The 47,141-nt window shown below is 71.8% G+C and carries 35 protein-coding genes and 2 pseudogenes; 25 read left to right on the forward strand and 12 right to left on the reverse strand.

What is annotated here, in order from left to right; all coding sequences use genetic code 11:
* Positions 1–257: 257 nt before the first annotated feature.
* Complete coding sequence (locus JAO81_RS17780) at positions 258–833, reverse strand: helix-turn-helix domain-containing protein (RefSeq protein ID WP_199548845.1); 576 nt, start codon at positions 831–833, stop codon at positions 258–260.
* A 165-nt stretch (positions 834–998) separates the two neighbouring features.
* Here JAO81_RS17780 and JAO81_RS17785 point away from each other — a divergent pair, with 165 nt between their 5' ends.
* Positions 999–2,123, forward strand: a complete 1,125-nt coding sequence (locus JAO81_RS17785) for an aryl-sulfate sulfotransferase (RefSeq protein WP_199548846.1) — start codon at positions 999–1,001, stop codon at positions 2,121–2,123.
* Positions 2,120–3,601, forward strand: coding sequence for a uracil-xanthine permease family protein (locus JAO81_RS17790; protein WP_199548847.1), 1,482 nt, complete (start codon positions 2,120–2,122; stop codon positions 3,599–3,601). Before JAO81_RS17785 ends, JAO81_RS17790 begins: the two co-directional genes overlap by 4 nt.
* 49 nt (positions 3,602–3,650) lie before the next feature.
* Here JAO81_RS17790 and JAO81_RS17795 read toward each other — a convergent pair whose 3' ends face one another.
* Positions 3,651–5,576 carry a TrkA family potassium uptake protein gene (locus JAO81_RS17795; RefSeq protein ID WP_199548902.1) on the reverse strand — a complete coding sequence of 642 codons (1,926 nt, stop codon included), beginning with the start codon at positions 5,574–5,576 and terminating at the stop codon, positions 3,651–3,653.
* A 526-nt stretch (positions 5,577–6,102) separates the two neighbouring features.
* On the opposite strand from JAO81_RS17795, the gene JAO81_RS17800 reads away from it, so the two are divergent.
* Positions 6,103–6,399 carry a hypothetical protein gene (locus JAO81_RS17800; protein WP_199548848.1) on the forward strand — a complete coding sequence of 99 codons (297 nt, stop codon included), beginning with the start codon at positions 6,103–6,105 and terminating at the stop codon, positions 6,397–6,399.
* A 267-nt stretch (positions 6,400–6,666) separates the two neighbouring features.
* On the opposite strand, the gene JAO81_RS17805 is transcribed toward JAO81_RS17800, so the two are convergent.
* On the reverse strand, positions 6,667–9,144 hold the full coding sequence (locus JAO81_RS17805) for a tetratricopeptide repeat protein (protein ID WP_199548849.1): 2,478 nt from the start codon (positions 9,142–9,144) through the stop codon (positions 6,667–6,669).
* Positions 9,145–9,395: 251 nt separating this feature from the next.
* Between JAO81_RS17805 and JAO81_RS17810 the strand changes: the two genes are divergently transcribed.
* Positions 9,396–9,851 carry a carboxymuconolactone decarboxylase family protein gene (locus JAO81_RS17810; RefSeq protein WP_199548850.1) on the forward strand — a complete coding sequence of 152 codons (456 nt, stop codon included), beginning with the start codon at positions 9,396–9,398 and terminating at the stop codon, positions 9,849–9,851.
* Between the two features lie 91 nt (positions 9,852–9,942).
* Here JAO81_RS17810 and JAO81_RS17815 read toward each other — a convergent pair whose 3' ends face one another.
* Together JAO81_RS17815 and JAO81_RS17820 are read right to left on the reverse strand one after the other, a co-directional pair.
* Positions 9,943–11,958, reverse strand: a complete 2,016-nt coding sequence (locus JAO81_RS17815) for a kelch motif-containing protein (RefSeq protein WP_199548851.1) — start codon at positions 11,956–11,958, stop codon at positions 9,943–9,945.
* Positions 11,959–12,038: 80 nt separating this feature from the next.
* Positions 12,039–12,815 carry a VOC family protein gene (locus tag JAO81_RS17820; protein WP_199548852.1) on the reverse strand — a complete coding sequence of 259 codons (777 nt, stop codon included), beginning with the start codon at positions 12,813–12,815 and terminating at the stop codon, positions 12,039–12,041.
* 125 nt (positions 12,816–12,940) lie between these two features.
* Between JAO81_RS17820 and JAO81_RS17825 the strand changes: the two genes are divergently transcribed.
* Positions 12,941–13,789: a sulfurtransferase gene (locus tag JAO81_RS17825; RefSeq protein ID WP_199548853.1), complete on the forward strand. Its 849-nt coding sequence runs from the start codon at positions 12,941–12,943 to the stop codon at positions 13,787–13,789.
* A gap of 43 nt (positions 13,790–13,832) precedes the next feature.
* Here JAO81_RS17825 and sepH read toward each other — a convergent pair whose 3' ends face one another.
* Positions 13,833–14,942, reverse strand: coding sequence for a septation protein SepH (gene sepH, locus JAO81_RS17830; protein ID WP_199548854.1), 1,110 nt, complete (start codon positions 14,940–14,942; stop codon positions 13,833–13,835).
* Positions 14,943–15,416: 474 nt separating this feature from the next.
* Between sepH and JAO81_RS17835 the strand changes: the two genes are divergently transcribed.
* Entirely contained in the window at positions 15,417–16,637 is a 1,221-nt protein-coding gene (locus JAO81_RS17835) for a hypothetical protein (protein ID WP_199548855.1), read from the forward strand.
* A gap of 12 nt (positions 16,638–16,649) precedes the next feature.
* Here the strand turns inward: JAO81_RS17835 and JAO81_RS17840 are convergent, their stop codons facing one another.
* On the reverse strand, positions 16,650–17,996 hold the full coding sequence (locus JAO81_RS17840) for a D-arabinono-1,4-lactone oxidase (protein WP_199548856.1): 1,347 nt from the start codon (positions 17,994–17,996) through the stop codon (positions 16,650–16,652).
* Complete coding sequence (locus tag JAO81_RS17845; RefSeq protein WP_199548857.1) at positions 17,929–19,197, reverse strand: MFS transporter; 1,269 nt, start codon at positions 19,195–19,197, stop codon at positions 17,929–17,931. Before JAO81_RS17845 ends, JAO81_RS17840 begins: the two co-directional genes overlap by 68 nt.
* A 135-nt stretch (positions 19,198–19,332) precedes the next feature.
* Between JAO81_RS17845 and JAO81_RS17850 the strand changes: the two are divergent.
* A pseudogene (locus JAO81_RS17850) lies at positions 19,333–20,457 on the forward strand (ferrochelatase); the annotation flags it as partial.
* 11 nt (positions 20,458–20,468) lie between these two features.
* Positions 20,469–21,284, forward strand: coding sequence for an inositol monophosphatase family protein (locus tag JAO81_RS17855; protein ID WP_307813445.1), 816 nt, complete (start codon positions 20,469–20,471; stop codon positions 21,282–21,284).
* Between the two features lie 82 nt (positions 21,285–21,366).
* Here the strand turns inward: JAO81_RS17855 and JAO81_RS17860 are convergent, their stop codons facing one another.
* Entirely contained in the window at positions 21,367–21,528 is a 162-nt protein-coding gene (locus JAO81_RS17860) for a hypothetical protein (RefSeq protein ID WP_165335760.1), read from the reverse strand.
* 453 nt (positions 21,529–21,981) lie between these two features.
* Between JAO81_RS17860 and JAO81_RS17865 the strand changes: the two genes are divergently transcribed.
* The 4 genes from JAO81_RS17865 (at position 21,982) to JAO81_RS17880 (ending at position 25,549) form a co-directional block, all read left to right on the forward strand.
* Positions 21,982–22,635, forward strand: coding sequence for a response regulator transcription factor (locus tag JAO81_RS17865; RefSeq protein WP_052575660.1), 654 nt, complete (start codon positions 21,982–21,984; stop codon positions 22,633–22,635).
* Positions 22,636–22,642: 7 nt separating this feature from the next.
* The gene (locus tag JAO81_RS17870; protein WP_199548859.1) at positions 22,643–23,890 is read left to right on the forward strand and encodes a HAMP domain-containing sensor histidine kinase; all 1,248 of its coding nucleotides are present in this window, start codon (positions 22,643–22,645) and stop codon (positions 23,888–23,890) included.
* Between the two features lie 394 nt (positions 23,891–24,284).
* Positions 24,285–24,581, forward strand: a complete 297-nt coding sequence (locus JAO81_RS17875) for a DUF4193 domain-containing protein (protein ID WP_165335758.1) — start codon at positions 24,285–24,287, stop codon at positions 24,579–24,581.
* A 14-nt stretch (positions 24,582–24,595) separates the two neighbouring features.
* On the forward strand, positions 24,596–25,549 hold the full coding sequence (locus JAO81_RS17880; RefSeq protein ID WP_199548860.1) for a hypothetical protein: 954 nt from the start codon (positions 24,596–24,598) through the stop codon (positions 25,547–25,549).
* 63 nt (positions 25,550–25,612) lie between these two features.
* Here the strand turns inward: JAO81_RS17880 and JAO81_RS17885 are convergent, their stop codons facing one another.
* Positions 25,613–26,059: a DUF3093 domain-containing protein gene (locus JAO81_RS17885; protein WP_199548861.1), complete on the reverse strand. Its 447-nt coding sequence runs from the start codon at positions 26,057–26,059 to the stop codon at positions 25,613–25,615.
* 112 nt (positions 26,060–26,171) lie between these two features.
* On the opposite strand from JAO81_RS17885, the gene JAO81_RS17890 reads away from it, so the two are divergent.
* The 11 genes from JAO81_RS17890 to JAO81_RS17940 all read left to right on the forward strand — a co-directional run bounded on the left by JAO81_RS17890 (position 26,172) and on the right by JAO81_RS17940 (position 41,975).
* Entirely contained in the window at positions 26,172–26,756 is a 585-nt protein-coding gene (locus tag JAO81_RS17890; RefSeq protein ID WP_199548862.1) for a PaaI family thioesterase, read from the forward strand.
* A complete protein-coding gene (gene dut, locus JAO81_RS17895; RefSeq protein ID WP_199548863.1) occupies positions 26,753–27,289 on the forward strand; it encodes a dUTP diphosphatase in 537 nt (178 codons plus the stop codon). The genes JAO81_RS17890 and dut overlap by 4 nt, the downstream gene beginning before the upstream one ends.
* Position 27,290: 1 nt before the next feature.
* Positions 27,291–28,064, forward strand: a complete 774-nt coding sequence (locus JAO81_RS17900; protein ID WP_199548864.1) for a DUF3710 domain-containing protein — start codon at positions 27,291–27,293, stop codon at positions 28,062–28,064.
* A gap of 304 nt (positions 28,065–28,368) precedes the next feature.
* Positions 28,369–31,572, forward strand: coding sequence for an ABC transporter permease (locus JAO81_RS17905; RefSeq protein ID WP_307813447.1), 3,204 nt, complete (start codon positions 28,369–28,371; stop codon positions 31,570–31,572).
* A gap of 103 nt (positions 31,573–31,675) precedes the next feature.
* Positions 31,676–34,510, forward strand: a complete 2,835-nt coding sequence (locus JAO81_RS17910) for a hypothetical protein (protein WP_199548866.1) — start codon at positions 31,676–31,678, stop codon at positions 34,508–34,510.
* Positions 34,511–35,141: 631 nt separating this feature from the next.
* Entirely contained in the window at positions 35,142–36,254 is a 1,113-nt protein-coding gene (locus JAO81_RS17915) for an ABC transporter ATP-binding protein (protein WP_199548867.1), read from the forward strand.
* A 75-nt stretch (positions 36,255–36,329) separates the two neighbouring features.
* Complete coding sequence (locus JAO81_RS17920; RefSeq protein WP_199548868.1) at positions 36,330–37,064, forward strand: ABC transporter ATP-binding protein; 735 nt, start codon at positions 36,330–36,332, stop codon at positions 37,062–37,064.
* Between the two features lie 268 nt (positions 37,065–37,332).
* Positions 37,333–39,891, forward strand: coding sequence for a sensor histidine kinase KdpD (locus tag JAO81_RS17925; protein ID WP_199548869.1), 2,559 nt, complete (start codon positions 37,333–37,335; stop codon positions 39,889–39,891).
* Positions 39,892–39,989: 98 nt separating this feature from the next.
* Entirely contained in the window at positions 39,990–40,673 is a 684-nt protein-coding gene (locus tag JAO81_RS17930; RefSeq protein ID WP_165333026.1) for a response regulator, read from the forward strand.
* Positions 40,674–40,727: 54 nt separating this feature from the next.
* Positions 40,728–41,126, forward strand: coding sequence for an OB-fold nucleic acid binding domain-containing protein (locus JAO81_RS17935; protein WP_165333027.1), 399 nt, complete (start codon positions 40,728–40,730; stop codon positions 41,124–41,126).
* A gap of 3 nt (positions 41,127–41,129) precedes the next feature.
* Complete coding sequence (locus tag JAO81_RS17940; RefSeq protein ID WP_307813449.1) at positions 41,130–41,975, forward strand: DUF3159 domain-containing protein; 846 nt, start codon at positions 41,130–41,132, stop codon at positions 41,973–41,975.
* 84 nt (positions 41,976–42,059) lie between these two features.
* Here JAO81_RS17940 and JAO81_RS17945 read toward each other — a convergent pair.
* Together JAO81_RS17945 and JAO81_RS17950 are read right to left on the reverse strand one after the other, a co-directional pair.
* Positions 42,060–42,722, reverse strand: a pseudogene (locus tag JAO81_RS17945) (TrkA family potassium uptake protein); the annotation flags it as partial.
* Positions 42,722–43,390, reverse strand: a complete 669-nt coding sequence (locus tag JAO81_RS17950) for a TrkA family potassium uptake protein (RefSeq protein ID WP_199548870.1) — start codon at positions 43,388–43,390, stop codon at positions 42,722–42,724. The gene JAO81_RS17950 and the pseudogene JAO81_RS17945, both read right to left, overlap by 1 nt.
* 162 nt (positions 43,391–43,552) lie before the next feature.
* Here JAO81_RS17950 and JAO81_RS17955 point away from each other — a divergent pair, with 162 nt between their 5' ends.
* Positions 43,553–45,604: an APC family permease gene (locus tag JAO81_RS17955; protein ID WP_199548871.1), complete on the forward strand. Its 2,052-nt coding sequence runs from the start codon at positions 43,553–43,555 to the stop codon at positions 45,602–45,604.
* Positions 45,605–45,699: 95 nt separating this feature from the next.
* Positions 45,700–47,037: a class I SAM-dependent RNA methyltransferase gene (locus JAO81_RS17960; RefSeq protein ID WP_199548872.1), complete on the forward strand. Its 1,338-nt coding sequence runs from the start codon at positions 45,700–45,702 to the stop codon at positions 47,035–47,037.
* The last annotated feature ends 104 nt before the right edge of the window (positions 47,038–47,141 follow it).

Below are 47,141 nucleotides of genomic sequence, written 5' to 3' on the forward strand. Positions count from 1 at the left end.
ACGCCACCCCCCGCGGGCCCCCGGGGGGGGGAGGGCCGGCGCCCGCGCCCCCGGGCGCCGCCCGTCGCGGGTGCCGCCGGGGGGCTGGTGTTGCTGGTGGCCGCGGGGATCGTAGAGGGGAGTCCGCCGGCGCTTGACGCGCGACGAGAGCGACATAGGCGAACCCGGCCACGGCAGGCTGACCGGGCGGCAGCTGTTCGGCTTGGCGCTCACCTTGGTGAGCGTGGGGTTCGCCCGGCCGTGTGCCACCGAGGAACTCAGGCCCGCGGATCCCCCGTCGCCTCGATGTGATCCGCGACCGCGACGAGAAGCACCCGGGTGCCGGGAGCCGTGGCCCGCCAGCGGTGCGCGACGCCGCCGGTGAGGTAGAGGGTGTCGCCCCGGACCAGACGGTAGCCGCGGCCCTCCGCCTCCACCTCGGCGGCGCCGTCCGCCACGTACATCAACTCGTCGTTGCGGTGCCGGAATTCACGCGTCCCGTCGTGATCTCCCGTGAACTCCAGGGCGTGCAGCTGGTGATGGCCGCGCACCAGGGGCCGGACCCGTGCCTCGTCGGACGGGTCGAGCGCCGACGCCTCGTCCGCCCGTACGAGATCCACGGTGCGCGGTGGCTCCGCCGAGGCGAGCAGCTGTACCGCCGTGGTGCCGAGCGCGTCCGCGACCCGTTGCAGGGAGCGCATGCTCGGGCGGGCCCGGTCGTTCTCGATCTGACTGAGGAAGGGCGACGACAGCCCCGAGCGGGCCGCCACATCCGCAAGGGTCAGGTCAAGCGACCTGCGCCGCCTGCGGATTCCCGCGCCCACGCGCGGGCCCCCCGCGTCCTCGTCCGCCATGGCCGGCTCCCCTCCGCTGTGCCCTCTCCCCACCGCCGCCGTCAGCCTACGCACCCGCGGACGGAGGCTTCGTACGGCAGCAACACCGCAGACACAAACTCCCCCTAGCTTCTAAGGCAGTTGATGACATCAAAGAAACTTTGATCCACTGGAGAGGCAGCCACCATGCCGCGTGTCGACCAGAACTCCCGCCGCCGTCGAGGAACCGGCCTCATAGCGCTGGACGGCGAGGCCGCCTCGCCCGGCTACACGCTCTTCGCCCCGCTCACCGGATCCGGCGAGGTCCACCTCGTCGACCTGCACGGCCGCGCCGTACACCAGTGGCGGCTGCCGTACCGTCCCGGCCGGCACGCGCGCGTCCTGCCCGGCGGGAACCTGGCCTACAACGGCGTACTGCCGGACGAACCCGCGCGCTTTCCGATGTGGCACAAGTACCGCGGCGGCGTCATGCTCCAGGCCGCCCCGGACGGCACCGTGCTGCGCGAGCACCGCGATCCGCTGCAGCACCACGACGCGAACCACCTCGACGACGGCCGCATCCTCTACACCGCGCTCGAACCGCTCACCGGTGCCGCGGCGGACGCCGTACGCGGCGGGGTGCCGGGCTCCGAGGCCGACGGCGGCATCGTGTGGGCCGACACCGTCAAGGAGGTCGACGCGGACGGCACCGAGCTCTGGTCGTGGAGCGCCGCCGAGCACCTCGACCGGGAGTCCTTCGCCCTGCACCCGGACTACGCCCGCGAGCACTGGCCACTGATCAACTCCGTTGCGGAGCTGGCCGACGGGAACATCGTCGCCTCGCTGCGCAGCACCTCCGCGGTGATCGTGATCAGCCGCACGACCGGCGAGGTCCTGTGGCGCACGGACCCGGGCACCGTCTCCCAGCAGCACCATCCGACCGAGCTTCCCGGCGGAAACCTCCTCGTCTTCGACAACGGCGTCTTCCGCCCCGGCTCGGACGTCCCGTACTCCCGTGTCATCGAGATCGAGCGGGGGAGCGGCAAGGTGGTGTGGGAGTACCACGATCCCGCCAGGGAGGCCTTCTTCGCGCCGTTCATGGGCGCCGCGCAGCGCCTGCCGAACGGCAACACCCTGATCACCGACTCCCCGGCGGGCCGCCTCTTCGAAGTCACCGCGGACGGCTATCTGTGCTGGGAGTACGTGATCCCGCACTTCGCCGCGTACGAGGACTCCGCGGTCCGCTCGCTCTTCCCCTCCGAGCCCAACGCCGTGTTCCGCGCCTACCGTTACGCGGCCGATGAGCTGCCGTGGCTGGAGGCCGTGGTATGACCGTGACGAGCGACAAGGGCGGCCCGGGCAACCCTGAGGACAGCTCCGGGGGCAGCTCCAGGGCCAACTTCGGCAGCCCTGACGACAGCCCTGCGGCCGGCCCCGTCGACGAGCGCATCCCGCTGCCGCGGCTCGCGCCGCTGGCCGTACAGCACGTCCTCGCGATGATCGCGGCGCCCATCTCCACGGTCTTCCTCACCGCCACGGCCCTGCACCTGACTCCCGCCCGCACCGCCTCGCTGCTCAGCACGGTGCTCGTGCTCTGCGGCCTCGGCGCGCTCCTGCAATCCCTCGGACGGTACGGATTCGGCGCCCGGCTCCCGTTCGTGATGCTGCCCGGCGGGGCGGCGGCCGCGCTGTTCCTGCAGATCGCGCAGGACCACGGACCGGCGGTGGCCAGTGGGTCCGTGCTGCTCGCCGGCTGTCTGCTGCTCGCCGTGCTCCCGCTCTACGCCCGTGTCGTACGGCTCTTTCCGCCGCTGGTCATGGGCGTGACCGTGCTGCTCATCGGCATCGCGATGGTGCGGGTGGCAGCGCAGTTGGTCGCCGGCCCGGAGGGACACCCGGGCCGCTCGGCCATCGCTCTGGCAGGGATCACCATCGGGGCGACCTTCGCCGCCTTCGTCCTGCTGCGCGGAGTGTGGCGGCAGACGGCGGTGCTGCTCGGGATGGTGACCGGCACGCTGGTCGCGGCGGCGACCGGCCTCGGGGAGTTCACCCCCGCCGAGGGCTCCGGCTGGGCTCTGCCCAGCCCCTTCCCGTACGGAACACCGCAGTTCGACCTGCTCGCCGCGCTGCCGCTGCTGATCTTCAGCCTCACCACGCTCGCGGAGATCACCGGTCAGACGGTGCTCAACAGTGAGACCGTCGGCCGGGTTCCGAGTCCGGCGCAGGACGTGCCGCGGGTGGCGCGGGCCGACGCGGCGGTCTCACTGCTCGGCGGGGTCTTCGGCACGTCGCTGATGGTCACCAGTTCCGAGAACGTCGGCCTCACCCAACTCACCGGCGTACGCAGCCGTTACGTGACCGCGGCGGCCGGCGTCCTGCTGCTGGCGGCCGGTCTGCTCGCCCCGCTGCCCCGGCTGCTCGCGGGCATCCCGGCGCCGGTGGTCGGCGGCTCGGGGCTCGTGGTCTACGCGATGATCGCGGTCATGGGCGCGGACATGCTGCACCGGGCCCGGCTCGCCGACAACGCCCAGGCCATGGTCGCGGCGCTCGCCCTCGCCGTCGGTCTCGCACCGGTCGTCGCACCCGGCTTGTACGTCGCCTTCCCTGGCTGGGTGGGCACGGTGCTGGGCAGCGGTGTGGTGGCGGGAACGCTGACGGCGGTGCTGCTGCACGCCGTGCTGCGGGTGGCGGGGCGGGTCTCAGGCGAGCCGCGGCTTCGGACCCCTGACGGCAAGCCGAGGATCCGTACGCCGGCCGGGGAGACCCGCCCTCGCTCCGGACCGCAAGCCGGGAATCCGTATGCCGGATAGGGAGCTGCGGACCCGCCCTCACTCCTGACCGGCAGCTGCGGACCCGCCCTCACTCCTGACCGGCAGCTGCGGCTCCCGGTGCGCGCGGTCCGCCGATCCGGCCCGGCTCCCGCCGCTGCCCCAGGAGGGGGGCGAGCCCCCGCCGCGGCGCCCCCACCACCCCCCCGGCCCCCCCCACCCGGTCCTCCGCGCTCAGCACATGGCCCGGATGCAGATCCCATACGAGACCGGGGGTGTGGCCCTGGCTGTACGGAGGCGGGCCGATCGAGAGGTCGGGGAGGCGCTGGGCGGGGGCCGAGGTGTCCAGGGCGACCACGCGCCAGGCACCCGGGCGGAAGGCTTCCGCGACCGTGCGGTCCTGGAGTTCGGGGTGGTCGGCGACGTCGAGCGCGGCGAAGAGCAGCACCTTGCGCTCGACGGGGATCGCGCCCAGGATCCTGCGGCCCATCATCGCCGCGGCGAACGCGGGCGCGGCCAGCGTGGTGACACTGCGGCTGCGGGTGTTGGCCCCGGGATGCGCCGCGCGCAGGGTGCGGAAGACGGCCGTGGCGAACTCGTCGTCGTACAGCCGCAGGACGACGCCGAGGTCGGGCTTGACCGAGCGTGCGTACAGGGCCGCCTCGAGGTTGGTGGTGTCGACGCTGGTCAGCGCGAGCAGGGCGTGCGCGCGGTGGATCTTCGCGGCCTCCAGGACGCCCTCCTCGGTGACATCGCCCACGATCACGGGCACCCGCAGCCGGCGTGCGTGCGGGATACCGCGGGCCTCCGGGTCCTCCTCGACGCAGACGACGGGGATGCCGAGTTCGCGCAGCCGGGTCAGCACCCGGGTGCCGATCTTGCCGAGGCCGAGCAGCACCAGATGGCCGGACAGACCGCGCGGCGGCCGGCGCAGGGCGGCGGCCGTACGGAAGGTGCCGAAGGCTTCGAGTGCCGCGGCGAGCAGCACGGGCAGCAGCAGCAACCCGGCGAGGGCGGCGAGAAGTTGGAGGATCTGGCGGCTGTGGGGTTCGTCCGTGGCGGGATCGTTCAGGGCGAACAGATCGAGGAGCGTGAGATACGTGGCGTGCAGCGGGTGATCGTCCCCGGTGAGCCAGGACGCGACCGCCAGGGCGAGGACCGCGGTCAGGAGCCCGGCCAGCGACCAGCGCAGCCGGCGCGAGAAGAGTTCCCGCAGCGGGGCGCTGCGGCCCGCGAGGCGCCCTGGCGCCAGCGGCGGACCATTGTGCCGGACGGCCTGCAGCACGACCGCACCACGCCCCTCGGCCGAGGTGACCGCCGTGTCGTCGGGCAGCAGTTGCGGGCCCACGTCCGCGCCCTGCGGGTCGTTGCGGGTGGCGGAGAGCAGCGCCAGCGTGCACAGCCCTTCCGGGGCGGATCCGTCGCTGTCCGGCTGCCGTTCCACGGCCTGCAGCAGCAGACCGTCGGCCTGCAGCACCTTGCGGGTGCCGGCCACCGCGGCGGCGGCCAGGGCGGGTGCCGCGGTGTCGGCGTCGGAGAGCACCGTGGTGGAGATCTCGCGGGTGTCGAGGCCCGGGTCCGCCAACAGCGAGGCCTGGTCGAGGAGTTCGGCCAGGTGCTGGCCCAGTTTGCGGTTGTAGAGCCGGATCACCAGGCGCAGCCGGGGGTTGAACCGCCGTGCGGCGAGGGCCGCGCGGATGTTGGTCTCGTCGTCGTCGTACACCAGGGCCAGCGCCGCGGCCTGCGCCACACCGGCCTCGGCAAGGACCTCGTCGGTGAGCTCGGCGGCCTCCACCAGCCGCTGCTCGTCGTCCGGTACGGGCGCCGTACCGGCAGGGCCCCGGCCGAGCGCCGCCGAGAATCTGCCGAGCAGGACCCCGGCCCGTTCGCGGCCGCTCAGGGGGAGCGGGGACCGGCTGCCTGCGGGCGGCACGACGAGCGTCACCTTCCCGCGGTACACCTCCCGCAGCTCTCCGGTCAGCCGCTGGGCGAGGGCGTCGTCACCGCAGACAACCATGCGGCTGGCGGCAGGAGTTGAGTGATCAGACAGATCGGGCACGAAGGTGAAGCGTGCCTCATGGGGCGGGGTGCTGCCAAGGCGGTACGTGGGGTGTCGGCCGTACGGGGAGATATGCGAGGTGTCGGCTGTGCGGGGAGATACCTGGGGTGTCGGCCGTACGGGGAGAGGGGTGCGGCGCAGGTGGTGGGCGTCGTTGAGGGCGAGCGCACGGGAGGGCGTCCAAGTGGGCGCGGCGCACGCGGGACGTGCCCGCGAGGACCGGCCGGAGTGGGCGGTACCGTGCCGGGGCGTCCCGCCGGCCCGCGTTCCGCAGGCGGTCGGCCGCCTGACTCCGCGGCACATGCCCTGAAGCGTCTCCGCCGGCCCGCGCCGCCCGCGTCCCGCAGGCGCTCGGGCGCCCGGGCGACTGGCCCGGACACGCCGGGAGCGCTGCCGGAGGCCGTGGTCGCCGGAGTGCAGGATGCCAAGCGGCGGTGCGCAACCGAGCGTGCCGCCGCTGCCCGAGCGTCACATGGAGCACCTGATGACCACTGCCCACGCCCCTCACTCCGCCCACGCCCACCAGCACGGCGACGGCTGCGGACACGTGGCGTTCCCGCACGGGGACCACGTGGATTACGCGCACGACGGCCATCTGCACCGTATGCACGAGGACCACATCGACGAGTGCGAACCGGCCGGGCACACCGCGCACGGCGACCACGAGCACCGGCACGGCGAAGGCTGCGGCCATGTCGCCGTGCCCCACGGCGACCACGTCGACTACGTGCACGACGGCCACCGCCACGCCGACCACGACGGGCACTGGGACGACCACTGACCCACCGGTCCACTGACCCACCGGACCACTGACCTCACCGGCCCGCTGACCCGCCGGATCATTGACCTCACCGGCCCGCTGACCCACCGGCCCGCTGACCTCACCGGCCGGCTGACCCCACCAGACCACTGACCCCACCACGGGTGCGGCGCCCGGTGGACGCCGCACCCGCCCGGGCGAGCAGCCGGCTCTCCTGATTCAGCCCGCTGCGCCGGCACGTGCCCGCTCCCTGACCGCTCGCCCCACCCCCTGCACCTCCCTGACCGCTCACCCCACCCCCTGCAACTCCCCCCGAATCCCCCGCCCGGCCTCCCTGTGTCGCTCGGCCGCCGCCGGGTCCGTGGCTTCGAGCACCGACGCCAGCCCTTCATGGGCCAGCGCCTCCGCATGACGGTTGCCCACTCGTGGGGCCAACTCCAGTGCGTCCCGATGGAGTTGGAGAGCTTGGGTCGTCAGCCCCGCCAAGCGGCAGGTCTCCGCGTAGTCGTCCAGGAAGTGGATCTTCCAGTGGTCCTCGAAGAGGGCGTCGAGGAGCGCGAACGCCTCACGGTGGGAGGCCAGGGCCTCCTCGTACCGGCCCATCCGGCGCAAGGCGACGCCCAGACAGTTGAGGCACCACGCCTCGTTGTGCCGGTGCCCGTCCTCGCGGGAGAGCTCCAGGGCCCGGCGCAGATGCTCCACAGCCTCCTTTGGCGCCTCGGGCGCGAGCGCGACACCGAGCGTGATGCGGGCCGTCAGCGCCGGTGGCCAGGCCGGATCGGTGTGCGGTACGGCCAGGGCCTCCCGCGCCAGGCGGGCCGCCTCGTCGCCGTGCCCCAGCTGCAGCAGCGCCCACGCCTCGTACGCCTTGGCGTGGGCCGCACCCGACGGGCAGCCGGCCTCCTCGTACAGGCTGCCGGAGAGGCGGAAGAGTTCGAGCGGCCGCTCCACCTGACCCTCGTCCCACTTCAAGTACCCGCGCCGCATGGCGAGTTCGGCCTGGGATCGGGTGTCGCCGGTCTCGGCCACGAGCGGCAGCGCCGACGCGTACGCCGCGTCCGCCTCCGCCATCCGGCCCGCGTTGTACCGCGCGAACCCCAGATCGCTGTGCGCCTCGGCCAGCTGCCAGGGGTCGCCCAGGCGGCGGGCGGCGTCCAGCGAGCGCTCGAACAGGAAGTTGAGATGGGTCGTGCCGCAGCGCCGCGCGAAGTAGGTCCGCATGAAACGCGGCAGTTCGCACACATGCCGGTCCGCGCCCGCCGCCACCGCCGCCTCGAACGCGGCCATCAGATTGGTGTACTCCGTGACGTACCAGAAGAGCGCCGCCCGCTTGTCGGCGAACCGCGGCAGCGCGGCCGGCGGCGCACCGGCCGAGGGCGCCCGCGTCCCGGCGTGGAAAGGCATCGCCGCATCCGCCGCCGCGGCCGTGTGCACGTAGTAGTCGAGGACCCGGCCCAGGGCCTTGTCGCGCACCGCCTCGGCGTCCTGTTCCGCGCAGGCCCGCCGCGCGTGCTGATGGACGAGGTCGTGCAGTCGATAGCGCCCGGGCGCCCTTTCCTGTACGAGATGGGCGTCCAGCAGATCCTCGAGCATCTCCCGTGCCGTACGCGGCGCGACATCGGCGAGCGCCCCGGCCACGTACGGGTCGAAGGTCTCCCCGGGCAGCAGCCCGAGCAGCCGGAACAACCGGCCCGTGGCATGGTCCAACTGCCGTACGGACATGGCGAAAGCGGTGTCGAACTCGCTCGCGCCCTCGGCCATCCGCTCCACCAGGATGCCCACCGTCCAGCCGGGCCGGTGCCGCAGCCGGGCCGCGGCGAGCCGCAGCGCGAGCGGCAACTGACCGCACAGCCGCAGCACTTCGGCCGTCGAGTCCGGATCGCGCCCGAGCCGGCTCTCCGGCCCGCCCCCGTCCCCGCTGGCCCGGGCCAGGAGCTCGGCGCTCTCCTCGGGCGTGAGGACATCGAGGGAGACCGGCGGTACCTCGTCGAGACCGAGCAGGCGATTGCGGCTGGTGATCAGGGCCACTGAAGAGCCGGCGCCCGGCAGCAGCGGCCGTACCTGCTCGGCGTCGGCGGCGTTGTCGAGGACGATCACGGCCCGCCGGTGGGCCAGTTCGGCGCGCCACACCGCGGCGAGCGGTTCGATGCCGCCCTGCTGCGGGATCCGCTCCGAGGGGACGTCGAGCGCGGCGAGCAGCGCCCGCAACGCCGGGTCGGCGCCCAGGGGTTCACGTCCGTCGGTGAACCCGTGCAGGTCGAGGTAGAGCTGGGCGTCCGGGTAGGTGTCCGCGAGGCGGTGCGCCGCATGGACGGCGAGACAGGTCTTGCCGACCCCCGCCATGCCGTCGACGGCGACGACCCGGCTGTTCTCCACCGCGTCGAGTACGGAGGCGAGTTGGCCGTCGCGCCCGGTGAAGTCGGGCACGTCACGCGGCAGATCGTTGCGTGGTGGACGCGGGGCGTCCGGGGGCGGCGCCGGGGGAGACACCTGCCGGCTGCTGCGCGGCGGTGCGGGCAGTGGGCTCGAGGCCCGTTCCCACAGCGGGCGCAGCGGGCGCGGATCACGGCGTACGAACTTGCACAGCGCGAGCACCGAGGGCCACGGCGGCACGGTCTGGCCGCCGAGATACCGCGACAGCGACGACGAGCTGAGCCCGACCTCGCGCGCCAGCGCCCGCACTCCGTGACCGGATACCTCCTGCAACCCCCGTAGCCGTGCGGCCAGTTCGTCTCTCGGATCGGTCCTCGGCTCCTGCGGCCCCATGGCCCACCCCTCCCTGTCCCGCCCCCGCCGAAGTTTTCCTCGCCGAATCGCCGCTGTCCAGGGGCGTTTCACCTGTCCCACGGTGTCCCACGGCCATCGCCGCACCACCCCCGCCGGGGCTGTTATGGAGTCATCGCCCCGGCGGAACGGGGCGGACGGACAGGCCGGAAGGCCCGCCGACACGAAGGAAGGGCCGGACGACCGGCCCACGACGAGAAGCCGGAAACCCGGCCCTCAAGGAGGAACCAGAGATGCAGTCCCGTATGCAGAACCCCGCCGCCGTTCTCCCCGACGCCATGCAGTCCATCCAGGGCCTCTTCAAGGCCGTGCACTCCGGCGGAGTCGACGTAAAGATCATCGAACTCGTCCACCTGCGGGCCAGCCAGATCAACGGCTGCAGCGCCTGCGTCGACGGCGGCACCAAGACCGCCCGCAAGTCCGGCGTCAGCGACGAGCAGCTCGCCACGGTCGTGGCCTGGCGCGAGGCCCCCTACTTCTCCGACGAGGAGCGCGCGGCCCTCGCCCTCGCCGAGGCGGCGACCCGGCTCGCGGACCGTACCGACCCGGTGAGCGACGAGGTGTGGGACGCGGCCGCCTCGTACTTCGACGAGAAGCAGCTGGCCTCGATCATCCTGATGATCGGCGTGACGAACCTCTTCAACCGCCTCAACGCCACGACCCGCCAGATCGCGGGAGCCTGGGGCTGAGCACACGGCACCCTCGGACCGGTACCTCCGCTCGCGCGGAGGCGCCGGTCCCGCTCGTTGTACGGCCCCTCGGGGGAACTCGCCCCGACCGCTACTTGAGCGCCGGCTCCGGATCCTCGTCCGTCGTCTCATGCGTCGGCGCGTCCGCCGCCACCGGCACATGCACCCACACCGCCTCGGACGGCACCCCGCGGTCGTCGACGGCCGTCAGCATGTACCAGCCGGGCGGCACGAGCGCCGGATTCTGCGGCAGCGTGACCTCCACGCCCTTCCCGGTACGGTCGAAGTCCAGCGCGATCGACCGCTGTTCGACGTTGGTCACATGCGTGAAGGAACCCGGCCGGATCAGCCGCACCTTGCTGATCGCCTTCGGGTCGTCACTGTCGTACGACACCGTGGAGCCGAGCTTCACCGTCCGCCGCCCGCCCTCCGGATCCCGCAACACCGGACGTGTACCGCCCTGGTGCAGATACGGCGGGGTGTAGATCTCCAGGCTCTGGTCGAACTTCGCCTTCTTGGAGTTGGCCTTGTCCGAGAAGAGTGAATCGGAGCCGAAGGTCATCACCCGCCCGTCCGGCAACAGCAGCCCGCCCGAGTGGTAGTTGCGGCCCACGAGCGGATCGGCGGCGGCCGTGAACTTGTCCGTCTGCGGATCGTAGATCGCCGCCTTCAGCACATTGCTGTCGGACTTCCCGCGGTAGTCACCCGACCCGTTGGTCGTCAGGACCGTGTCGTCCGGCAGGATCACGCTGCTGGGATAGCGGGCCTTGTCGTACAGCCGCGGCCCGTCACGGAAGCGCGGCTCGTCCTCGCGCAGATCCACCAGACGCGTCCTGTCCGTGGACTTGGGCGACTCGCCGACCCCGCCGCCCCCGAGCACCATGTACCGCTGCTCCTGCGCGGGCGGCAGCAGCACCGACATCGAGGTCTCCAGGATGTCCGGGTCGCTGATCCCGGGCACCTTGGTGAACTTGTTGCTGTCCAGATCCCAGATCCCCGGCTCGCGCCCCTGGTCGTCGGGCCCGTACCCGGCATTGGAGCCGGTGTAGAGGATCCGCCCGTCCGAGGCGAGGAAGAGCGCGGGATACGTGGGGAAGAACCGCGCCTTCGGCAGGAACTCCCACTCCTTCGTCCGCGGGTCATAGATCTCGTTCTTGCCCGGCACGACCTGCCCGATGTCGTCGAGCCCGGACACCGAAAGGACCTTGCCGTCCTCCAGCGTCGTCAGCGTCGGGTACCAGCGCGCCTCGTGCATCGGATCGACCTGGACGTACCGCTCGGCCACCGGGTCGAACTCGAAGGTGTCCTTGATCCCTTGGAAGTCCTTCTTGTCGAACGACAGCTTCTGCGCGATGCCGTAGATGTTCTGCTTCTCATCGCCTTCGAGCCCGGAGACGCGGTACTGGTCCTGCGTCCCGGTCTGATGCCGCGGCCCCTTCTCGAGCGCCTCGACGTACACGCGTGCGCTGGACGGGGTGACCTCGGCCTCTCCGGTCCGAGGGTCGGTCTTCTTCTTCGCGCGCGGCACGATGACGCTCGCGTGCGACTCGAAGGTCTTGCCGCTGTCACGGCCCGTGAACCGGGTCCCCTTGGGCAGCGTCTTCGGCTCGTCCGGGTTCTCGTTGTAGACGATCATCAGCCCGCCGGCCTTCTCGACGTCGCCTTCGAGGGTCTCGTACCGCTGTGTCCCGCCCGCCACCAGCAGCCTCCCGTCCGGGAGTTGGGTGTGCCCGGCGCAGAAAAGGTCGGCGGGCGTGGGGATGTTCTCGAAGGTGTTCTCCCGCGGATCCCACAGGACCGTACGGAAGGTCTTCGCGTCGAACTGCTTGGCGTCGTTGCCCGATCCGGCCACGAGCAGCACCTTGCCCGTGTGAAGGAGCGCCGCGTGGATCGTGTTGATCCGGTACTCCTCGGGCACGTCCACGAGGCTCCACCGCCCGCGGTCGGCCTTGTACTCGGGCCTGTCGATCTCGTACGCGTGGTACTGGGTCGAGGCGAAGTCGTAGACGGCGGGCGCGTTGGCCGCCGCGAGCACCACCACGGCGCCCGTGCCGAGCAGGATCTTGGACGTCCGCCGGCTCGGGCGGCGACGCTTCGGCTCCGGCATGCGCTGACTCCTGCACTCGTACGGCCCGGTCGTTCGTACGTTTTGGTACGAAATGCAACTTTAGGCCAGTGCAAGGAGAGCTACTCGGCAGCGCTCCGTACGACGTTGAACGCCGCACCTTCCGGATCCGCCACGGTGGCCATCCGGCCGTGTCCGCTGTCGTGCGGGCCGCGCAGCACATGGCCGCCGAGCTCCCCGACCCGCCGCACCGTCTCGTCCACGTCCTCGACCTCGAAGAAGGTCGTCCAGTGCGCACCGCGATCACGCGGCAGCCCATGGCCCACACCGTGGATACCGGCCACCGCGCGGCCCTCCACGGAGAGCGCCAGATAGTCGAAGTCCGCGGAGACGACGGGCTCTTCGCCGAATCCGAAGACCGCCCGGTAGAACTTCGCGACCGAGGCGGTGTCCCGCGTCACCAGCTCGTTCCACACGGCAGTGCCGGGCCGCCCCGCGCCGCCGATGCCGCCGTGCTCCGCCGCCTGCCACACCCCGAACACGGCACCCGCCGGGTCCGAGGCCATCAGGAGCCGGCCCGCGCGGTCGGCGTCCAGCGGTCCCACGCCGACCGTGCCGCCGCAGTGGCGGATGGTGTCGGCGGTGGCGTCCACGTCGTCCGAGGCGAGATAGGGGGTCCAGGCGATGGGCAGATGCCGGTCGTGCGGCAGTACGCCGATGCCGGCCACCTCATGGCCGTCGAGAAGCGCCCGCACATACGGACCGAGCTGCTGCGGTCCGGGCCGGAATTCCCAGCCGAACAGTGCACCGTAGAACTTCTGCGTACCGGCCAGGCCGTGCACCATCAGGCTCACCCAGCAGGGCGTGCCGGGCGCGCGCCGAGCTGCTGACTCGGTCATCGTCACTCTCTCCTCGGGGCGCATGTCGTGAGCAGCATGCCCGTTTCGCTCCCGCTCACCCTTCCCGGCGGTGCACGGTAATGGCCCCTTCCCGGCGCGAACAGGCTTTGCGCAAGGATGTGCCCATGAATGCCATCATCTCCGCTGCCGAACTTGCGAGCGAGTCGAACGGGCAGTACCCGCCGGTACTTCTTGATGTCCGCTGGCAGCTCACGCTGGCCAGGACCGCGGGCGAGCCGTCCTTCGACGGCCGCGCCGCCTACGCGGCCGGGCATATCCCCGGCGCCGTCTACGTCGACCTCGACACCGCGCTCGCCGGACCGGCGGGCACCGGCGGCCGTCACCCGCTGCCCGACCTCGAGGTGTTCGCCGAGGCGATGCGCGCGGCAGGCGTACGGCAGGACCGCCCCGTCGTCGTCTACGACGGCGGCCAGAGCTGGGCCGCGGCCCGCGCCTGGTGGCTCCTCCGCTGGGCCGGACACCCGTCGGTACGGGTCCTCGACGGCGGACTCGCGGCCTGGGACGGCGAACTCTCCACCGAGCCCCCTTCGGCCGAGCCGGGGGACTTCGTCCCGCGCCCGGGCGCCGTGCCACTGCTCGACGCCGACGGCGCCGCGGCCCTCGCGCGCGAAGGCCTCCTCCTCCACGCCCCCGCCGGCGGGCGCTACCGCGGTGAGGTGGAGCCCATCGACCGGGTCGGCGGCCACATCCCGGGCGCGGTCTCCGCGCCCACCACCGAGAACGTGGGCACCGACGGCCGCTTCCTGCCGGCCGGGGACCTGGCGGCCCGCTTCAGCGCCCTCGGCAGCGACGAGGCGCCGCGCGTCGGCGTCTACTGCGGCTCGGGCGTCTCGGGTGCCCACGAGGTCCTTGCCCTCGCCGTCGCGGGTATCGACGCGGAGCTGTACGTGGGTTCGTGGTCGGAGTGGTCCGCGGACGAGTCACGCCCGGTGGCCACGGGACCGAACCCGTAGTCCATACGTAAGGGACCGCACCCCAAACGTGCGGGCCCCTACCTCACAGCGGGACTCCGTCCTTCTTCTTGTGCCGCGTGCCGGACACGATCTCGTCCCAACTCGGCACCGCCGCACGGCGACCCGGCCGGACACCGTCTGCCTCGGCCTGCCGGTCCGTGGTGCCGACAAGGCGGTCACGATGACCGGCGACCGTACGCGGCATCAGGACATCCGCATACGCGGAACCTGCCGAAGCCGCGGGGGCCGGCGGCTCCTCGACCTCCGGCTCGGGCGCGGGCGGCTCCTCGACCGTCCGCTCCACCGGCGCCGTCGGCGCGCACGCCGAGGCGGCCGGCGACGGACGCTCCGGCACCACGAGATCGCCACGGAAACTCGGCACCGCCTCCAGGAGGCTGGTGAGCGAGTCGCGCTCCGCGGCGGTGGACTCCTCGACGGGCTCCGGCGTCGGCGCCGGAATCTGCCGCTCGGGCCGCTCGGGACGGTCCAGCTGACGGTCGAGCGCACGGTCCAGCGGCCGGTCGCGTGGAAGTCGGGCGATCCGCGGCACGAACGGGAAGCTGGGCTCGGGCGCCGCGATGTCGTCGGACTCGCCGATCAGCGAGCGCGCCTCGTCGTCGACGGCCGCGACCAGACGCCGCGGCGGATCGTAGGTCCAGCTCGCCGAGTGCGGTTCGGCCGCGACGACGTAGACGAGCAGGACCTCCCACGTGCCGTCGTCACGACGCCACGAGTCCCACTGGACGGATTCCTTGTCGACGCCGCGCAGCAGCAGCCGCTCCTGCACCGCCTCGCCGAGCTGGGGTCCTGCGTTCTCACCGGGGCGGCGGACAGGAGTCTTCCGGGCACGCTCGGCCATGAAGGCGCGCTCTGCGAGCACGGGCCCCTCGAAGCGGCGTACGCGATCGACCGGAATGCCGGCGAGCTGGGCGACCTCTTCCGCGGTCGCACCTGCCCGTATGCGCGCCTGGATGTCCCGGGGGCGCATATGCGACTCGACTTCGATCTCGATCTGGCCGAGCCGTGGCCGGTCGCCGCGCACGGCGGCGCGCAGGCGTTCGTCGATCGGAAGGGTGTACTCCGTTGAGTCCGCAGCCTTCAGCACCAGCCGTGTGCCGTCATTGGAGACGGCCACGACACGCAGTTCGGGCATGGGGACCTCCCGGGTGGTGCCTGCCGACGTCACGTGCGTCGCTGCTTCCGCTAGTCGAGTGTGGCCTGCCCGGGTGCAGCCTGCCACAACCTTGCCGAGTTGCCCGGCGTGTCGGGCATGGGTCCTTGATCGCCGTTATGGCACGGTTACCTATTCGCCACGCAAAGTGACCGAAGTCGGGCAGATTGGTCACCCTGTGCAGCGATCCCCCTCCCGAAGGTCCCTCGCGGGCCCCTGGGTACCCAGGCGGGAGTCCGAACCCAGGGCTCGCAACAGTACTCCATTCGGGCCACCTGGGTGGACCGGCGCGCCGCCGAAGTTGTCCCAGGGCAAGGGAGTTGACCCCTGCCGCATCCATATCCCCTGCTTACAGGGGTGTGCTGCTTCACAGAAACTCCCGAAACGGAACTATCCGCTTCGCCCAAAAGTCCCTTCTTGGTAGCAGTCAGGCGAGTCGGCGATCAAGGGACGGGGATGGCTCAGCAGTCGGAAACCGGAGCAGAGGACAAGAAGAAGCGCATTGACGTCAATGTGCCCCAGGTCGCGGGCGGTGCGCTCGCGGCCGTGCTGGCCGCGAAGTTGGCTTCCAGTTTCGGGGTGTACGGCACGATCCTCGGCGCAGGCGTGATGAGCATCGTGGCCACCTGTGGCGGCCCGGTGTTCCAGCACTTCTTCAAGCGCACCGGCGAGCAGGTGCGCGAAGCCGCGGTGAAGGCGAAGCCGGTGCGCGCCCGGCAGATACCGGTGGCGGGGGACGGCCGTCCGGTGCCGGAGACCTTCCGCGCCGAGACCGAGCCGGATGCGGGCGCGCAGCCGCCCGCCGCCCCCGCGGCCCCGAACGCCCCGGCGATGATGACGACTTGGCGCCCAGGCGTGGTGGACGTGCCGGCGATTCCGCTCGACGGTCTCGCGGTGCCGGCACCGTCGCAGGCCGCCGGCACCGCCCCCGCCGACAAGACGCAGCTGCTCAAGTCCTCCGAGGTCACACGGGTGTTGGGCACCACGAATGCGGCCGATGCCACGCAGGTACTGAGCGCAGTGGACCCCGCCGATGCCACGCAGGTTCTCGGCGCAGTGGACCCCGCCGATGCCACCCAGGTCCTGCCGGCGGCGGACGGCACCAGGGTCCTGGGCGCCCTCGGCCCCGGGGACCGGGGCGACCAGCCGACTCGGTTCCTCGGCACGGTGATCGGTCCCCACGGCGAGACCCTTGCCGCTCCGCCGGCCGTTGACTCGTATGCCGTCTCGCCCGTACAGGGCAAGCGCCTGCGCAGCTGGAAGCGGCCGGCGCTCGCCGCTGCCGTCGTCTTCGGCGTGACGATGGGCGGGATCACCGTGTACGAGGCGGTGGCCGGCGAGAGCCTGGCCGGGACCGGCAACGGCTCGACGCTGCGCGGCGTGTTCACGGGAGGCGGCGGCAACAGCGGCGGGACCGGGGAGAACACCCCCTCCCGGACCCCCTCGTCCGTCACCAGTCCGTCCACCGGGACCGGCGGGCAGGAGGGCGACGGCACCCCGACGCCCGACCCCGGTCACTCCTCGGACGACCCGGGCGGCAAGACGCCCACGCCGACTCCCACTCCTACGCCGACCCCGACTCCTACGCCCACCCCGACCCCCACACCGACGCCGACCCCGGACGACCCCACCGGGGACCCGACACCGCAGCATCAGCAGGGCGAGACGGGCGAGTAGCCGCCGAGCGGCTCAGTCGCCGAGGACCCGGCGCAGATAGTCGTTGCCGAACACCCGGTCCGGGTCGAGCCGGTCGCGCAGCTCGGTGAACTCGCCGAAGCGCGGGTACACCGACGCGAAGTACTCGGCGTCCCGGGTGTGCACCTTGCCCCAGTGCGGCCGGCCGCCGTGCGCGGTGAAGATCCGCTCGGCGGCGGTGAAGTACGCCTGGTAGGGCGTGCCCTTGTACATGTGCACCGCGATGTACGCGCTCTCGCGGCCGGACGCCGTCGAAAGGGTGATGTCGTCGGCTGGCGCGGTGCGCACCTCGACCGGGAAGCTGATCCGCAGGTTCGAGCGGTCGACCATGGCCCGCAGTTCACGCAGCGCCTCGACGAGGGCCTCGCGCGGCAGGGCGTACTCCATCTCCACGAAGCGCACGCGGCGCGGAGAAGTGAAGACCTTGTAGGGAATGTCGGTGTACGTGCGGGCGGAGAGCGCCTTGCTGGAGATCTTCGCGATCGCGGGGATGGTCCCCGGCACCGCGCGGCCCAGCGAATTGACCGCCTGGAACAGGCCGTTGGAGAGCAGCTCGTCCTCGAAGAAGCCGCTCACCTTGCCCACCGGCTGCTCGGGACCCGCGCTGCGGTTGTTGCGCTTGGTGTTGCAGTTGCCGGTGTGCGGGAACCAGTAGAACTCGAAGTGCTCGTTCTCCGCGTGCAGGGCGTCGAATTCGGCCGTGACACGGTCGAAGGTCATCGGCTCCTCGCGCGCGGTGAGCAGGAACTCCGGCTCCACCGCGAAGGTGATCGCGCTGATCACGCCGAGCGCACCGAGCCCGAGCCGGGCCGCCGCGAACACCTCGGGGTTCTCCTTCGGTGAGCAGTGCAGCACCGACCCGTCCGCCGTGACGAGTTCGAGGGCCTGGATCTGCGCGGAGATCGAGGCCGATTCGCGGCCGGTGCCGTGGGTGCCGGTGCTGGTGGCGCCCGCGACGGTCTGCTCCATGATGTCGCCCATGTTGGTGAGCGAGAGGCTCTCGCGGGCGAGCGCCAGGTTCAGGCGCTTGAGCGGGGTGCCCGCCTCGACGGTGACCGTGCCGGCCTCGCGGTCGATGTGCCGTATCCCGGTGAGCAGATCGGGCCGTATCAGGAGACCGTCCGTGGCGGCGGCGGACGTGAAGGAGTGGCCGGTGCCGACCGGCTTGACCCGCCGGCCCTCCTCCGCAGCCTGACGTACGGCGGCGACGAGCTCCTCGACCGAGGCGGGACTGACCTCCTGCGCGGGCCGTGCCGTGACGTTGCCGGCCCAGTTACGCCACGTTGTCCCGTACGCCTTCGGGCCGCCCGCCGCGCCCGTCGTCGATCCCGTCGTACCCATCAGGTCCTCCCCGCAGCGGAACCGGCCTGGTCAGCCGGCGATAGCCGAGGAACCCGATCACGACCGCGACGCCGCCGGCGATGGCCGGCACCACATACGCCCGGTCCGCGCCGGCCGCGTCGATGACCCAGCCGGCCGCCGACGAACCGAGCGCGATGCCGACCGCGAGACCCGTGGAGGTCCACGTCATGCCTTCGGTCAGCTTCGCCCGGGGTACATGCTGCTCGACGAGGGCCATCGTGGTGATCATCGTCGGTGCGATGGACAGGCCCGCGACAAACAGCGCCACGGCCAAGAACAGCAAGTTCCCGACCAGTAGGAGGGGGATCATACTCACGCCCATCGCACACACGCCCAGGAGCCACCGCTTGGCGGCCGGGCCCTTGAAGTGCACGAGCCCGAAGACCACGCCGGCGAGGCAGGACCCGGCCGCGTACACCGCGAGCACCAGGCTGGCCGCCTCCTTGGCGCCCTCGTGCTCGGCGAACGCGACGGTGACGACGTCGACGGAGCCGAAGACCGCGCCGGTCGCGACGAAGGTCGCCATCAGGACCTGAAGTCCCGGCGAGCGCAGGGCGCTTCCGCCGGTGTGGTGCTCGCGGGGGTGGGGGACCGGTTCGGTGGCGTGCTGAGCGGTCAGCCAGAAGGTGCCGATCGCGAGGAACACGCCCGCGAGCAGCGGGCCCGCCTCGGGGAACCAGACAGTGGACAGACCGATCGAGATGATCGGCCCGAAGATGAAGCAGATCTCGTCGACGACGGATTCGAAGGAGTACGCGGTGTGCAGCCGGCGCCGGTCGGTCCGGTACACCTCGGCCCAGCGGGACCTGATCATCGACCCGAGACTCGGTACGAAACCGACGAGCGCGGCGCAAAGGAACAGCGTCCAGTCCGGCGCCTCGAACTTCGCCGCGAGCAGCAGCGCGGTGACGGCCGCGAGCGAGACCAGCGTGGCCGGGCGCAGGATGCGCGCCTGCCCGTAGCGGTCCACGAGCCGCGAGATCTGCGGACCGATCACGGCCGCGGACAGGGCGAGCGTCGCGGAGAGCGCGCCGGCGAGGCCGTACCGCCCGGTGAGCTCGGAGATCATCGTCACGACGCCGATGCCCATCATGGCCAGCGGCAGCCGCCCGATCAGTCCCGCCGCCGAGAACGACAGGGTTCCGGGCGGCGTGAATATCTCGCGGTAGGGGCTGGGCAAGGGACGCTCCGGTAAGGCGTGAGTTGGGCCAATACAGCTTACGGCCGCCATGTGGCCGAGCGCGCGCCGATTGCGGGGTCATACGGGGCCAAGGGCCCGACCGCACGGTCAGGGCGACGACCTAGGATCGTGAGCATGTCCCACGCGCCCGACCCCACTCCGTACGACGCCCTCCTGCTGCTCTCCTTCGGCGGGCCCGAAGGCCCCGACGACGTGGTCCCGTTCCTGGAGAACGTGACCCGCGGCCGCGGCATCCCCAAGGAGCGGCTCAAGGAAGTGGGGCAGCACTACTTCCTCTTCGGCGGCAAGAGCCCGATCAACGACCAGAACCGCGCGCTCCTCGACGCCCTGCGCAAGGACTTCGCGGAGCACGGCCTCGACCTCCCGGTCTACTGGGGCAACCGCAACTGGGCCCCGTACCTGACCGACGTCCTGCGCGAGATGGTCACCGACGGCCACCGCCGCATCCTGGTCCTGACCACCAGCGCGTACACCTCGTACTCGGGCTGCCGCCAGTACCGCGAGAACCTCGCCGACGCGCTCGCGGCGCTCGAGGCCGAGGGCCTGCCGCTGCCGGAGATCGACAAGCTGCGGCAGTACTTCAACCACCCCGGGTTCGTCCGGCCCATGATCGACGGCGTCCTGCGGTCCCTCGCCGAGCTCCCCGAGTCCGTACGGGACGGCGCCCACCTCGCGTTCACGACGCACTCCATCCCCGACGCCGCGGCCGACACCTCGGGCCCCGTCGAGGGACACGGCGACGGAGGCGCGTACGTACGAGAGCACCTGGACGTCGCTCGTCTCATCGCCGATGCCGTACGGCAGGAAACGGGCGTGGACCGGCCCTGGCAGCTCGTGTACCAGTCGCGTTCCGGCGCCCCGCACATCCCGTGGCTCGAGCCCGATATCTGTGATCACCTCGAGGAGCGGCACGCCCAGGGCGTGCCCGCGGTCGTGATGGTGCCCATCGGTTTCGTCTCGGACCACATGGAGGTCCTCTACGACCTCGACACCGAGGCCACCGCGAAGGCCGCCGAGCTCGGCCTTCCCGTGGCCCGCTCGGCCACCGTGGGCGCCGACCCGCGGTTCGCGGCCGCCGTCCGCGAGCTGCTCATCGAGCGGGCCGGCGCAGAGCGCGGCGAGGCCGTCACCCCCTGCGCCCTCGGGACCCTCGGCGCGAGCCACGACCTGTGCCCCGTCGGCTGCTGCCCGGCCCGCGCGCCGAAGCCCGCCGCCGCAGGCGTCGGCAGCCCCCTCGCGGAAGGGACCACGTGGTCAACGCCCCGCATGCGGGACTTCCCGCCCCCGCCCCCGCGGGTGGCCGCCGCGCCGGAGCGCTGCTGCGGGACGGGCGTCCGGCCGATCTGGCAGTCGCCGCGACCAAGTCCAGTCCCATCGATGTCGTCACCGAGATGGACATCGCGGCGGAGAAGCTGATCACCGGTCTGATCACCGAGCGCCGCCCGCACGACGGCATCCTCGGTGAGGAGGGCGCATCGATCGAGGGCACGAGCGGCGTCCGCTGGGTGGTCGACCCGCTCGACGGCACGGTCAACTACCTCTACGGGCTGCCCACTTGGGCCGTCTCCATCGCCGCGGAGCAGGACGGCGAGAGTGTCGTCGGCGTCGTCGCGGTCCCGATGCGCGGCGAGACGTTCTACGCGGTGCGCGGGCACGGGGCCTGGGCCACCGGCGCCTGGGCCGGTGAGCGCAGGCTGGCCTGCCGCCCCGCGCCGCCCCTGGACCAGGCCCTGGTCTCCACGGGCTTCAACTACGTCGCGAAGGTCCGCGCCCGCCAGGCGGAGGTGGCCGGCCGGCTGATCCCGCTGCTCCGCGACATCCGGCGCGGCGGCTCGGCCGCGGTCGACCTGTGCGACGTGGCCGCGGGACGCCTCGACGGCTACTACGAGCGCGGCCTGCACCCCTGGGACCTCGCGGCGGGCGACCTGATCGCCCGTGAGGCGGGGGCCCTCAGCGGCGGCCGCCCCGGCGAGCGCCCGTCCAACGATCTGACGGTCGCGGCGACCCCGGGCGTCTTCGAACCGCTGCAGGCCCTGCTCGACGAGTTCGGTGCCTGGCACGACTGACGCGCGCCCGTACCCACGTACTGGCACATACGGAGGGGCCCACCGCATGCGATGCGGTGGGCCCCTCCGTATGTGCCGGTGGCTAGGCCACCTGCACGCCGTGCTCCGCGGCGAGGCGGTGCAGATCGTCCAGCTCTGCCTGCTCCACCTCCGCGAGGAAGTCGTCGCCGTCCTCACGTGCCCGCGTGAGGTCCGTCTCCGTGGCCTTTATGCGCTGCAGCAGCCCTGCGGTGAATGCGTCCATGGTGCGCCCCCTCGTCGTGGGTCGAGTGTCGGTGGCACGGGGGTGTGCCCTCGGGAAGGGGCGATCACGTCTCTTGCCGTCTCGACGGATGCGGTGCGGGTGCCGCTCCACAAGAACGGTTCGTGGCGTGCCACTTGCAAAGAGTGATCGCGGGTGTAAGGCCGTCCTCCCCTGGGTTCCTGTCGCGGAAACCTCAACCTGCCCGGAGATCTGTTGATTCCCGTATGCCGGGGGCGACGAACAGGAAGCCCCCGGAAACCCCGGGACACCCCGCTCCCAAGCCCTCACCCGCCGTCTTACAGCCGGTTTACGGCCCAAAGGGGCAGGATGGAGGCATCACCATGTGACCGGAACCTGTCGCTCATGCGGCAGGGCGGTCGGTGAGGCGGCCCTCTGCCCAGCGGGCTCATCAGGATTCAGCCCGCTCACCGGGCTCACAGAAGGGACAGCGACGTGCGCGTACTCGTCGTCGAGGACGAGCAGCTGCTCGCCGATGCGGTGGCCACCGGACTGCGCCGCGAGGCCATGGCCGTGGACGTCGTGTACGACGGCGGGGCGGCCCTCGAACGCATCGGCGTCAACGACTACGACGTCGTCGTACTCGACCGTGACCTGCCCGTCGTCCACGGCGACGACGTCTGCCGGAAGATCGTCGAGCTCGGGATGCCCACGCGCGTCCTGATGCTCACCGCGTCCGGCGACGTCAGCGACCGGGTCGAGGGCCTGGAGCTGGGCGCCGACGACTATCTGCCCAAGCCCTTCGCGTTCACCGAGCTCACCGCACGCGTACGCGCCCTGGGCCGGCGCACCACCGTCGCGCTGCCGCCCGTCCTCGAGCGGGCCGGCATCAAGCTGGACCCGAACCGCCGGGAGGTCTTCCGCGACGGCAACGAGATCCAGCTCGCGCCCAAGGAGTTCGCCGTTCTGGAGGTGCTGCTCCGCTCCGAGGGCGCGGTGGTCTCCGCCGAGCAGCTCCTGGAGAAGGCCTGGGACGAGAACACCGACCCGTTCACGAACGTGGTCCGTGTGACCGTCATGACCCTGCGCCGCAAGCTCGGCGAGCCCCCGGTGATCGTCACGGTCCCCGGCTCCGGCTACCGGATCTGATCCCTCCATGGCCGCCTCTCCGGCGCCTCCATCGGCGCCGCCCAAGCCGACGTGGGACCCCCACAAGACCGAGCCGCCGTTCCCGTGGCTCCGTCCGACCATTCGCATAAGGCTCACCCTGCTGTACGGCGGGATGTTCCTGATCGCGGGGATCCTGCTGCTCTCGATCATCTACTTGCTGGCGGCACAGGCCGTGCACGTGGGCAATGAGATGCCGTTCCGCATCGTCAGCGGCGAGGTGAAGATCGACTCCAGTGCCTGCCCCGCACTGTCCGGTCGTTCGTTCGACAGCGTCGACACCTTCAACGAAGCCGCGCGCGTCTGCGTCGACCACCAGCGCCAGAAGGCCCTCGACGACCTCCTCAGCCGTTCGCTGCTCGCCCTGCTCGGCCTCAGCGTCATCGCCTTCGGCTTCGGCTACGCGATGGCGGGACGCGTCCTTGCACCGCTCGGCCGGATCACCCGTACCGCCCGTCAGGTGGCCGGCTCGGACCTCACCCGGCGGATCGAACTGGACGGTCCGGACGACGAGTTGAAGGAGCTCTCGGACACCTTCGACGAGATGCTCGACCGCCTGGAGCGTGCCTTCACGGCCCAGCAGCGCTTCGTCGCCAACGCCTCGCACGAGCTGCGCACGCCCCTGGCGATCAACCGCACGCTCCTCGAAGTGCATCTGTCGGACCCCGGCGCGCCCGCCGAGCTCCAGCAGCTGGGCAAGACGCTCCTGTCCACCAACAAGCGCAGCGAGGAGCTGGTGGAGGGCCTGCTGCTGCTCGCCCGCAGCGACAACCAGATCGTCGAACGCAAGCCCGTGGACCTGGCCGAGGTCGCCTCGCGCGCCCTTGACCAGGTACGTCCCGAGGCCGAGGAGAAGGGCGTCGAGATCCGCGGAGAGCGCGCTCTCGCCGTCGTCCAGGGCAACGGCGTGCTCCTGGAGCGCATCGCCCTCAACCTCGTCCAGAACGGCGTGCGGTACAACGTCCCCGAAGACGGCTGGGTGGAGGTCACCACGGAGGCCGTGCACGGACAGGCGGTGCTCGTGGTGTCCAATACGGGTCCGGTGGTGCCGGCGTACGAGGTGGACAACCTCTTCGAGCCCTTCCGGCGTCTTCGCACGGAGAGGACCGGGAGCGACAAGGGTGTCGGACTGGGGCTCTCGATCGTTCAGTCGGTGGCGCGGGCCCACGGGGGCCGTATCATCGCCGAGCCGCGTGAGGGGGGTGGTCTCGTGATGCGAGTCACCCTGCCGATCTGAGATGCTGTCGCGGATCCGCCGCGAAGTTCGCTTTTAGCGGAATTTTCGGGACCTGAGCCCGAGGAGGCCGTGTGGAATCGATCACAGGGGCGAATTTTCGTCCGTCTACTCTCCGTGATCGCCATGGATGTCGGAAAGCCCGGAAAATCCAGGGTTTTCAGGGGTCTTGATCACGGGAAGTACACGGGGTGGCGCCCGTGGAGTGCAATAAAGGGACCGTGTACGGTCCCGATCGCCATCCAAACGATCACCTCTTGGGAGGGGCGGTTGGGTGTCGATTGAGTAACAGACCTTGATGTGAGGCAAAATCTCCGCCTCGGGTCGGGCACAAGTCCGGCCTCTCACGCGTTACGTGCGCTGGAGACACCGCAGACACCCAGAGGGGGAGAGCGACATGGCAACGGATTACGACACCCCACGTAAGACCGATGACGACGTCGAGTCCGACAGCATCGAAGAGCTGAAGGCCCGGCGGAATGACAAGTCGACTTCGTCGGTCGACGTCGACGAGTTCGAGGCCGCGGAAGGCCTGGAGCTGCCCGGCGCAGATCTCTCGAACGAGGAACTGGCCGTCCGGGTCATGCCCAAGCAGGCGGACGAGTTCACCTGCATGAGCTGCTTCCTGGTCCACCACCGCAGCCAGCTGGCCCGCGAGAAGAACGGCCAGCCCATCTGCCGCGACTGCGACTGAGGCGTGGGTCGGCCGTGACTGGCTCGACCCCGCCCCGGAAGCGTTTGTTCCGGAAGCGGAAGGCGGACGGCTCGCAGGCGTCCGCACCCTCGGAAGGCGCACGTGACGACGAGCGAGGCCATGCGGCCTCGCTCGAACCCACGGAAGCCACGCACGGTCCCGCCCCAGCGGGCACCGTCGCGCCCGTGACAGCGGGCGCAGAGGTCTCCACGACGGACGGCGACGCCGGCGCCGTCGCTCCGTCGCGCAGGCTCGACAAGGTCAAACAAGGAGTGCGCAAGGGCCAGGCGAGCGCGAAGGCCGGGATCGGCTATCTCGCCGACCGCATCATCGAGAACGCGCCGCGCGTTCCGGTCCGTGATCTCGCCACGCTGCGGCGGCAGTTCCCGGGCCTCGGCCCCGAGCAGCTCGCCGACAAGCTGGTCGCCGGCGCGGCCAACGCCGCCTCGACCGTCGGCGCGGGAGTCGGTGTCGCGGCGATGCTGCCGGTACCGCCCGCGATGCCGGCCGAGATGGCCGCCGAGATCACCGGGGTGGCCGCGATCGAGCTGAAGCTCATCGCCGAACTGCACGAGGTGTACGGGCTTCGGCCGCCCGGTGCGCTCAAGTCCCGCTCCACCGCGTATCTGACCTCCTGGACGGAGGAGCGCGGCATCGATGTGAAGAAGCCGCAGACGCTCAACGCGGCGCTCGGCGGGCAGGTGAAGCGCGAGCTGCGGCAGCAGATCATGAAGCGCATGGTGCGGAACCTGCCGAACCTGATGCCGTTCATGGTCGGGGCCGCCGTGGGTGCGGTAATGAACCGCCGCGACACGAAGAAGCTGGCGGAGAAGGTCCGTAAGGACCTGCGGGCGCATCAGGTGCCCTGGGACACGCTGGACGCGTTGCCGCCTCTTGAGCGGCCCGTGGACCCGCTGGATCCACTGAATCCGCTGGCCGCGACCGACCGCAAAGAGCTCGAGGGCTGAGGGTCTGTCTTGTGGATCGGGCCCTGAGGGCCTGCCGGACAGGCCCTGGGGTCTCGTCCGGGGCTAGCGGGTCAGAGCGTCGACCAGGCGCTCGGGCGTACGGGTCGACACGTACACGTAAGGGGTCGGGTCGGCCGGATCCGTGACCGGGATGCGTACTGCCCTCGGCACGTAGCTGCGCAGCAGCATGAACGCGCGGGGATCCGACTTGTGGGTGCGCCAGGCGCGGGCCTCCTCCGGGTCGAGGATCTCCGGGGCGCCGAGCGCGGTGAGCGGGATACGGGCCTGGCCCGCCACCAGGGAGCCGGCCACGACGCGGACGCGGGCCGAGCCGTACGAGCTGACCAGGACCGACGCGAGGGCCGCGCCGCCGATCAGACCGCCGAGCATCGGGAGCGTGCCGAGCGGCAGCAGCATCAACGCGCACGAGATGCCCACAAAGAAGGCGATCACCCACCAGGAGCGGGGAGCGGTGAGGCGTTCGTCGTACGTTTCGGTGGCTTGCTGCATGGGTCAAGCTTGGCATGGTGCTCGGGGCGGAGGGTGATCGAGGGGTGCCTGCGCGCAGCGCAGTCAGGTAGGGCGGTGGTGGGTGACGGGTGGGCGGGTAAGGTCTCCGCCTGTGAGTGGACGAACACCATCGTTGACGCCCCCGGATGACGCCACGGCGCCCGTGCGGCACCCCGACGCACCGCCCCCCGGTGAACTGCTCGGTGCGCACTACGCGCACTGTTTCGGCTGCGGCGACGCACAGCCGCACGGACTGCAGCTCCAGGCGCGGGCCGGCGAAGGCGTCACGATCACCGCGGAGTTCACCGTCAAGCCCGAGCACCAGGGCGCCCCCGGTCTCGCGCACGGCGGTGTGCTCGCCACGGCGCTCGACGAGACGCTCGGCTCGCTGAACTGGCTGCTGCGCGCGATCGCGGTCACCGGACGGCTCGAGACCGACTTCGTACGGCCGGTGCCCGTCGACACGGTGCTCTACCTGGAGGCCGAGGTCACCGCGGTGGCCGGACGCAAGATCTACTCCACGGCCGTGGGGCGGATCGGCGGGCCCGAGGGGCAGATCGCGGTGCGGGCCGACGCACTGTTCATCGAGGTGAAGGTCGACCACTTCATCGACAACGGACGGCCCGAGGAGATCAACGCCGCGATGAGCGATCCCGACCAGCGGCGGCGCGCACGTGCCTTCGAGGTGAACCCGTGAGCAACCCGCCCCTCGACGTGCAGATCCGGCGCATCGACCCCGAGGTCCCGCTGCCCGCGTACGCGCTGCCGGGCGATGCCGGTGCGGACCTCCGTACGACTGAAGCCTGTGAACTCGCCCCCGGGGAGCGGACGGTACTGCCGACCGGTGTGGCTATCGCGCTCCCCGATGGGTACGCGGCCTTCGTGCACCCGCGCTCGGGGCTCGCCGCACGCTGCGGACTGGCTCTGGTGAATGCCCCCGGGACCGTGGATGCCGGGTACCGTGGGGAGATCAAGGTGATCGTGGTGAATCTCGATCCGCGCGAGACCGTGCGGTTCGAGCGCTTCGACCGGATCGCCCAACTTGTCGTCCAGCAGGTCGAGAAGGTGCGCTTCCACGAGGTGGCGGAGCTTCCCGGATCGGCGCGGGCCGAGGGGGGCTTCGGGTCCACGGGCGGCCATGCCGCGGTGGACGGCGACGCGGGCGGTACGGCCGCCGACAAGGGTGGGAATCGATACGCTTCGGTCGTATCCGACCGGGAAGGACAGTGACGTGTTCGGACGTCGTAAGAAGGACGCGGCCGAGGCTGCGGCAGGCGAGACCGAGCAGGTCGTCGAGGGCACGGGCCCAGAGGGAGAGACCGCGGTCGACAAGGAGGGCGAGCCGGGACGGGTGAACCTTCCGCCGGCCCCGCGCCCCGACGGGCCGTGGGATGTCTCCGAGGTCGGCCGCCCTGCCGAGGGCCGGGTCGATCTGGGCGGTCTGTTCGTGCCCGGTGTCGAGGGCATGGAGCTCCGCGTCGAGGTCGCCGGTGACGCCATCGTCGCGGCCACCGTGGTGCTGCAGGACAGCGCGGTTCAGCTGCAGGCCTTCGCCGCCCCCAAGAAGGAGGGCATCTGGGGCGAGGTCCGTGAGGAGATCGCCTCCGGTATCACCAAGCAGGGCGGTGTGATCGACGAGGTCGAGGGCCCGCTCGGCTGGGAGCTGCGGGCGCAGGTCCCGGTCCAGTTGCCGGACGGCACGGGCGGTGTCCAGGTCGTGCGCTTCGTCGGCGTGGACGGGCCGCGCTGGTTCCTGCGCGGTGTCATCTCCGGCCAGGGTGCGGTGCAGCCGCAGGCCGCCGGACTGCTCGAGCAGATCTTCCGCGACACCGTCGTGGTGCGCGGCGAGGGTCCGATGGCCCCGCGCGACCCCATCGTCCTGAAGCTGCCCGAGGACGCCCAGATGGTGCCCGAGGGCGTCAAGGAGGAGTCCCAGGCCGAGTCCCGCTTCTCCGGCGGCATGGGCCAGCTGCAGCGCGGACCGGAGACCACCGAGGTCCGCTGAGGTTTTTCGTTCTGTGTGAGGGCCGCATCCTTTCTCGAAGGGTGCGGCCCTCACGCATGAGTGGGGCCGGACGGCCCCGGGATCCCGAGGCGGGGTGAGCGGATGTCCGCCTGGCGAAGTGGATTCCCGCACGGGGCGGCCCGGCAGCGGAACGGGTCGTTCAACGGCAAGGGTGGCAACGAGCCCTTCGCGTGCGCGAGTTGCGGCAGCCGCACGGCCATTGCGGGGCTCGTCGGCGTCAGCCCATACTGTGCCCTCGACACGGGGGTGATCAGTGCGGGGGAGCGGGCTCACGCCTGCCGTGGTGCGCCGAGGGCGGCATCACGGCCTGGTTCTCGGCGCGGCCGGACTTGCCGTGCTGCTTGCCGCGACCGTACTGGCCGCTCTGGCGGCGCTGACCGAGCAGGCCGTCCTCGGCGCCGCGCGGCAGCGGCTGGCGGTGGACGAGGACACGGTCGTCTCGGTGAGCGGGCCCTATGCGCCCGGCAGCGAGCGGACGGACGAGCGGATCGGGGCCGCGGTCCGCGGAGCGCTGGCGCGGGCGTACGGGGACGTACCGCAGCGCACCTATGACGCATGGCGCGTGCCGAAGAACCAGGCCACCGAGCTCTCGGTCGCCGATGCCGAAGGACAGATACGCGGCGACGTCACGATGGCGCTCGTCTCCCTCGAGTCCGTACGCGAGCACGCCGAGGTCGTGAGCGGCAGGCTGCCCGGGCCGCGGTCCGACGGCACGGCCGAGACGGCGCTGCCCGAGCCGCTCGCCGTGGAGCTCGGGGCCCGGCCGGGCGACACCCTCGCCGTACAGACGACGGGCGATACGCGGCTGCCGGTCGAGGTGACCGGGATCTACCGGCCCCGGCCGCACTCCGCCGCGCTGTGGCGGAGCCTGACCGGCATGTTCGGCGGGACCGACACCCTGGCGGTCGTCCCGTCGGCCACGATCACGGGGACACCGCAGCTCGCCGGGGACAGTGTCCGGTCGTGGCTGGCCGTGCCGGACGCCGAACAGTTCCGGCTCGCGGACATCGACGGCCTGAGCGAGCGGGCCGCCGCCTTCCGCAGCAGTGACCCGATGCTGTCGCTGTTCGGCGGAAAGGCACCGCCCGAGGGCCGTGAACTCCAGTTCGCCTCGCGACTCGGGCCCGCCCTCGACCGGCTCGAGACACCGATCGCCGTATCGCGGGCCGGTCTGTACATCCCCGCGTCGCTGCTCGCCGCCCTGGCCCTCGCCGCCCTGATGCTCACCGCACGCCAACTGGCCGCACACCAGCGGGCGGAGCTCGCGCTGCTCGCCGCGCGCGGTGCGGGGACGTTGCGTCTCGCCGCCGGGGCCGCGGCGCAGTGGGCGGTGCTCGCCGTGCCCGCCGGGATCGCGGCACCGTTCCTCGCCGGGCCACTGCTCGCCCTGCTGCGGCGCACGGGTCTGGCGGAGGGCGAACTGCCCGGCTCCGCGCTGCTCGCCGCCGGCTGGACCGCCGCCGCGCTCGCGGTCCTCGTGCACGGCGTCGCCGTACTCGTCCCCGTCGTACGGTCCGTACGCGACCGGCGGGCCGTGAGCCGGCTGCGGTGGCGGCCCGCGCGGTTCGCCGCGGCGCAGCGGCTGGGTGCGGATGTGGTGCTCGCGGCGGTCGCCGTGCTCGGCTGGCTGCAGCTGCGCCAGTACCGTTCGCCGGTCAGCAGCGCCTCGACGGTCGACCCGGTCCTGGTCCTCGCCCCCGTGGTGATGACTGCCGCCGCCGCACTGCTCGTGCTGCGGCTGCTGCCGCCCGCCGCCCGGCTGCTCGACCCGCTCGCACAGCGCGGCGCCGGCTTCGTACTGCCGCTCGGCGGCTGGCAGTTGGGGCGGCGTGCGGCCGGGCACGCCGGGCCCGCGCTCGTGGTGACGCTCGCACTGGCCGTGGCCTCGCTGAGCTCGACCGCGCTGGTGATCCTGGAGCGCGGGGACCAGGACCAGGCGGCCTTCCGGGTCGGTTCCGACCTGCGGATCGATCCGTCCGACCGGCTCGCGGGGGAGCAACGCAGAGCGGCGTACGAGGGGCTGCCCGGGGTGCGGGCCGTGACGCCGGTGATCGAGGTGGACGCCTCGGTCGCACAGGAGTCGGTGGGCGTCACCGCTGTGGACACCGGGGCGGACGCGCTTCCCTCCCTGGATGCCGAGGAGCGTGCGCGGCTGGGTGCGGGTATCCCCGAACACGGGCTGCGCCTCATCGGCGCCCCGAAGGAACTCTTCCTGCGGGTAAGGCTTGTCGCCGACGGACCCGGCACGGCCGACCCCGTACGGCTGTCTGCGTACTTCGAGGGCGGCGACGGCCGCGTGCACGCCGGAGAGGTCGAGCTGACGGAGAGCGCGGCGGCCCGTAAGGTGCGGCTTCCCGTGCCGGCCGGCGCCACCCGTCTCGTACAGCTCGGGCTCGCCATGCCGGACGAGACCGTGCGGCGCACCTACCGGCTGGTGGTGGACGAGGTGCACGAGCTGGTCGAACCCGGGCGCTGGCGCGACCTGTTCAAGCCCGCACCCGACCTGGAGGTGGCCGGCTGCCCCGACGCCGAACCGCGGGACCGGCCCGGCGACGCACCGGGGCCGGTGCTGTGCTCCACGAGTCCCGAGCGGCCGGGCCTGCTGATCGAAGCGGTCCTGCGGGGGCCCGACACCGCACTCGCCTTCCCTGTGCGGGCGATCAGGCTCGCTGTCGAGGCGCCCCAAGCGCAGCCCCCGCCGGCGCCCGCGCTCGCCGACGCCAGGATGCTCGCCTCCGGGATCGCCGGCGTCGGGGACACCGTGACCGTGCGGCAGCCGGCAGGCGGGAGCGCCCGGCTCAAGATCATCGGCAGGATCGAAGCCGTGCCGGGCGATCTCAACCGGGACCGGCCGCGGCTCCTCGTCGACTCCCGTGCGCTCACCGCCCAGTTGGTGCTGAGCGGTGGCGCGCCCGGGGCCGAGAGCTTCTGGTGGGCCCGTACGGACGACGGTGGCGCGCAGGCGGCGGCCCGCGCGATGCGTGCGACACCACGGCTCGGCAAGGCGCTCGATGTGTCCACGGCCCGCGCGGAGTTGGCCGCGGATCCGCTGCGCCGCGGCGCCAAGGCCGCGCTCGCGCTGTGCCTGGCGCTCGCTCCGCCGTTCGCCGTCGTGGCGTTCACGCTGCACACCGCGCTCGCCGCGCGCTCCAGGAGCCGGGAGTTCGCCCTGCTCAGGGCGATCGGGGTACGCAAGCGTCAACTGGCCGCGTATCTCTGGACGGAACAGTTGGGCCTCGCCGCGGTGGCGGCCGTGCTCGGCACCGTCCTCGGTGCCGTACTGGCCGTGCTGATCATGCCGGTGGTGACGGTGGACGCCGGCGGGCGTCCGGTGTTCCCCGCGCTTGCCACGGAGGTTCCCTGGGGGCGGGTCCTGCTCACGGCGGGCGCCACCACCGTCCTGATCTGCGGCGTGGTCACGCTCGCGGCCCGCTATCTCGGACGGGTGGATCTGGCACGGGTGTTGCGGGCGGGGGATGACGGATGACGGGGTCCGGGTTGTGGGGGGCGGGTTCGCGTGGTGAGTCCCACGCGGCCGTCGGCCCGGGACGCGGTGTCGGGTGGAGCCGCGCACAGGGGGAAGGGTGCGGATGAAACGCTTCTCGCTCCGGGGTGTGCGCGGTGACCTTCCGCTGCTTGCCTGTCTGGCGCTGCTGACCGCCCTGCTCACCGCTGTCACGGCCGCCGCGCCCGCCTTCATCGACCAGCTGGCGGGACGGGCGTTCGCCGACCGGCTGGTCCAGGCGCAGGACACGGCGCCCGGCGTCACGTACAGCGTGCGTCTCGAGGTCGCACCGGAGAACGCCGTGGACCCGGGCCGGCGGCTCGCCGAGGCCATGACCGACGTCGGCGACGAGCTCGAGTCCTTTTCCTGGGCCTCGCCCCAGTTGCCGGGTGAACTGCGCACCGATTCCGCGCGGTTCGTCCTGCCCGGTGTCGACACCGTCACGGAGGCCGGGCCCGCACGTCTCTCGCTGATGCACGCCACCGACGCGCCCCGCAAGGGCGGTTACGTCGAGGGCCGCCCCCCGCGGGCCAAGGCCGGTACCCCGGAGATCGCCGTTTCGGCAGCCACCCGGGACGGCCTGAAGCTGCGCGTCGGCCAACGGCTCGAACTCGGCCGGGGCGGGCAGCAGGGCATCCAGGCGACCGCGGTGGTCGTGGGCGTCTTCGCCACGGGCGGAGATGCGCGGCTGTGGCGTCAGGAGCCGCTTCTTGTCGCGCCGTTGAAGAGCGCCGGGAGCGCTGAGAGTGGCGGGAGCGCCGAGAGCGCCGGGAGCGCCGGGAGCGCCGAGAGTGGCGGGAGCGCCGGGAGCGCCGAGAGTGGCGGGAGCGCCGGGAGCGCTGAGAGACCGCACCAGGCGATGGCGCTCACGGCACCCGGGTCGATCCTGGAATTGCAGGCACAGGCGGGCCTGCGGCTCTCGGTCCAGTGGGGCATGCGGCTGCACCTGAACGAAGCGGAGGCCCGGCAGTCCGCGGGGGCCGACGGGCGACGGGAACTCCAGCGCGCTCTCGTCGAGACCGGCGAGGTGGCGCCGGAGCAGTTCTGTGACATGGCCATGTTCGGCGGGGTCCAATGCCGGCTCGGTATGAACCCCAGCAGCGGTCTCGAATTCACCTCCCGACTGCCCGTCGCCTTGGACGAGTTCGGACGTCAGTGGGGCCAGGGTCAGGCCGTCGTGGCCTTCGGGTTCGCCACCCTCGCCGTCGTCGCCCTGGCCGCCGCGGTGGTCACGGCGCTCCTTGCGCTGCGCCGGCGGCTCGACGTGCACCGGCTCCAACGGGCGCGTGGCGCCTCGGCGTTCGGTCTCGCGGTCGCGCGTGCCGGACATACGCTGCCCGGCCTGCTGCTCGGTCTTGCGGCCGGACTCGCGGCGGCCTCCCGGGTCGGTGAGGGTACGGCGACGGGCCGGGGTGTGCTGGCGGCGTTCGGCTGCTGGCTGCTCCTGCCGCTCGTCACCTTCTTCGCCGTACGGGACAGGGCCTTGCTGCGCGAGCGCACTTCGGCGATACGGGGCCGGCGGGCCGTCGCCGAAACAGCGCTGCTCCTGCTCGCGGCGGCCGGGGTGTGGGCGCTGCGCTCGCGCGGGACCAGTGCGGAGGCGGGACCGGATCCGCTGCTCGCGGCCGTGCCGGCGCTCCTGGGGCTCGCCACCGTGGTGGTCCTGGTGCGCTGCTATCCGCTGCCCGTACGGCTGCTCGCCCGCGTGGCCGCGCGCCGCCGCGGGACCGTGGCCCTGATCGGGCTGCTTCGCGCGGCCAAGGAGGCGCCCACGCGGGCGCTCGCCCTGCTCGTCCTGGTGGTCACGCTGGCCGGTGCTGTGTTCGGCGGGCTCGTGGCCGGGACGCTCGCCGAAGGGCGGGTGGAGGGCGCGCGGTGGCGGGTCGGTGCGGACGCCGCGTATCTCGGTGCGGGGTTCAACCCGGCGGCGGCGCAGGAGCTGGCGCGTGCCAAGGGGGTCGAACACTCGGCCCGGGTGGGTGAGTTGCGCATCAGCCCGCGCAACAGCTCGAGCGGCGCCCCGTACGGATCGACCAGTCTGCTCGGCGTCGATACGGAGGCGTTGCGCACGGCCGCACCCGACTCGGCCGCCGCTCATGCCACGGCGGCACTGCCCGCTTCGGACGGTGCGGTCCCCGTGCTCGCGCGCGGGGGGCCGCGGGTCGGGGAACGGCTCGAAGCGGAGCTCGGCGGCAGGAAGCTGCAGCTCAAGGTCACCGGGGTACTCAGTGACGCGGCCGCGGGCGACCGGGCGCTCGGGCCGCTGCACACCGCCGAACTGCCCGAGCGACTGCTGCTCACCGACCTGCGGGCGCTGCGGGGCGTGGCGGAGGACCAGTTCGAGCAGAGTGCCCTGCTGCTCTACGGGGACGGGATCCGCGCGGACCGGCTGCGCAGCCTCGTTCCGCGGACCGCTCCGGACGTCAGCCCCGGGGAACTGCTCATCCTGGACGAGGAGTTGACCCGTGTCGCGGACGACGACCTGGTGGGCGCCCTGACCCGCGCCCACACCGCCTGTACCGCGCTCGCCGTGGTCCTCGCGCTGCTCGCGTTGGTCCTCGAGCTGCTGCTCTCCGCCCCGGCGCGCGGGCGTACGGCCGCCCGGCTGCGGACGATGGGGCTCGGTGACCGGCAGACGGCGGTGCTGCATCTGCTGCAGCTGCTGCCGATGGTGCTCGCGGCGGTCGTGGGCGGCACGGCGCTCGGCCTCGCGCTGCCGTCTCTCCTCGGACCGGCCCTGGATCTGGGGGAGTTCACGGGTGGCCCCGGCGACCCGGGGCTGCATGCCGACGTACTCCTGACCGTGGTGCTCGGCGCGGGATGCGGCCTGCTGGTCGTGGGGGCGGTCGGGGTGGAGACGTGGCTGGGGAGGCGGCGTGGGTTGGGTGCTGTGCTGCGCGTGGGGAGGGGGGATGAGTGAGGCGGGGTGGGACGGTGCCGGATCGGCGAGGGAACGGTGGCGTACCGACGGCGAAACGGCGGCGTACCGGCGAGGGCACGGACCCGTGTCGGCGTGGGGTGGCTGCGTATCGCCCTTGGGACGGTCGCGTATCGACGGCGGAACGGCCACGTGCCGACGGCGAAACGGCGCCGTGCTGCCCTTGGGGCGGCCGCGTATCGGCGGCGGGACGGCCGCGCGCCGACGGCGGAACGGCGCCGTGCTGCCCTTGGGGCGGGCGTGTGCCGAGGGGGGCGGGGGGGCCCTGGGGGGGGCGGCGAACGGCCGGGGGACCGGCGGCGTGCCGACGGCGAAACGGCGCCGTGCTGCCCTTGGGACGGCCGTGTGCCGACGGCGGAACGGCCGCGTGCCGACCGCGAAACGGCGCCGTGCTGCCCTTGGGACGGCCGCGTACCGACGGCGAAACGGCCACGTGCCGACCGCGAAACGGCGCCGTATCGCCACCAGGACGCCCCCGCACCGACGGCCCGACAACCATGGCCCGACGCGACGTCGGCCGGAGACCGACGGGACAGCAGCCGCCCCCCGGCGACGGCGCGACCCCCAACCCACGCCCACCGGATCGATCCCACCCCCACCGGACGGAGGAGTCATGAGCCGACCTGAACAGGCGGGTGCCGAACGGGAGTCGAGCGTTCCCCTGCTCGCCGACCTGGAGGCACGCGCGCGCCGCGCACCCGCGCGCGGCCCCGAGGACGGCGTGATCGTCTGCGACAACCTCGTCCGTGTCTACCGCACCGAAGAGGTCGAGGTGCAGGCCCTCCAAGGGCTCGACCTGACCGTCGCCGAAGGCGAGTGCGTGGCCCTCGTGGGCGCGTCCGGCTCCGGGAAGTCGACGCTCCTGTCCATCCTGTCCGGCCTCGACCTGCCCACCGCCGGACGTGCCCGCGTGGCCGGGCACGATCTGCTCGCCATGCGGCGGCGGGAACGGCTCGGCTACCGCCGTGCCACCGTCGGCTTCGTCTGGCAGCAGACAGGCCGCAACCTGCTCCCGTATCTCACCGCCCAGGAGAACGTCGCGCTGCCCATGAAGTACGCCCGGGTGCCACGGCGCAAGCGGCAGGAGCGCGCGGCCGAACTCCTCGGCACGCTGGGGCTCGCGTACTGCCGCGACCGCCGGCCCTCCGAGCTCTCCGGCGGCGAGCAGCAGCGGGTCGCCGTCGCGGTCGCCACCGCCAACGCGCCCCGGGTGCTGCTCGCCGACGAACCGACCGGCGAACTCGACACCGCGAGCGGCGAGGACGTCTTCGCCGCACTGCGCCGTGCCAATGAGGAGCTGGGCGCGACGGTCCTTGTCGTCACGCACGACCCGCAGGTCTCCGAGCAGGTACGCCGCACGGTACGGATCCGCGACGGGCGCACCTCCACGGAGACGCTGCGGGGCGGGGAGCGGGAGTTCGCCGAGGAGTTCACGGTCCTCGACCGCGCCGGTCGGCTGCAGCTGCCACGGGAGTACGTCGAGCGGTACGGGCTGCAAGGACGGGTCCGGCTGACCGGCGAGAGCGACCACGTCGGCGTCTGGGCGGCGGACCGGTCCGCCACCCGGACAGCGGACCGGTCCACGACACACACAGCGGACGGGCCCGCCGGCCACACAGCGGACCGATCCACAACGCACACAGCGGACGGGCCCGCCGGCCACACAGCGGACCGGACCACGACGCACACAACGGACGGGCCCGCGGCGCCGGATCCCGCGGAATAGCAACTCGTCCATTGCCCGCCCGCACGGCGGTGACGAATACTGGCGCGGAACACAGGAGCGTACGGGGGGTTGGGCATGACACAGAGCGCGAGCGGCGCCACGGAGACGATGGCAGCCGGGGCCGGTGACGGTGCGCCGATGGTCGTCGTCGACGGGGTGCACCGGTCGTACGGCAGCGGGGCAGCGGCGGTGCACGCGCTGCGCGGGGTGTCGTTCAGCGTGCCGCGCGGCGAACTCGTGGCGCTCAAGGGACGTTCGGGCTCCGGCAAGACCACGCTGCTCAACCTGGTCGGAGGCCTCGACTCGCCCGACGGCGGCACGATCACCGTCGACGGCCTCGACATCGGCTCCCTCGGTGAGAACGGACGGCTCGCGCTGCGCCGGGACCGTATCGGTTTCGTGTTCCAGTCCTTCGGACTGATCCCGATCCTGTCCGCCGCCGAGAACGTCGGCGTACCGCTGCGGCTGCGCAAGGCCGACCCCGACGAGCGCGAGGAGCGGGTCGCGCTGCTGCTCTCCCTGGTGGGCCTCGCCGACCACGCCAAGCAGCGCCCCGGCGAGCTGTCCGGCGGCCAGCAGCAGCGCGTGGCCATCGCCCGCGCGCTCGCCAACCGGCCCGCCCTGCTGATCTGCGACGAACCCACCGGCCAGCTCGACGCCGAGACCGGGCACGCGGTCATGGAGCTCCTTCGCGCGGTCGTCCGCAGCGAAGGGGTCACCGCCCTCGTCGCCACCCATGACGCGGCGATGCTGGACCTGGCGGACCGGGTCCTGGAGCTGAGCGACGGCGAGATCGTCGAGGGCGACTGACCGAAGGCACCCGGCCAGGGCCGACCGGGCCCTGGCCGCCGCGCCGAACCCGTCAGCCGCGCCGAACCCGTCAGCCGCGTACGGCCTGCCCCATCAGAATCCCGTCAAAGAGACCCCCCTCCGCGCCCTCCGCGCCTTTTGTCCCGACTTCCCGGTCTTAAGGTCGACCCAGCACAGGCAGCCGATCGTGAGCTGCGCCCGAGGGTGAGCAGCAGGTGCGAACCCGCGGGCAACAGGCTGTGGCGGCGATCTGAAAGACAATGGGGCCATGGGACGCGGCAAGCTTCGGATCTATCTCGGTGCGGCACCGGGCGTCGGCAAGACGTACGCGATGCTGTCCGAGGCCCACCGCCGGGTCGAGCGCGGTACGGACTGCGTGGTCGCGTTCGTCGAGCACCACGACCGGCCGCGCACCGAGGTGATGCTGCACGGTCTGGAGCAGATCGAGCGCCGGGAGCTCGAGCACCGGGGCAGCACGTTCACCGAGATGGACGTGGACGCGGTGCTCGCCCGCCATCCCCAGGTCGTCCTGGTGGACGAGCTCGCGCACACCAATGTGCCGGGCTCGCGCCACGCCAAGCGCTGGCAGGACGTCGAGCTGCTGCTCACGGCGGGGATCGACGTCATATCCACGGTGAACATCCAGCATCTGGAGTCGCTCGGCGACGTCGTCGAGTCGATCACCGGCGTACGGCAGCGTGAGACCGTGCCCGACGAGGTGGTCCGGCACGCCGACCAGATCGAGCTCGTCGACATGTCGCCCCAGGCGCTGCGCCGGCGGATGGCGCACGGCAACATCTACAAGCCGGACAAGATCGACGCCTCGCTCTCCAACTACTTCCGGATCGGCAACCTCACGGCCCTGCGCGAACTGGCGCTCCTGTGGGTGGCCGACCGCGTGGACGAGTACCTCCAGCAGTACCGCGGCGAGCACAACATCAAGTCGACCTGGCAGGCGCGCGAGCGCATCGTCGTCGGCCTGACCGGCGGCCCCGAGGGCCGCACCCTGATCCGCCGCGGCGCACGGCTCGCCGAGAAGGGCGCCGGCGGCGAGGTGCTCGCCGTCTACATCGCCCGCAGCGACGGCCTCACCAACGCCTCGCCCAAGGAACTCGCCCTGCAGCGCACCCTCGTCGAGGACCTCGGCGGCACCTTCCACCACGTCATCGGCGACGACGTGCCTGCCTCGCTCTTGGAGTTCGCGCGCGGGGTGAACGCCACCCAGATCGTGCTTGGCTCCAGCCGCCGCAAGGCCTGGCAGTACGTGTTCGGGCCCGGCGTCGGCGCCACGGTGGCCCGGGAATCGGGCCCTGACCTGGATGTCCACATCGTCACGCACGACGCGGTCGGCAAGGGGCGCGGACTGCCCGTCGCCCGCGGGGCGCGGCTCGGCCGGGCGCGGATCATCGCCGGGTGGCTGGCCGGTGCGGCCGGGCCCGCGCTGCTCACGCTGGTGCTCAACGCGATCCCGGGCGACCTCGGGCTCGCCAACGACATGCTGCTCTTCCTGTCCCTGACGATCGCCGCGGCCCTGCTCGGCGGCCTGCTGCCCGCGCTCGCCTCGGCGGCGATCGGCTCGCTCCTGCTCAACTACTACTTCGCCGAGCCGCTGCACCGCTTCACGATCGCCGACCCCCGCAACATCGTGGCGATCGCGGTGTTCGTGGGCGTCGCCGTCGCGGTCGCCTCCGTCGTGGACCTCGCGGCCCGCCGTACGCACCAGGCCGCCCGGCTGCGCGCCGAATCCGAGATCCTCTCCTTCCTCGCCGGCAGTGTGCTGCGCGGCGAGACCACCCTGGACGCCCTGCTCGAACGGGTCCGCGAGACCTTCAACATGGAGTCCGTGGCGCTCCTGGAGCGGCAGAGCGATGTCGACCCGTGGACCCGCGCCGGCAGCGTGGGATCCCCCACCGGTGACGCCGGCCCCATCGAGCGGCCCGAGGACGCCGACGTGGACATGCCCGTCGGTGACCACATGGCCCTCGCGCTCACCGGCCGGGTCCTGCCCGCCGAGGACCGCAGGGTGCTCGCCGCCTTCGCCGCCCAGGCCGCCGTCGTCCTGGACCGCCAGCGCCTGATGACCGAGGCCGAACAGGCCCGCACCCTTGCCGAGGGAAACCGCATCCGTACCGCCCTGCTCGCCGCCGTATCGCACGATCTGCGCACCCCGCTCGCGGGCATCAAGGCCGCTGTCACCTCCCTGCGCTCGGACGACATCGAATGGTCCGAGGAGGACCGGGCCGAACTGCTCGCCGGGATCGAGGAAGGCGCCGACCGGCTCGACCACCTCGTGGGCAATCTCCTCGACATGTCCCGTCTGCAGACCGGCACCGTCACCCCGCTGATCCGCGAGATCGACCTCGACGAGGTGGTGCCGATGGCGCTCGGCGGAGTCCCCGAGGGCGCCGCCGACCTGGACATCCCCGAGTCGCTGCCGATGGTCAGCGTCGACAAGGGCCTCCTGGAGCGGGCGGTCGCCAACATCGTGGAGAACGCCGTGAAGTACAGCCCCGGCGGCAAACCGGTGCGGGTCTCGGCCAGCGCGATCGGCGACCGCGTCGAGATCCGGGTCGTGGACCGCGGCCCCGGCATCCCCGACGACGCCAAGGAGCGGGTCTTCGAACCCTTCCAGCGGTACGGGGACGCGCCCCGCGGCGCCGGAGTGGGCCTCGGTCTCGCGGTGGCGCGCGGCTTCACCGAGTCGATGGGCGGCACCCTCAGCGCCGAGGACACCCCGGGCGGCGGCCTCACGATGGTGCTGACCCTGCGCGCCGCCCGTACGCCCGAGCGCCCGCAGGCCGAACTCAACGCATCGGCCACGACATGACGAGCCCGGGCGTACGAACCCCTCGCGTCCCGACTTCGGCGCAGACTGAACAGCATGGACCGGACCCCGATCGCAGATCGGCAGAAAGGCAGGACCGCATGACCCGGGTGCTCGTGGTCGAAGACGAACCGCAGATCGTCCGCGCCCTCGTCATCAACCTCAAGGCGCGCAAGTACGAGGTGGACGCCGCCGCGGACGGAGCCTCCGCGCTCCAGCTCGCCGCCGCCCGCCACCCCGACGTGATCGTCCTCGACCTCGGCCTGCCCGATATGGACGGCGTGGACGTCATCCGCGGCCTGCGCGGCTGGACCAGGGTCCCGATCCTCGTCCTGTCGGCCCGGCACAGCTCGGACGAGAAGGTCGAGGCCCTGGACGCGGGCGCGGACGACTACGTCACCAAGCCCTTCGGCATGGACGAACTCCTCGCCCGCCTGCGCGCCGCGGTACGCCGTGCGGAGCCGGTCGCGGGCGCCGACGACGATGTCACCGTGGACACCGGCGACTTCACCGTCGACCTGGCCGCGAAGAAGGTCCACCGCGACGGCCGCGATGTCCGCCTGACGCCCACGGAGTGGCACCTCCTGGAAGTCCTCGTCCGCAATACGGGACGTCTCGTCAGCCAGAAGCAGCTGCTCCAGGAGGTCTGGGGCCCGTCGTACGGCACCGAGACCAACTATCTCCGGGTGTACATGGCCCAGCTGCGCCGCAAGCTGGAGGCGGACCCGTCCCATCCGAAGCACTTCATCACCGAGCCGGGGATGGGCTACCGCTTCGAGCGCTGACAGCGGGGGAGGGCGCCAAGGAGTAACCCGCGCCCATCCCGGTAGGCTTCCTGTATGAGTGACGTTCCGCGAACGCAGAAGCCGGCAGGCCGCTTCCGCCGCATGCTGGACCGGCTCTCCACCTCCCAGGAGGAGCTGGAGTCGGAGGAGCTGCAGGAGGACGCGGCAACGGCGGGCTGCACCCGTATCGGAGACTGCCACGACCGGCAGATCGTCACCGTTACTGGTACCTTGCGCACCGTCACCCTGCGGCCACGCGCCGGAGTCCCGGCGCTCGAGGCCGAGCTGTTCGACGGCACCGCCGCGCTGGACGTGGTGTGGCTCGGCAGACGCTCCATCGTGGGGATAGAACCGGGGCGCAAGCTGATCGCATCGGGCCGTATCTCCGTGGACCGCGGACGCCGGGTGTTGTTCAACCCCAAGTACGAACTCAGACCGCTCGGACGGGAGTAGCCGGTGACGTCAGTCGACAAGCCGACCGACGAAAACGCAGGGCCGGACGGCCAGGCGCCGGACACGGATGTGCAGGCGGTCACCGAAGCCGCCCTGTTCGAGGCCTTCGGCGGACTGCGCGGCATGATCGAGACGGTCCTGCCGGGCCTGCTCTTCGTGACGATCTACACCATCAACAAGGACCTGCACCTCTCCGCGATCGCGGCGCTCGGTGTCTCCCTGCTCCTCCTCGTGGCCCGCCTGGCCCGCCGCGACACCGTCAAGCACGCCTTCAGCGGTGTCTTCGGCGTGGCCTTCGGTGTGGTCTTCGCGATGATGACCGGCAATGCCAAGGACTTCTATCTCCCCGGCATGCTCTACACGCTCGGTCTCGCCCTCGCGTACATCATCACGACCCTCTGCGGTGTCCCGCTGATCGGCCTGATCCTCGGCCCGGTCTTCAAGGAGAACCTCTCCTGGCGCACCCGCAACCCGGGCCGCAAGACGGCGTACGCCAAGGCCAGTTGGGCCTGGGGCCTGATCCTGCTCGCCAAGTGCGCGATCCTCTTCCCGATGTACTGGTGGGCCGACACCACCAAGTTCGGCTGGGTGCTGATCGCCCTGAAGATCCCGCCGTTCCTGCTCGCCGTCTGGCTGACGTGGGTGTTCCTGGCGAAGGCTCCGCCGCCCATCGACGTCTTCGCCGAGATGGAGGCGAAGGAGAAGGCCGAGCAGGAGGCCAAGGAGGCCCGCGAGCGCGCGGCCGCCACGGACGAGCGCTTCGCGCAGCAGATGGATCCCCTGGTGGACGAGACCTTGCAGCGCCTCACGCAGGACGAGCCCCAGCGGGCACGGCACCGCAAGCAATAGGACGCGCGTATACGAGGAGGGGGGACCCGGCACCCGCCGGGGGCCCCCCCCCCCTACCTCCCGGGGGGCCCAGGGGCGCCCGGGCTCCCGCCGTACCGACAGGAGATCCTCCAGCTGCTCCTCACGCGCCTGGGCCGCCACGAACAGGAGCTCGTCACCGGCCTCCAGGGAGTCCTCGTGGGTCGGCGAGAGCACCCGCGTACCGCGGATGATCGTGACCAGCGAGGTGTCCTCGGGCCAGGCGATGTCGCCGATCATGGTGCCCGCGAGCGCGGACTCCGGCGGCAGGGTCAGCTCGACCAGGTTGGCGTCACCGTGGCTGAAGCGCAGCAGCCGCACCAGGTCGCCGACGCTGACGGCCTCCTCGACCAGGGCCGACATGAGCCGCGGCGTGGAGACGGCGACGTCCACACCCCAGGACTCGTTGAACAGCCACTCGTTCTTGGGGTTGTTGACGCGGGCCACGACCCGCGGCACCCCGTACTCGGTCTTGGCGAGCAGCGAGACGACCAGGTTGACCTTGTCGTCGCCGGTCGCGGCGATGACCACGTTGCAGCGCTGCAGGGCCGCCTCGTCGAGCGAGGTGATCTCACAGGCGTCGGCGAGCAGCCACTCGGCCTGCGGCACCCGCTCCACCGAGATGGCGGTGGGCGCCTTGTCGATGAGAAGGACCTCGTGCCCGTTCTCCAGGAGTTCGCCCGCGATGGAGCGGCCCACGGCACCGGCTCCGGCAATAGCGACGCGCATCAGTGACCGCCCTCCTCGGGGCCCTCGGCGAACGCCGCCTCGACCTTCTCCATCTCGTCGGTGCGCATCATGACGTGCACCAGATCGCCCTCCTGCAGAACCGTCTGCGACGACGGCAGGATCGCCTCGCCGAGCCGGGTGAGGAACGCGACACGGACGCCCGTCTCCTCCTGCAGCTTGCTGATCTTGTGTCCGACCCAGGCCGTCGAGGCATGCACCTCGGCGAGCTGCACCCCGCCGGTGGGGTCGCGCCACAGCGGCTCCGCGCCCGAGGGCAGCAGCCGGCGCAGCATCTGGTCGGCGGTCCAGCGGACGGTGGCGACGGTGGGGATGCCGAGGCGCTGGTAGACCTCGGCGCGACGCGGGTCGTAGATACGGGCGGCGACGTTCTCGATGCCGAACATCTCGCGGGCGACGCGCGCGGCGATGATGTTCGAGTTGTCGCCGCTGCTGACCGCGGCGAAGGCGCCGGCGTCCTCGATACCCGCCTCGCGGAGGGTGTCCTGGTCGAACCCGACTCCGGTGACCCGGCGGCCGCCGAATCCCGAACCGAGCCTGCGGAAGGCCGTGGGGTCCTGGTCGACCACGGCGACCGTATGCCCCTGCTGCTCCAAGGTCTGCGCGAGAGCGGCACCCACTCGTCCGCAGCCCATGATGACGATGTGCACGACCGTCCTTCCGGCTGTCAATGTTCCGTTAAGAGTCCGAGGCGGCTGTGAGCGCCTTGACGCGGTCTTTGCGCCCTCACCAGGGTCTCAGACCACAGGCCAAGCTACACACGCGCCCGGCGCGGTGCGCGGGCCCCCGTTCGAACGCTTACGATCCTCACCGTGTCCAAACTGACCGACCTGCCCAAACGGATTCTGATCGGGCGCGCACTGCGCAGCGACAGGCTCGGCGAAACGCTCCTGCCGAAGCGCATCGCACTCCCCGTGTTCGCCTCCGACCCGCTGTCCTCGGTGGCGTACGCACCCGGTGAAGTCCTTCTGGTGCTGTCCATCGCGGGCGTGTCGGCGTACCACTTCAGCCCCTGGATCGCGGTCGCGGTCGTGGTGCTGATGTTCACCGTGGTCGCCTCGTACCGGCAGAACGTGCACGCCTATCCGAGCGGCGGCGGCGACTACGAGGTCGCCAACACCAACCTCGGCCGCAAGGCGGGTCTCACCGTCGCGAGCGCCCTGCTCGTCGACTACGTGCTGACCGTCGCGGTGTCGATCTCCTCGGGCATCGAGAACCTGGGCTCCGCGGTCCCGTTCGTCGTCGAGCACAAGGTGCTCTGCGCGGTCGGTGTGATCGTGCTGCTCACCCTGATGAACCTGCGCGGCGTCAAGGAATCCGGAAAGCTCTTCGCGATCCCCACGTACGTCTTCGTGGTGGGTGTCTTCCTGATGATCGCGTGGGGTGCGTTCCGCGGCATCGTTCTCGACGACACCCTGAAGGCCCCGACGGCCGACTACGAGATCAAGCCCGAGCACCAGGGCCTGGCCGGCTTCGCGCTCGTCTTCCTGCTGCTTCGCGCCTTCTCCTCCGGCTGCGCCGCGCTCACCGGTGTCGAGGCGATCTCCAACGGCGTCCCCGCCTTCCGCAAGCCCAAGTCGAAGAACGCGGCGACGACCCTGGCGCTGATGGGCGCCCTCGCGGTCACCATGTTCTGCGGCATCATCGGGCTCGCCATGGCCAGCAACGTCAAGATGGCCGAGAACCCCGCGCACGATCTGATCAACAACGGGCAGGCCGTCGGCAGCGACTACGTGCAGCACCCGGTGATCTCCCAGGTCGCCGAGGCGGTGTTCGGCGAAGGATCGTTCCTTTTCCTCATCCTCGCCGCCGCGACCGCCCTCGTCCTCTTCCTCGCCGCGAACACCGCGTACAACGGCTTCCCGCTGCTCGGCTCGATCCTCGCGCAGGACCGCTATCTGCCCCGCCAGCTGCACACCCGCGGCGACCGGCTCGCGTTCTCCAACGGCATCGTGCTGCTCGCGGGCGCCGCCGCGGTGCTTGTCGTCGTCTATGAGGCCGACTCGACCAAGCTGATCCAGCTCTACATCGTCGGTGTCTTCGTCTCGTTCACGCTCAGCCAGACCGGCATGGTCCGGCACTGGAACCGCCATCTGCGCTCCGAGCGCGACCCGGCCAAGCGCCGCCACATGGTGCGCTCGCGCGCGATCAACACCTTCGGCGCTTTCTTCACCGGCCTCGTCCTGGTGGTCGTCCTGGTCACCAAGTTCACCCACGGCGCGTGGGTCGCGCTGCTCGGCATGGTCATCTTCTACGTGACGATGAGCGCGATCCGTAAGCACTACGACCGGGTCTCCGAGGAGATCGCCGCCCCCGAGGGACCCTCGGACGACAGCGTCCGCCCCTCGCGCGTGCACTCGATCGTCCTGGTCTCCAAGATCCACCGGCCGACGCTGCGGGCCCTGGCCTACGCGAAGCTGATGCGCTCGGACACCCTCGAGGCGCTCAGCGTCAATGTGGACCCGGCCGAGACCAAGGTGCTCAAGGCGGAGTGGGAACGGCGCAACATCACCGTCCCGCTCAAGGTCCTCGACTCCCCGTACCGCGAGATCACCCGCCCGATCATCGAGTACGTCAAGAACCTGCGCCGCGAGAGCCCGCGCGACGCGGTCTCCGTGATCATCCCCGAGTACGTGGTCGGTCACTGGTACGAGCACCTGCTGCACAACCAGAGCGCGCTGCGTCTGAAGGGCCGCCTGCTCTTCACTCCGGGCGTCATGGTCACCTCCGTCCCGTACCAGCTGGAGTCCTCGGAGGTCGCCAAGAAGCGGGCCCGCAAGCGCTCGGAGTGGAACGCGCCGGGTGCGGTGCGGCGTGGTCCCGTGGAGAAGAAGGCGCCCAAGGAGCCGACCGGGCGCGGCTGAGCTGATCGCTCGTGGCGGGCGGGCGGACGAACCCCACGTAGACTCGTGGGTTGTCGTCCACCCGCCCGCTCACCCCTTTTTGGAGCCACCCCGCCATGCAGGCAGATTCTGATTCGAAGAACTCGCTGGTCGGGGAGGAGTACGAGGTCGAGGTCGGCCCCGTCGCGCACGGCGGCCACTGCATCGCCCGTACGTCCGAGGGCCAGGTCCTCTTCGTACGGCACACGCTGCCCGGCGAGCGCGTGATCGCCCGCGTCACCGAGGGCGAGGAGGGCGCGCGCTTCCTGCGCGCGGACGCGGTGACGATCATCGAGGCCTCGAAGGACCGCATCGAGGCCCCCTGCCCGTTCGCCGGACCCGGACGCTGCGGCGGCTGCGACTGGCAGCACGCCAAGCCCGGCGCCCAGCGCCGCCTCAAGGGCGAGGTCATCGCCGAACAGCTGCAGCATCTCGCGGGCCTCACGCCCGAGGAGGCCGGCTGGGACGGCACGGTGATGCCGGCCGACGGTGACAAGCTGCCCGCGGGTGAGGTGCCCGCCTGGCGTACGCGCGTCCAGTACGCGGTCGACGCCTCGACGGGCGAGGCGGGTCTGCGCCGGCACCGTTCGCACGAGGTCGAGGTGATCGACCGCTGCCTGATCGCGGCGGAGGGTGTCACGGAACTCGGCATCGAGAAGCGCACGTGGGACGGCATGGCCTCCATCGAGGCGATCGCGGCCACGGGCTCCCAGGACCGCCAGGTGATCCTCACCCCGCGGCCGGGGATGCGCCTGCCGATCGTCGAACTCGACAAGCCGGTCTCCGTCCAGCGCATCGGCGAGAAGGACGGCGCGGTCCACCGTGTCCACGGCCGCGCCTTCGTCCGTGAACGCGCCGACGACCGCACGTACCGCGTCGGCGACGGCGGCTTCTGGCAGGTCCACCCGAAGGCCGCCGACACCCTGGTCCGCGCGGTCATGCAGGGACTGCTGCCGCGCAAGGGCGACATGGCCCTCGACCTGTACTGCGGCGTCGGCCTCTTCGCGGGCGCCATCGCCGACCGCGTCGGTGACAAGGGCGCGGTCCTCGGCATCGAGTCGGGCAAGCGCGCGGTGGAGGACGCCCGCCACAACCTGTCCGGCTTCGACCGCGTCCGCATCGAACAGGGCAAGGTCGAGTCGGTCCTTCCCCGTACGGGAATCGACGAGGTCGACCTCATCGTCCTCGACCCCCCGCGCGCCGGCGCCGGCAAGCAGACGGTCCGCCACCTGTCCGGCCTCGGCGCCCGCCGCATCGCCTACGTGGCCTGCGATCCGGCGGCGCTGGCGCGGGACTTGGGGTACTTCCGGGAGGGCGGGTACAAGGTGCGGATGCTGCGGGCGTTCGATCTGTTTCCGATGACGCACCACGTCGAGTGCGTTGCGATCCTGGAGCCGGTGAAGAAGGAAGCCTGACGCTCGATCCGGCGTTCTGTCAGGTATTTCTGACGGGGTGCCAGTAGGCGAAGGAGAGGCGCCGGGCCGCCCGGTCCCTCTCGCCGGGGGGGGGGGGCCCCTGC

It is taken from the genome of Streptomyces sp. N35 (genome assembly GCF_016464295.1).
Classification (GTDB): domain Bacteria; phylum Actinomycetota; class Actinomycetes; order Streptomycetales; family Streptomycetaceae; genus Streptomyces.

Coding starts and splice junctions, on each gene's coding strand:
- JAO81_RS17780 (WP_199548845.1), bottom strand. CDS start 833: ATGGCGGACGAGGACGCGGGGGGCCCGCGCGTGGGCGCGGGAATCCGC.
- JAO81_RS17785 (WP_199548846.1), top strand. CDS start 999: ATGCCGCGTGTCGACCAGAACTCCCGCCGCCGTCGAGGAACCGGCCTC.
- JAO81_RS17790 (WP_199548847.1), top strand. CDS start 2,120: ATGACCGTGACGAGCGACAAGGGCGGCCCGGGCAACCCTGAGGACAGC.
- JAO81_RS17795 (WP_199548902.1), bottom strand. CDS start 5,576: ATGGTTGTCTGCGGTGACGACGCCCTCGCCCAGCGGCTGACCGGAGAG.
- JAO81_RS17800 (WP_199548848.1), top strand. CDS start 6,103: ATGACCACTGCCCACGCCCCTCACTCCGCCCACGCCCACCAGCACGGC.
- JAO81_RS17805 (WP_199548849.1), bottom strand. CDS start 9,144: ATGGGGCCGCAGGAGCCGAGGACCGATCCGAGAGACGAACTGGCCGCA.
- JAO81_RS17810 (WP_199548850.1), top strand. CDS start 9,396: ATGCAGTCCCGTATGCAGAACCCCGCCGCCGTTCTCCCCGACGCCATG.
- JAO81_RS17815 (WP_199548851.1), bottom strand. CDS start 11,958: ATGCCGGAGCCGAAGCGTCGCCGCCCGAGCCGGCGGACGTCCAAGATC.
- JAO81_RS17820 (WP_199548852.1), bottom strand. CDS start 12,815: ATGACCGAGTCAGCAGCTCGGCGCGCGCCCGGCACGCCCTGCTGGGTG.
- JAO81_RS17825 (WP_199548853.1), top strand. CDS start 12,941: ATGAATGCCATCATCTCCGCTGCCGAACTTGCGAGCGAGTCGAACGGG.
- sepH (WP_199548854.1), bottom strand. CDS start 14,942: ATGCCCGAACTGCGTGTCGTGGCCGTCTCCAATGACGGCACACGGCTG.
- JAO81_RS17835 (WP_199548855.1), top strand. CDS start 15,417: ATGGCTCAGCAGTCGGAAACCGGAGCAGAGGACAAGAAGAAGCGCATT.
- JAO81_RS17840 (WP_199548856.1), bottom strand. CDS start 17,996: ATGGGTACGACGGGATCGACGACGGGCGCGGCGGGCGGCCCGAAGGCG.
- JAO81_RS17860 (WP_165335760.1), bottom strand. CDS start 21,528: ATGGACGCATTCACCGCAGGGCTGCTGCAGCGCATAAAGGCCACGGAG.
- JAO81_RS17870 (WP_199548859.1), top strand. CDS start 22,643: ATGGCCGCCTCTCCGGCGCCTCCATCGGCGCCGCCCAAGCCGACGTGG.
- JAO81_RS17875 (WP_165335758.1), top strand. CDS start 24,285: ATGGCAACGGATTACGACACCCCACGTAAGACCGATGACGACGTCGAG.
- JAO81_RS17885 (WP_199548861.1), bottom strand. CDS start 26,059: ATGCAGCAAGCCACCGAAACGTACGACGAACGCCTCACCGCTCCCCGC.
- JAO81_RS17910 (WP_199548866.1), top strand. CDS start 31,676: ATGAAACGCTTCTCGCTCCGGGGTGTGCGCGGTGACCTTCCGCTGCTT.
- JAO81_RS17915 (WP_199548867.1), top strand. CDS start 35,142: ATGAGCCGACCTGAACAGGCGGGTGCCGAACGGGAGTCGAGCGTTCCC.
- JAO81_RS17920 (WP_199548868.1), top strand. CDS start 36,330: ATGACACAGAGCGCGAGCGGCGCCACGGAGACGATGGCAGCCGGGGCC.
- JAO81_RS17925 (WP_199548869.1), top strand. CDS start 37,333: ATGGGACGCGGCAAGCTTCGGATCTATCTCGGTGCGGCACCGGGCGTC.
- JAO81_RS17930 (WP_165333026.1), top strand. CDS start 39,990: ATGACCCGGGTGCTCGTGGTCGAAGACGAACCGCAGATCGTCCGCGCC.
- JAO81_RS17935 (WP_165333027.1), top strand. CDS start 40,728: ATGAGTGACGTTCCGCGAACGCAGAAGCCGGCAGGCCGCTTCCGCCGC.
- JAO81_RS17960 (WP_199548872.1), top strand. CDS start 45,700: ATGCAGGCAGATTCTGATTCGAAGAACTCGCTGGTCGGGGAGGAGTAC.